The sequence below is a fragment of the Pseudomonas reidholzensis genome, from assembly GCF_900536025.1.
Lineage (GTDB): Bacteria > Pseudomonadota > Gammaproteobacteria > Pseudomonadales > Pseudomonadaceae > Aquipseudomonas > Aquipseudomonas reidholzensis.
Genome location: NZ_UNOZ01000002.1, coordinates 56,321 through 111,252, shown reverse-complemented (window position 1 = coordinate 111,252; position 54,932 = coordinate 56,321). Strand labels below are relative to the sequence as shown.

General features: G+C 64.4%; 56 protein-coding genes and 1 pseudogene (2 of these 57 running past the window's edge). 33 read left to right on the top strand and 24 right to left on the bottom strand.

Translation table 11 applies throughout. The annotated features are described in order from the left end of the window. The 4 genes in view from CCOS865_RS00650 to CCOS865_RS00635 are tightly spaced (at most 34 nt apart) and all read left to right on the top strand, a layout consistent with a single transcriptional unit that may run on beyond the window. Nucleotides 1-384 carry the end of a TauD/TfdA family dioxygenase gene (locus tag CCOS865_RS00650; RefSeq protein WP_208644485.1) on the top strand. The gene continues 510 nt to the left of window position 1, outside the view, so 384 of the gene's 894 nt are visible here — the last part of the coding sequence; the start codon falls outside the window, past its left edge; its stop codon occupies nucleotides 382-384. Beyond that, nucleotides 378-1,295, top strand: coding sequence for an AEC family transporter (locus CCOS865_RS00645; RefSeq protein ID WP_119137070.1), 918 nt, complete (start codon nucleotides 378-380; stop codon nucleotides 1,293-1,295). The genes CCOS865_RS00650 and CCOS865_RS00645 overlap by 7 nt, the downstream gene beginning before the upstream one ends. A gap of 34 nt (nucleotides 1,296-1,329) precedes the next feature. Beyond that, nucleotides 1,330-2,214 (top strand): MBL fold metallo-hydrolase, encoded by an 885-nt coding sequence (locus tag CCOS865_RS00640; protein WP_119137069.1) that lies wholly within the window; start codon nucleotides 1,330-1,332, stop codon nucleotides 2,212-2,214. Nucleotides 2,215-2,245: 31 nt separating this feature from the next. Continuing rightward, on the top strand, nucleotides 2,246-3,064 hold the full coding sequence (locus CCOS865_RS00635; RefSeq protein ID WP_119137797.1) for a sulfite exporter TauE/SafE family protein: 819 nt from the start codon (nucleotides 2,246-2,248) through the stop codon (nucleotides 3,062-3,064). Here CCOS865_RS00635 and CCOS865_RS00630 read toward each other — a convergent pair. Continuing rightward, a pseudogene (locus tag CCOS865_RS00630) lies at nucleotides 3,056-3,940 on the bottom strand (LysR family transcriptional regulator); the annotation flags it as partial. The gene CCOS865_RS00635 and the pseudogene CCOS865_RS00630 overlap by 9 nt on opposite strands. Nucleotides 3,941-4,079: 139 nt before the next feature. On the opposite strand from CCOS865_RS00630, the gene CCOS865_RS00625 reads away from it, so the two are divergent. After that, nucleotides 4,080-5,729 (top strand): GMC family oxidoreductase, encoded by a 1,650-nt coding sequence (locus CCOS865_RS00625; RefSeq protein WP_119137068.1) that lies wholly within the window; start codon nucleotides 4,080-4,082, stop codon nucleotides 5,727-5,729. Between the two features lie 97 nt (nucleotides 5,730-5,826). Next, the gene (locus CCOS865_RS00620; RefSeq protein WP_119137067.1) at nucleotides 5,827-7,446 is read left to right on the top strand and encodes an MFS transporter; all 1,620 of its coding nucleotides are present in this window, start codon (nucleotides 5,827-5,829) and stop codon (nucleotides 7,444-7,446) included. A gap of 169 nt (nucleotides 7,447-7,615) precedes the next feature. Here CCOS865_RS00620 and CCOS865_RS00615 read toward each other — a convergent pair whose 3' ends face one another. The 4 genes from CCOS865_RS00615 to glyQ form a co-directional block, all read right to left on the bottom strand. Further along, nucleotides 7,616-8,386: a lysophospholipid acyltransferase family protein gene (locus CCOS865_RS00615; RefSeq protein ID WP_119137066.1), complete on the bottom strand. Its 771-nt coding sequence runs from the start codon at nucleotides 8,384-8,386 to the stop codon at nucleotides 7,616-7,618. 63 nt (nucleotides 8,387-8,449) lie between these two features. Beyond that, complete coding sequence (gene gmhB / locus CCOS865_RS00610) at nucleotides 8,450-8,977, bottom strand: D-glycero-beta-D-manno-heptose 1,7-bisphosphate 7-phosphatase (protein ID WP_119137065.1); 528 nt, start codon at nucleotides 8,975-8,977, stop codon at nucleotides 8,450-8,452. Between the two features lie 3 nt (nucleotides 8,978-8,980). Next, a complete protein-coding gene (gene glyS / locus CCOS865_RS00605; RefSeq protein WP_119137064.1) occupies nucleotides 8,981-11,035 on the bottom strand; it encodes a glycine--tRNA ligase subunit beta in 2,055 nt (684 codons plus the stop codon). Further along, nucleotides 11,032-11,979, bottom strand: a complete 948-nt coding sequence (glyQ, locus tag CCOS865_RS00600) for a glycine--tRNA ligase subunit alpha (RefSeq protein ID WP_119137063.1) — start codon at nucleotides 11,977-11,979, stop codon at nucleotides 11,032-11,034. Before glyQ ends, glyS begins: the two co-directional genes overlap by 4 nt. An 83-nt stretch (nucleotides 11,980-12,062) precedes the next feature. Between glyQ and CCOS865_RS00595 the strand changes: the two genes are divergently transcribed. Continuing rightward, nucleotides 12,063-12,614, top strand: a complete 552-nt coding sequence (locus tag CCOS865_RS00595; RefSeq protein WP_119137062.1) for a DNA-3-methyladenine glycosylase I — start codon at nucleotides 12,063-12,065, stop codon at nucleotides 12,612-12,614. A gap of 41 nt (nucleotides 12,615-12,655) precedes the next feature. Beyond that, a complete protein-coding gene (locus CCOS865_RS00590; RefSeq protein WP_119137061.1) occupies nucleotides 12,656-13,543 on the top strand; it encodes a lysophospholipid acyltransferase in 888 nt (295 codons plus the stop codon). Nucleotides 13,544-13,686: 143 nt separating this feature from the next. Here CCOS865_RS00590 and CCOS865_RS00585 read toward each other — a convergent pair whose 3' ends face one another. The 5 genes from CCOS865_RS00585 to def are packed head-to-tail and all read right to left on the bottom strand — an operon-like array spanning nucleotide 13,687 to nucleotide 18,218. Next, complete coding sequence (locus tag CCOS865_RS00585) at nucleotides 13,687-14,004, bottom strand: tetratricopeptide repeat protein (protein WP_119137060.1); 318 nt, start codon at nucleotides 14,002-14,004, stop codon at nucleotides 13,687-13,689. Nucleotides 14,005-14,015: 11 nt separating this feature from the next. Continuing rightward, entirely contained in the window at nucleotides 14,016-15,389 is a 1,374-nt protein-coding gene (gene trkA / locus CCOS865_RS00580; RefSeq protein ID WP_119137059.1) for a Trk system potassium transporter TrkA, read from the bottom strand. Between the two features lie 22 nt (nucleotides 15,390-15,411). After that, on the bottom strand, nucleotides 15,412-16,722 hold the full coding sequence (gene rsmB / locus CCOS865_RS00575) for a 16S rRNA (cytosine(967)-C(5))-methyltransferase RsmB (RefSeq protein ID WP_119137058.1): 1,311 nt from the start codon (nucleotides 16,720-16,722) through the stop codon (nucleotides 15,412-15,414). Further along, nucleotides 16,719-17,651: a methionyl-tRNA formyltransferase gene (gene fmt / locus CCOS865_RS00570; protein WP_119137057.1), complete on the bottom strand. Its 933-nt coding sequence runs from the start codon at nucleotides 17,649-17,651 to the stop codon at nucleotides 16,719-16,721. Before fmt ends, rsmB begins: the two co-directional genes overlap by 4 nt. A 60-nt stretch (nucleotides 17,652-17,711) precedes the next feature. Then, a complete protein-coding gene (gene def / locus CCOS865_RS00565; protein ID WP_119137056.1) occupies nucleotides 17,712-18,218 on the bottom strand; it encodes a peptide deformylase in 507 nt (168 codons plus the stop codon). 209 nt (nucleotides 18,219-18,427) lie between these two features. Between def and dprA the strand changes: the two genes are divergently transcribed. Together dprA and tsaC are read left to right on the top strand one after the other, a co-directional pair. After that, entirely contained in the window at nucleotides 18,428-19,525 is a 1,098-nt protein-coding gene (gene dprA / locus CCOS865_RS00560; protein ID WP_119137055.1) for a DNA-processing protein DprA, read from the top strand. A gap of 37 nt (nucleotides 19,526-19,562) precedes the next feature. Continuing rightward, on the top strand, nucleotides 19,563-20,120 hold the full coding sequence (gene tsaC / locus CCOS865_RS00555) for an L-threonylcarbamoyladenylate synthase type 1 TsaC (protein ID WP_119137054.1): 558 nt from the start codon (nucleotides 19,563-19,565) through the stop codon (nucleotides 20,118-20,120). 309 nt (nucleotides 20,121-20,429) lie between these two features. Here the strand turns inward: tsaC and CCOS865_RS00550 are convergent, their stop codons facing one another. After that, nucleotides 20,430-21,407 (bottom strand): NADPH:quinone reductase, encoded by a 978-nt coding sequence (locus CCOS865_RS00550; RefSeq protein ID WP_119137053.1) that lies wholly within the window; start codon nucleotides 21,405-21,407, stop codon nucleotides 20,430-20,432. 135 nt (nucleotides 21,408-21,542) lie between these two features. Between CCOS865_RS00550 and hemF the strand changes: the two genes are divergently transcribed. Together hemF and aroE are read left to right on the top strand one after the other, a co-directional pair. Next, the gene (gene hemF / locus CCOS865_RS00545) at nucleotides 21,543-22,454 is read left to right on the top strand and encodes an oxygen-dependent coproporphyrinogen oxidase (protein WP_119137052.1); all 912 of its coding nucleotides are present in this window, start codon (nucleotides 21,543-21,545) and stop codon (nucleotides 22,452-22,454) included. A gap of 26 nt (nucleotides 22,455-22,480) precedes the next feature. Beyond that, nucleotides 22,481-23,305 (top strand): shikimate dehydrogenase, encoded by an 825-nt coding sequence (gene aroE / locus CCOS865_RS00540; protein ID WP_119137051.1) that lies wholly within the window; start codon nucleotides 22,481-22,483, stop codon nucleotides 23,303-23,305. A gap of 138 nt (nucleotides 23,306-23,443) precedes the next feature. On the opposite strand, the gene CCOS865_RS00535 is transcribed toward aroE, so the two are convergent. The 3 genes from CCOS865_RS00535 to betC all read right to left on the bottom strand — a co-directional run bounded on the left by CCOS865_RS00535 (nucleotide 23,444) and on the right by betC (nucleotide 27,630). Then, on the bottom strand, nucleotides 23,444-25,009 hold the full coding sequence (locus CCOS865_RS00535) for a SulP family inorganic anion transporter (RefSeq protein ID WP_119137050.1): 1,566 nt from the start codon (nucleotides 25,007-25,009) through the stop codon (nucleotides 23,444-23,446). A gap of 165 nt (nucleotides 25,010-25,174) precedes the next feature. Continuing rightward, nucleotides 25,175-26,101 (bottom strand): choline ABC transporter substrate-binding protein, encoded by a 927-nt coding sequence (choX, locus tag CCOS865_RS00525; RefSeq protein WP_119137049.1) that lies wholly within the window; start codon nucleotides 26,099-26,101, stop codon nucleotides 25,175-25,177. Between the two features lie 11 nt (nucleotides 26,102-26,112). Continuing rightward, entirely contained in the window at nucleotides 26,113-27,630 is a 1,518-nt protein-coding gene (gene betC, locus CCOS865_RS00520; RefSeq protein ID WP_119137048.1) for a choline-sulfatase, read from the bottom strand. A gap of 108 nt (nucleotides 27,631-27,738) precedes the next feature. Between betC and CCOS865_RS00515 the strand changes: the two genes are divergently transcribed. Both CCOS865_RS00515 and CCOS865_RS00510 read left to right on the top strand, forming a co-directional pair. Further along, nucleotides 27,739-28,638: a choline sulfate utilization transcriptional regulator gene (locus CCOS865_RS00515; RefSeq protein WP_119137047.1), complete on the top strand. Its 900-nt coding sequence runs from the start codon at nucleotides 27,739-27,741 to the stop codon at nucleotides 28,636-28,638. A 109-nt stretch (nucleotides 28,639-28,747) separates the two neighbouring features. Continuing rightward, entirely contained in the window at nucleotides 28,748-29,080 is a 333-nt protein-coding gene (locus tag CCOS865_RS00510) for a DOPA 4,5-dioxygenase family protein (RefSeq protein ID WP_119137046.1), read from the top strand. Between the two features lie 79 nt (nucleotides 29,081-29,159). Here CCOS865_RS00510 and trpA read toward each other — a convergent pair whose 3' ends face one another. Then, on the bottom strand, nucleotides 29,160-29,969 hold the full coding sequence (gene trpA, locus CCOS865_RS00505) for a tryptophan synthase subunit alpha (RefSeq protein ID WP_119137045.1): 810 nt from the start codon (nucleotides 29,967-29,969) through the stop codon (nucleotides 29,160-29,162). Further along, on the bottom strand, nucleotides 29,966-31,183 hold the full coding sequence (trpB, locus tag CCOS865_RS00500) for a tryptophan synthase subunit beta (RefSeq protein WP_119137044.1): 1,218 nt from the start codon (nucleotides 31,181-31,183) through the stop codon (nucleotides 29,966-29,968). The genes trpA and trpB overlap by 4 nt, the downstream gene beginning before the upstream one ends. Before the next feature lie 110 nt (nucleotides 31,184-31,293). Between trpB and CCOS865_RS00495 the strand changes: the two genes are divergently transcribed. Beyond that, on the top strand, nucleotides 31,294-32,190 hold the full coding sequence (locus CCOS865_RS00495) for a LysR family transcriptional regulator (RefSeq protein WP_119137043.1): 897 nt from the start codon (nucleotides 31,294-31,296) through the stop codon (nucleotides 32,188-32,190). Here CCOS865_RS00495 and CCOS865_RS00490 read toward each other — a convergent pair. Then, on the bottom strand, nucleotides 32,187-32,510 hold the full coding sequence (locus CCOS865_RS00490; protein ID WP_119137042.1) for an ElaB/YgaM/YqjD family protein: 324 nt from the start codon (nucleotides 32,508-32,510) through the stop codon (nucleotides 32,187-32,189). The genes CCOS865_RS00495 and CCOS865_RS00490 overlap by 4 nt on opposite strands. 152 nt (nucleotides 32,511-32,662) lie before the next feature. On the opposite strand from CCOS865_RS00490, the gene CCOS865_RS00485 reads away from it, so the two are divergent. Next, a complete protein-coding gene (locus tag CCOS865_RS00485; protein WP_119137041.1) occupies nucleotides 32,663-32,878 on the top strand; it encodes a dodecin in 216 nt (71 codons plus the stop codon). A 102-nt stretch (nucleotides 32,879-32,980) separates the two neighbouring features. Further along, nucleotides 32,981-33,202 (top strand): DUF1161 domain-containing protein, encoded by a 222-nt coding sequence (locus CCOS865_RS00480; RefSeq protein WP_119137040.1) that lies wholly within the window; start codon nucleotides 32,981-32,983, stop codon nucleotides 33,200-33,202. Between the two features lie 140 nt (nucleotides 33,203-33,342). Here the strand turns inward: CCOS865_RS00480 and CCOS865_RS00475 are convergent, their stop codons facing one another. Continuing rightward, nucleotides 33,343-34,347: an LLM class flavin-dependent oxidoreductase gene (locus tag CCOS865_RS00475; protein WP_119137039.1), complete on the bottom strand. Its 1,005-nt coding sequence runs from the start codon at nucleotides 34,345-34,347 to the stop codon at nucleotides 33,343-33,345. A gap of 153 nt (nucleotides 34,348-34,500) precedes the next feature. Between CCOS865_RS00475 and CCOS865_RS00470 the strand changes: the two genes are divergently transcribed. Continuing rightward, entirely contained in the window at nucleotides 34,501-34,926 is a 426-nt protein-coding gene (locus CCOS865_RS00470) for an OsmC family protein (RefSeq protein ID WP_119137038.1), read from the top strand. 73 nt (nucleotides 34,927-34,999) lie between these two features. Continuing rightward, entirely contained in the window at nucleotides 35,000-35,233 is a 234-nt protein-coding gene (locus tag CCOS865_RS00465) for a DUF1161 domain-containing protein (RefSeq protein ID WP_119137037.1), read from the top strand. Between the two features lie 80 nt (nucleotides 35,234-35,313). On the opposite strand, the gene CCOS865_RS00460 is transcribed toward CCOS865_RS00465, so the two are convergent. Both CCOS865_RS00460 and CCOS865_RS00455 read right to left on the bottom strand, forming a co-directional pair. After that, entirely contained in the window at nucleotides 35,314-35,727 is a 414-nt protein-coding gene (locus CCOS865_RS00460; protein ID WP_119137036.1) for a PA0061/PA0062 family lipoprotein, read from the bottom strand. Nucleotides 35,728-35,782: 55 nt separating this feature from the next. Beyond that, a complete protein-coding gene (locus CCOS865_RS00455; RefSeq protein WP_119137035.1) occupies nucleotides 35,783-36,196 on the bottom strand; it encodes a PA0061/PA0062 family lipoprotein in 414 nt (137 codons plus the stop codon). Between the two features lie 67 nt (nucleotides 36,197-36,263). Between CCOS865_RS00455 and CCOS865_RS00450 the strand changes: the two genes are divergently transcribed. Further along, entirely contained in the window at nucleotides 36,264-37,355 is a 1,092-nt protein-coding gene (locus tag CCOS865_RS00450) for an aminopeptidase (protein WP_119137034.1), read from the top strand. A gap of 123 nt (nucleotides 37,356-37,478) precedes the next feature. Here CCOS865_RS00450 and CCOS865_RS00440 read toward each other — a convergent pair whose 3' ends face one another. Together CCOS865_RS00440 and CCOS865_RS00435 are read right to left on the bottom strand one after the other, a co-directional pair. Next, complete coding sequence (locus CCOS865_RS00440) at nucleotides 37,479-38,129, bottom strand: HAD family hydrolase (RefSeq protein ID WP_119137032.1); 651 nt, start codon at nucleotides 38,127-38,129, stop codon at nucleotides 37,479-37,481. A 61-nt stretch (nucleotides 38,130-38,190) separates the two neighbouring features. Next, nucleotides 38,191-38,739, bottom strand: coding sequence for a gamma carbonic anhydrase family protein (locus tag CCOS865_RS00435; protein ID WP_119137031.1), 549 nt, complete (start codon nucleotides 38,737-38,739; stop codon nucleotides 38,191-38,193). A gap of 102 nt (nucleotides 38,740-38,841) precedes the next feature. Between CCOS865_RS00435 and prlC the strand changes: the two genes are divergently transcribed. The 6 genes from prlC (at nucleotide 38,842) to CCOS865_RS00405 (ending at nucleotide 47,270) form a co-directional block, all read left to right on the top strand. Further along, entirely contained in the window at nucleotides 38,842-40,893 is a 2,052-nt protein-coding gene (prlC, locus tag CCOS865_RS00430) for an oligopeptidase A (RefSeq protein WP_119137030.1), read from the top strand. Further along, complete coding sequence (locus tag CCOS865_RS00425; RefSeq protein ID WP_119137029.1) at nucleotides 40,890-41,171, top strand: YheV family putative zinc ribbon protein; 282 nt, start codon at nucleotides 40,890-40,892, stop codon at nucleotides 41,169-41,171. Before prlC ends, CCOS865_RS00425 begins: the two co-directional genes overlap by 4 nt. Before the next feature lie 120 nt (nucleotides 41,172-41,291). Beyond that, entirely contained in the window at nucleotides 41,292-43,328 is a 2,037-nt protein-coding gene (locus tag CCOS865_RS00420) for a M3 family metallopeptidase (RefSeq protein WP_119137028.1), read from the top strand. 70 nt (nucleotides 43,329-43,398) lie between these two features. After that, nucleotides 43,399-44,457 carry a PA0069 family radical SAM protein gene (locus tag CCOS865_RS00415; protein ID WP_119137027.1) on the top strand — a complete coding sequence of 353 codons (1,059 nt, stop codon included), beginning with the start codon at nucleotides 43,399-43,401 and terminating at the stop codon, nucleotides 44,455-44,457. Between the two features lie 368 nt (nucleotides 44,458-44,825). Continuing rightward, nucleotides 44,826-45,545, top strand: a complete 720-nt coding sequence (locus tag CCOS865_RS00410) for a carbonic anhydrase (protein WP_119137026.1) — start codon at nucleotides 44,826-44,828, stop codon at nucleotides 45,543-45,545. 192 nt (nucleotides 45,546-45,737) lie between these two features. After that, nucleotides 45,738-47,270: a SulP family inorganic anion transporter gene (locus tag CCOS865_RS00405; RefSeq protein WP_119137025.1), complete on the top strand. Its 1,533-nt coding sequence runs from the start codon at nucleotides 45,738-45,740 to the stop codon at nucleotides 47,268-47,270. Between the two features lie 97 nt (nucleotides 47,271-47,367). Here CCOS865_RS00405 and CCOS865_RS00400 read toward each other — a convergent pair whose 3' ends face one another. Then, nucleotides 47,368-48,009, bottom strand: a complete 642-nt coding sequence (locus CCOS865_RS00400) for a hypothetical protein (protein WP_119137024.1) — start codon at nucleotides 48,007-48,009, stop codon at nucleotides 47,368-47,370. A 387-nt stretch (nucleotides 48,010-48,396) separates the two neighbouring features. Here CCOS865_RS00400 and coxB point away from each other — a divergent pair, with 387 nt between their 5' ends. The 4 genes from coxB to CCOS865_RS00380 are packed head-to-tail and all read left to right on the top strand — an operon-like array spanning nucleotide 48,397 to nucleotide 52,641. Then, a complete protein-coding gene (gene coxB, locus CCOS865_RS00395) occupies nucleotides 48,397-49,524 on the top strand; it encodes a cytochrome c oxidase subunit II (protein ID WP_119137023.1) in 1,128 nt (375 codons plus the stop codon). Nucleotides 49,525-49,567: 43 nt separating this feature from the next. Beyond that, nucleotides 49,568-51,160: a cytochrome c oxidase subunit I gene (gene ctaD, locus CCOS865_RS00390; protein ID WP_119137022.1), complete on the top strand. Its 1,593-nt coding sequence runs from the start codon at nucleotides 49,568-49,570 to the stop codon at nucleotides 51,158-51,160. Between the two features lie 10 nt (nucleotides 51,161-51,170). After that, the gene (locus CCOS865_RS00385; RefSeq protein WP_119137021.1) at nucleotides 51,171-51,737 is read left to right on the top strand and encodes a cytochrome c oxidase assembly protein; all 567 of its coding nucleotides are present in this window, start codon (nucleotides 51,171-51,173) and stop codon (nucleotides 51,735-51,737) included. Nucleotides 51,738-51,753: 16 nt separating this feature from the next. Beyond that, on the top strand, nucleotides 51,754-52,641 hold the full coding sequence (locus CCOS865_RS00380) for a cytochrome c oxidase subunit 3 (protein ID WP_119137020.1): 888 nt from the start codon (nucleotides 51,754-51,756) through the stop codon (nucleotides 52,639-52,641). A 120-nt stretch (nucleotides 52,642-52,761) separates the two neighbouring features. Here CCOS865_RS00380 and CCOS865_RS00375 read toward each other — a convergent pair whose 3' ends face one another. Beyond that, on the bottom strand, nucleotides 52,762-52,965 hold the full coding sequence (locus tag CCOS865_RS00375) for a twin transmembrane helix small protein (protein ID WP_119137019.1): 204 nt from the start codon (nucleotides 52,963-52,965) through the stop codon (nucleotides 52,762-52,764). Nucleotides 52,966-53,028: 63 nt separating this feature from the next. Between CCOS865_RS00375 and CCOS865_RS00370 the strand changes: the two genes are divergently transcribed. The 3 genes in view from CCOS865_RS00370 to CCOS865_RS00360 are tightly spaced (at most 10 nt apart) and all read left to right on the top strand, a layout consistent with a single transcriptional unit that may run on beyond the window. Further along, nucleotides 53,029-53,772 (top strand): SURF1 family protein, encoded by a 744-nt coding sequence (locus CCOS865_RS00370; protein WP_119137018.1) that lies wholly within the window; start codon nucleotides 53,029-53,031, stop codon nucleotides 53,770-53,772. Further along, the gene (locus tag CCOS865_RS00365) at nucleotides 53,738-54,322 is read left to right on the top strand and encodes a hypothetical protein (RefSeq protein WP_119137017.1); all 585 of its coding nucleotides are present in this window, start codon (nucleotides 53,738-53,740) and stop codon (nucleotides 54,320-54,322) included. Before CCOS865_RS00370 ends, CCOS865_RS00365 begins: the two co-directional genes overlap by 35 nt. Nucleotides 54,323-54,332: 10 nt before the next feature. Continuing rightward, nucleotides 54,333-54,932, top strand: partial view of a COX15/CtaA family protein gene (locus tag CCOS865_RS00360; protein ID WP_119137016.1) — the 5' portion only. 468 nt of this gene lie beyond the right edge of the window; the window shows 600 of its 1,068 coding nt (coding positions 1-600); it begins with the start codon at nucleotides 54,333-54,335; the stop codon falls past the right edge of the window.

Genomic DNA, 54,932 nt, shown 5'->3' with positions numbered 1-54,932 from the left:
TACCGCTGGCGCCGCCACCACTGCCTCGCCACTCAACCGGTGGCGATCGTCTGTGGCAACCATGACTACCCGGAGATCAGCGCGGTGTTCTACCCCGACATGATCGAGGCGCAGACCGAAGAGGCCGCCAGCGTTCTGCAGAGGTTGCATGCCGCTACCGCGCAAGTGGCAGTGGCCATTGATATCAAACCAGGGCAGCTGGTGTACATCGACAACCGGTTCGCCTTGCACTCACGCGACGCGTTCGATGCGTCGCTGGATGATTCGGGCAACCCCATGCGCTGGGTTCAGCGAGTGTTCGTCGCCAACAGCCTGTGGAACCACCGCAACCTGGATCGGGTGAAGGCGCGTGTTTTCCAGCCCCAGGAGCCTGACGCATGTTGAACACCCTGCTCGCGGTGCTGCCGATCTTTCTGTTGATCATTGCAGGGCACGTCACCAAACGATGGTTCGTGCGTGAAGACGGCTGTTGGAAGCAGATCGACAGGCTGGTCTATTATCTGTTCTTTCCGGCACTGCTGATCCTGGATGTAAGCCGGGCGGATTTTGCCGGCGGTGAGACCTCTACCGCGATTGCCGCCACCCTGATTGCCACCGTGTTGGTCGCCCTGATGATGTTCGCGGGGCAAGCCATCATCAGGGTCAAACACGACCTGTTTACCTCGATCTTCCAGGGCGGTATCCGCTACAACTCCTATGTGTTCATCGCCTTGGCGCATTCGTTGTATGGCGCCGAGGGCGTTGCGATCTCGGGGGTGTTCGTCGCCTACCTGATCGTCCTGACCAATGTGATGAGCGTGTTGGTGATGAATCACTACGGCACCGGTGCGAAGAAATCGGCGCGCGGGATGCTGGCCGCCCTGGCACAGAACCCACTGATCATCAGTGCGCTTTTAGGCTTGCTGCTGAACATGGGCGGCGTGCGCATCAGCGCAGCGGTCGAGCAATTCATGAGCTACCTGGGCAACGCCGCCACCCCGCTCAGTCTCATGTCGGTAGGCGCAGGCTTGTTGCTAAGCCTCGATGCCAGGCGTTCGCTGGCCACGCTGTATGTGGTTGGGCTGAAACTGCTGATGCTGCCATTGGTGACGCTCGGTTTGCTGTTGGCGCTGGGGGCTTCCGGTGCCTCGGCTAACATCGCGCTGCTGTATGCCTGCGTCCCGTGTGCGGGCAATGCCTACATCCTGGCCCGGCAAATGGGCGGTGACGCACAGGCCATGGCGTCGATGATTACCTGGACGACGCTGATCTCTACACTGACTATTACGCTTATCGTGGGTACGCTAGTGTTATAGCGCGCGAGCTGAGTCGGTAAATCCGGAGGGTGTAATGATCATCGGCAGTCACATTCAGGTGGAGGCGCTGTTCGACGAGGCCACCTCGACCATCAGTTACCTGGTCATGGACCGCGAGACGAGGCAGTGTGCGCTGATCGACAGCGTGCTGGGCTACGACCCGAAGTCTGGCCGCACCGACAGCCAGGCGGCCGACAAGCTGATCGCCCTGGTCGAAACGCTCGGTGCGCAGGTGTACTGGATTCTCGAGACGCATGTCCACGCCGATCACCTGTCTGCGGCTGCCTACCTGAAGGACAAACTGGGTGGGCATATCGCAATTGGCGCCTGCATTACCCAGGTACAGAAAACCTTCGGTGCGCTGTTCAACGCCGAGCCCTCCTTTGCCCGTGACGGCAGCCAGTTCGATGTGCTGCTCGAGGACGAGGAGGTGTTCTTCATCGGCAACCTGCGTGCGCGTGCCCTGCACACGCCCGGGCATACCCCGGCCTGCATGAGCTACATGATCGAGGACTGCGGCGAGATTGCGGTGTTCGTCGGCGACACGCTGTTCATGCCTGATTACGGCACCGCCCGCTGTGATTTCCCAGGCGCTGACGCGCGCACCCTGTATCGTTCGATCCGTCGGCTGCTGGCCTTCCCTGACCAGGCCCGCTTGTTCATGTGCCACGACTACCTGCCCAATGGCCGCGCGTTGCAGTACGTCACTACGGTGGCCGAGCAGCGCGCCAACAATATCCACATCCACCAGGGCGTCACCGAAGCGGCATTCGTCGCCATGCGTGAGGCGCGTGATGCCAGCCTGGACATGCCGGTGTTGATGCTGCCGTCGGTGCAGATCAACATGCGCAGCGGCCAGTTGCCCGAGCCGGAAGACAACGGTGTGCGCTACCTGAAGATTCCGTTGAATACGCTTTGAGCGACAGTGACCACAGAAGGAAACACGAGCAGTGATGGAGCATCAGTTGCTAGGCGCCGGGCTGGGCGCACTGATCGGCGCAGTGCTGGCGTTGACGGGTGCCGGCGGTGGCATTCTCGCCGTGCCGCTGCTGGTCTTCGGGCTTGGCCTGAGCATGGTCGAGGCGGCGCCGGTCGGGTTGTTGGCGGTGGGCCTGGCTGCCGGTGTCGGTGCGGTGCTGGGCTTGCGCAAGGGCTTGGTGCGCTATCGGGCCGCGCTGTTCATTGCGCTGATCGGTATCGCCGCAGCGCCGTTCGGCCTGATGCTCGCGCACACCCTGCCCAATACGCCACTCGCGCTCGGCTTCGCTGCAGTGTTGGTGTACGCCTGCCTGCGCATCTGGCGCAAAGCGGCGCGCGAACTGCGCGGCGAGTCGCCCTGTGGTGATCGGCAGATCATGCCGTGCGTGCTCAACCCGCTGCAGGGCCGCCTGCGCTGGACCCTGCCCTGCGCCCGTGCGCTGGCGGTCACCGGCGCGACCTCGGGATTGCTCTCGGGGCTGCTTGGGGTCGGCGGCGGCTTTGTCATCATTCCCGCGTTGAACCGCTACACCAACCTCGACATGCAGAGCATCGTCGCCACCTCGCTGGCGGTGATCGCTCTGGTCGCCAGCGGCAGTGTGGTCAGCGCCAGCCTCGCCGGTGTCATGCACTGGCAGGTGGGTGCGCCGTTTGCGGCGGGTGCGGTGGTCGGCCTGCTGCTGGCCCGACCGCTGGCTGCCAGACTGGCCGGGCCGCGCCTGCAGCAGCTGTTTGCGCTGGTCGGTGGCGGTGCTGCGCTGATGCTCGCGGGCAAGGCTCTGCTCGGCTAGCAGCTCGGCCTGCTCCTGGGCACACAGCGCCAGCAGATAATCCCAGACCACCCGCAGACGTACCGACTTGTGCAGCTCGCGGCGGGTGCAGATCCAGTAGCTGCGCTGGATCGTCTCGCTTGGCAGCACCCGGCGCAGTTGCGGATCATGCCGGGCCATGTAGTTGGGCAGCACGGCGATGCCCAGCCCGGCGCGGGCGGCCTGCTGCTGGGCGATCACGCTGGTGCTGCGGAACACCACGTTGGGCGCTCGGCAGAAACTGTTGAGAAACAGCAGCTCCTGGCTGAACAGCAGGTCGTCGACGTAGCCGATCCAGCTGTGTCGGGCGAGGTCTTCGCGGGTGTGCAGTGGCGGTGCGCGGTCCAGGTAGTCCTGGCTGGCATACAGCGCCAGGCGGTAGTCGGTGAGTTTGCGGGTGATCAGCAGGTCGGCGTTGGGTCGCTCGAGATGAATACTGATCTCGGCTTCGCGGTTGAGGATGCTGACAAAGCGCGGGACCGCTACCAGTTCCACCTCAAGCCCCGGGTAGCGCTCGAACAGCGCGCGGATACGCGGGGTGAAGAACATGATGCCGATGCCTTCGGTCACCCCCAGGCGGATCTTGCCCAACGGCGTGATCGCCTGGGTGATCTCTTCCTGCGCCAGCAGGGCGACGTTCTCCATGGCTTCGGCGTGCTTGAGCAAGGCCTGGCCGGAGGGGGTGAGTTCGTAGCCTTGGGCGTGCTGGACGAACAGCGCGGTACCGAGGCTTTTCTCGATGTTCTCGATATGCCGGGCAACGGCGCTGTGGGTCGTGTTGAGTCGCTTGGCCGCAGTCAGCAGACGACCGCTGCGCTGCAACTCGAGGAAAAACCGCAGATCATTCCAGTCGAACATGCCCTTCCCCAGTCATCCATGGATGGCGTCGGCGCTGTGCTAAAACGCACAGCCGTTGCGCAAAATCGCGTGCTTGCACGGCGAAATTACGCACTAAGATCAAAGGCGACAAGAATAATAATCAGGCACGAGGTTACACATGCCATCAGCCGATTCAGTCTTCGACTACGTGGTGGTCGGCGCCGGTCCCGCCGGCTGCCTGCTGGCCAATCGTTTGTCTGCCGACCCCACCTGCCGCGTACTGCTGCTCGAAGCGGGTGGACGCGACAACTACCCGTGGATTCACGTCCCTGTCGGCTACCTCTATTGTATCGGCAACCCGCGCACCGACTGGTGCTTCAAGACCGAGGCGCAAGCCGGCCTCGGCGGACGTAGCCTGGGTTATCCCCGGGGCAAGGTGCTCGGTGGCTGCTCGTCGATCAACGGCATGATCTACATGCGCGGCCAAGCCGCCGACTATGAGCGCTGGGCCGAACAAGGCAATGTCGGCTGGGCCTGGAACGACGTCCTGCCCCTGTTCAAGGCCAGCGAAAACCACTTCGCCGGCAGCACCGACCACCATGGCGCCGCCGGTGAATGGCGGGTCGAGCAACAGCGTTACAGCTGGCCGATCCTCGATGCCTTCCGTGACGGCGCCGAGCAGAGCGGTATCGCCAAGGTCGACGACTTCAATACCGGCGACAATCAGGGCTGTGGATACTTTCAGGTCAACCAGCGCAGTGGCGTACGCTGGAATGCTTCCAAGGCCTTCCTGCGGCCGATCGTCAAACGGCCCAACGTGACCATCCTCACCGGCGTCCAAGTCGACCAGGTGCTGCTGAACAACGTTCGCGCCACCGCGGTCAAGGCACACTGGCAAGGCGCCTGGCATGAGTTCAAGGCGCGTCGCGAGATCATCCTTTGCGCGGGATCGGTCGGCTCGCCGGGGATCCTCCAGCGCTCCGGCATCGGCCCGCGCAAGCTGCTCGAAGGCTTGGGTATCGGCGTGCGGCATGACCTGCCCGGCGTCGGTGGCAACCTCCAGGACCACCTGCAGCTGCGCCTGATCTACCAGATCCGCAACACCCGTACCCTCAACCAGATGGCCAACAGCCTGTGGGGCAAGATGGGCATGGGCCTGCGCTACCTGTACGACCGCAGTGGCCCTTTGGCGATGGCGCCCAGCCAACTGGGAGCGTTCGTGCGCTCCGACCCCGAGCAGACCAGCGCCAACCTCCAATACCACGTGCAGCCGTTATCGCTCGAGCGTTTCGGCGAGCCGCTGCACCGCTTCCCGGCGTTTACCGCGTCGGTGTGCAACTTGCGCCCGTTGAGCCGCGGGCGCATCGACATCCGCTCGGCGGACATGCACGCCGCGCCACTGATCGACCCCAACTACCTCAGCGACCCACAAGACCTGAAGGTCGCCGCCGACGCCATCCGCCTGACCCGGCGCATCGTCCAGGCCCCTGCCCTGGCGGCGTTCGAACCCGTGGAATACCTGCCCGGCCCTGAACTGCAGAGTGAACAAGCGCTGCACGAGGCCGCGAGCAAGATCGGCACCACCATCTTCCACCCGGTGGGCACCTGCCGCATGGGCAGCGGGCCGTTGGACGTTGTGGATAACCAGCTGCGCGTGCATGGCGTGCCGGGCCTGCGCGTGGCCGACGCGTCGATCATGCCGCAGATCGTTTCCGGCAATACCTGTTCACCCACACTGATGATCGCCGAGAAGGCGGCACAACTGATCCTCAAGGGGGCCGCGACCCAGACCCACCTCAGCGACGCAAGCGCGATACCGACGCCCTGACCAGGTGCGTGAAGCAACCGGCGGCTAGTGGTCAGGGCCTGCCGACAGTGGAACAACAAGAATAATCACTGTGGCCTGCGGGCCGAGGACAGCAACGATGGCGGATTACATCCAAGAGCAGGGTGCGGCGGCGAGCAGCTCCAGTCGTCGCGAGGAACGCAAGATCATTTTCGCGTCATCCCTCGGGACGGTGTTCGAGTGGTATGACTTTTTTCTCTACGGCGCGTTGGCGGCGGTCATCAGCAAGCAGTTCTTCGCTGGGGTCAATGACACCACCGCGTTCATCTTTGCCCTCATGGCGTTTGCCGCAGGCTTCCTGGTGCGGCCGTTCGGCGCGCTGGTGTTCGGCCGACTGGGCGACATGATCGGGCGCAAGTACACCTTCCTGATCACCATCGTGCTGATGGGCCTGTCGACCTTTGCCGTGGGGCTGTTGCCGACCTACGCTAGCATCGGTATCGCCGCGCCGATCATCCTGGTGATCCTGCGCATGCTCCAAGGGCTGGCGCTCGGCGGTGAATACGGCGGCGCGGCGACCTACGTGGCTGAACACGCGCCACCGGGCAAACGCGGTTTCCATACCGGCTTCATCCAGTCCACCGCGACCCTTGGCCTGTTGCTGTCGCTGTTGGTGGTGCTGGGCAGCCGCTATATCAGTGGCGACCAGTTCGAGACCTGGGGCTGGCGCCTGCCGTTCCTGCTGTCGATCGTGCTGCTGGGGATTTCCACCTGGATCCGCATGAGCATGCACGAGTCGCCGGCGTTCGTGAAAATGAAGGCCCAGGGCAAGATCAGCAAGTCGCCGATCCGCGAGTCGTTCACCAACTGGCCTAACCTCAAGGTGGTGCTGACCGCCCTCTTCAGCATCAACGCCGGCCAGGCGGTGACCTTCTATACCGCGCAGTTCTACGTGCTGTTCTTCATGACCCAGATGCTCAAGGTGGACCCGGCCCAGGCCAACACCCTGCTGATCATCAGCGTGGTGATCGGTGCGCCGTTCTTCGTGTTCTTCGGTTGGCTGTCGGACCGCATCGGCCGCAAGCCGATCCTGATGGTCGGGCTGCTGCTGGCGACGGTGCTGTACTTCCCGATGTTCAAGGCCCTCAGCCATTACGCCAACCCGCAGATCGATGCGGCCAGCCGTCAGGCGCCGATCGTGGTGATGGCCGACCCTGCCAGCTGCACCTTCCAGTTCGACCCGGTGGGCAAGGCGCGCTTCGACAGCCCCTGTGACAAGGTCAAGACGTTCCTGGTCAAGCAGGGCCTGCCGTACAGCTCGACAGCGGCGACCGGCAGCGATGTCGTGGTGAACATTGGCGACAAGGCCATCAACGGCTTTGACGAAGCGGCGATGCGTGCGGCGATCGAGCAGGCAGGGTATCCGGCCAAGGCCGACCCGGCGCAGGTCAACGAGTTCATGGTGGTGGTGCTGATCGTGGCGATGATCCTGATCGCGACCATGACCTACGGCCCGCTGGCGGCGGTGATGGTCGAGCTGTTCCCGACGCGGATCCGCTACACCTCGATGTCCCTGCCCTACCACATTGGTAATGGCTGGTTTGGTGGCTTCCTGCCAACGGTGTCGTTCGCGCTGGTGGTGTACACCGGGGATATCTTCTATGGGCTGTGGTACCCGGTACTGATTACCGGGATCAGCCTGGTGGTGGGGATCTTCTGCCTGAAAGAGACCAAGGACGTGGACATCGACAAGGTCTAGAAACGGGCACAAAAAAACCGGCGTAAACGCCGGTTTTTTTATACCCCGAAAAAACTTATGCACGTTTTTCGCAAAAACGTCACACAGAGAAATAAACTTCTAATTCAATCACTTAGGCCATATCTCTGAGTGCTTTTTGAAAAGTTGCTCACAAGTTATCCACAGAACGTCAGGCCGTCCGCTGCTCGGCGTTTTCCGTCGCTGGCGGCAGCGAACCCAAGGCCTGCTGGGTCGCTACGTTCCACGCTTCAGCACGGTTGTTGAGGTCGGCGATCGCCCGCGGCCCGCTGCCCTCGGCATACATCGGCTGGCCAATCACCACCTCGATCACACCGGCCTGTTTGCCCCAGCCCGACTTCGGCCAGTACTTGCCGGCGTTATGCGCAATCGGCAGCACCGGCAGGCCGGCGTTGACCGCCAAGGCCGTACCGCCGCGGGAGAACTTGCCGACCTGGCCATGGGGCACACGGGTGCCTTCCGGGAAGATCAGCACCCAGACGCCCTGCTTGAGCAGTTCGTCGCCCTTCTTGGCGACATGGCGGAGGGCCTCCTTGGGATTGTCGCGGTCGATCGCGATCGGCCGCAGCATGGCCATTGCCCAACCAAAGAACGGCACATACAACAGCTCACGCTTGAGCACCTGGCTCAGCGGCTGGAAGTAGGCCGACAGGAAGAACGTCTCCCAGGTGCTCTGGTGGTTGGAGAGGATCACGCAGGGCGTCTCTGGCACGTTCTCGGCGCCGGTGATCTTGTAGCGGATGCCCAGCACCACCTGCGTCAGCAGCACGGCGAAGCGGCACCAGTAGACGTTGATGAAGCGGTAGCGCTTACGGAACGGCAGAAACGGCGCAACGAAGAAGCTCAGGGTGCACCACAGCAGCGAGCTGGTACCCAACAGCAGGTAAAAAAGAAAGATTCTGATCGCCTGCAGGATCGACATAGTGGCATGTACCGTTGCGGGCGCGCCCGCCTAATGAACAGTGCGCCAGCGCGGCGCACCCTCTTAAATAAGTGCTCTGGCGACAGCGGCCAGATCGTCAAAAATCAGGGTGTCTTGGCTGACGCCCTTGTCCAGGGTCTTCTCACCCTTGCCGGTTTTCACCAACACCGGCTGTGCTCCGACGGCCAGGGCGGCCTCCAGGTCACCTTTACTGTCGCCGACGAACCAGACCCCAGCGAGCTCGGCCTGATAGTGTTCGGCGATTGCCCGCAGCATACCGGGCTTGGGCTTGCGGCAGGCGCAGCCCTCATCCGGCCCATGCGGGCAGTAGACGATGTGGCCGACCTCGCCACCCTGCGCGGCCACCAACGCGCGCAAGCGCGCGTGCATGGCCTCGAGGGTTTCCAGCGAGTAGTAGCCGCGGGCAATGCCGGACTGGTTGGTGGCGACCGCCACCGTCCAGCCGGCCTTGCTCAACTGCGCGATGGCCTCGACCGAGCCGGCGATCGGAATCCACTCCTCCAGCGACTTGATGTAGGCGTCGGAGTCGTGATTGATCACCCCGTCACGATCGAGAATCAGCAGTTTCAAGGCTTACCCCAGCAGCGAGATGTCGGCGACACCCAGGAACAGACCGCGCAGGCGGCTGAGCAGGGCGTAACGGTTGGCGCGGACCTTGGCGTCTTCGGCGTTGACCATCACCGCCTCGAAGAAGGCGTCGACCGGATCACGCAGTGCAGCCAGGCGGGCCAGCGACTCGCTGTACTGACGCGCGGCAGCCATCGGCTGCACGGCCTGGTCGGCCTGCTGGATCGCCGAGTACAGGGAGAACTCGTTGGCATTGTCGAAGTACTTCGGCTCGACCTGTTCGGAGATCGCCCCTTCGGCCTTGCTCAGCAGGTTCGACACACGCTTGTTGACCGCGGCCAGGGCCTCGGCTTCAGGCAGCTTGCGGAAGGCCTGTACGGCCTGCACGCGCTGGTCGAAATCCAGTGCCGAACCCGGCTTCAGTGCACGCACCGAGAGGTAGGTGCCGACGTCGATGCCTTCGTCTTCGTAGCGTGCACGCAGGCGGTCGAAGATGAACTCCAGGACCTGCTCGGACAAGCCGGCCGCCTTGATCTTGCTGCCGAACTGGGTGACGGCGAAGCTCACGGCGTCGGTCAGGTCCAGGTCCAGCTGCTTGTCGATCAGGATGCGCAGCACGCCGAGGGCGGCCCGGCGCAAGGCGTACGGGTCTTTGCTGCCGGTCGGCAGCATGCCGATACCGAAGATGCCGACCAGGGTGTCGAGCTTGTCGGCGATCGCCACGGCAGCACCGGTGACGGTCTGCGGCAGCTCAGCGCCAGCACCGCGCGGCATGTACTGCTCGTTCAGGGCCAGGGCGACGTCTTCTGCTTCGCCATCGTTGATGGCGTAGTAGTAGCCGGCGATGCCCTGCATTTCAGGGAACTCGCCGACCATTTCGGTGGCCAGGTCGCATTTCGACAGCAGGCCTGCACGCGCGGCATGCTGGGCGTCGCCGCCGATGCGCGGGGCAATGAACGCGGCCAGCTTGGAAACCCGCTCGGCCTTGTCGTAGACGCTGCCCAGCTGAGCCTGGAAGACCACGTTCTTGAGGCGCTCGTTGAACGTCTCCAGCGGCTGCTTCTTGTCTTGCTTGAAGAAGAACTCGGCGTCGGTCAGGCGCGGACGCACGACCTTCTCGTTGCCCTGGACGATCTGCTGCGGGTCGCGGCTCTCGACGTTGGCCACGGTGATGAAGCGCGGCAGCAGCTTGCCTTCGCTGTCCAGCAGGCAGAAGTACTTCTGGTTGTCCTGCATGGTGGTGATCAGGGCTTCTTGCGGCACGTCGAGGAACCGCTCCTCGAACGAGCACACCAGCGGCACGGGCCACTCGACCAGCGCGGTCACTTCGTCGAGCAGTGCCGGCGGCACGATGGCGCTGCCTTCCTGCTGCATCGCCAGCTCCGCGGTGCGCTTGGCGATCAGCTCGCGGCGCTCGGCGAAGTCAGCCAGCACGTAGGCCTTGCGCAGGTCTTCGACGTAGTTGGCCGGGGCGCTGATCAGGACGTTTTCCGGGTGGTGGAAACGGTGCCCACGCGACTCGCGACCGGCCTGTTGCTTGAGGATGGTGCAGTCGACCACCTGGTCGCCGAGCAGCATCACCAGCCATTGGGTCGGACGCACGAATTCTTCACGGCTGGCCGCCCAGCGCATGCGCTTGGGGATCGGCAGGTCGTTCAGCGAGTCTTCGACGATGGTCGGCAGCAGGCTGGCCGTGGCCTTGCCTGGGATGTGCTGGGAGAAGCGCAGCTTGGCGCCGCTCTGGTCGATCTCGGACAGGTCGACGCCACACTTCTTGGCGAAGCCCAGGGCAGCCTGGGTCGGCTTGCCTTCGGCATCGAACGCCGCTTGTACGGGCGGGCCGTCGACATTGATGCTGCGGTCTGGCTGTTGCACGTCGAGTTGACGGATCAGCACGGCCAGGCGGCGCGGCGCGGCGTACACGCTCTTTGCCGCGTAGTTCAGGCCAGCGGCCTGCAGGCCTTTTTCGATACCGGCCAGAAACGCATCGCCGAGGGTGGCGAGGGCTTTGGGTGGCAGCTCTTCGGTGCCCAGTTCAACCAGGAAATCTTGAGCACTCATTGTGCAGCCTCCAGCTTAGCCAACACTTCGTCACGCAGTTCAGGGGTCGCCATCGGGAAGCCCATGCGGGCTCGGGCTTGCAGGTAGCTCTGGGCCACGTCGCGGGCCAGGGTACGCACACGCAGGATGTAGCGCTGACGCTCGGTCACCGAGATGGCGCGGCGGGCGTCGAGCAGGTTGAAGGTGTGCGACGCCTTCAGGACCATTTCATAGGTCGGCAGCGGCAGGTCGAGCTTGATCAGGCGGTTCGCTTCGCTTTCGTAGAAGTCGAACAGTTCGAACAGCTTGTCGACGTTGGCGTGCTCGAAGTTGTAGGTCGATTGCTCCACTTCGTTCTGGTGGAACACATCGCCATAGGTGACCACGCCGAACGGGCCGTCTGCCCAGACCAGGTCGTATACCGAGTCGACGCCCTGGATGTACATCGCCAGGCGCTCGAGGCCGTAGGTGATCTCACCGGTGACCGGGTAGCACTCGATGCCGCCGACTTGCTGGAAGTAGGTGAACTGGGTCACTTCCATGCCGTTCAGCCAGATTTCCCAGCCCAGACCCCAGGCGCCGAGGGTCGGCGATTCCCAGTTGTCTTCGACGAAGCGAATGTCGTGGACCAGCGGGTCCAGGCCGATCGCCTTCAGCGAGCCCAGGTACAGCTCCTGGAAGTTGGCCGGGTTCGGCTTGAGGACCACCTGGAACTGGTAGTAATGCTGCAGGCGGTTGGGGTTTTCGCCATACCGTCCGTCGGCTGGGCGACGGCTAGGCTGCACGTAGGCGGCGTTCCAGGTTTCTGGGCCGACGGCGCGCAGGAAAGTAGCGGTGTGGAACGTGCCGGCGCCTACTTCCATATCGTAGGGCTGAAGTACCACACAACCTTGCTCCGCCCAGTACTTCTGCAGGGCGAGGATGAGGTCTTGGAAGGTACGCACGGCTGGCGTAGGCTGGCTCACGAAATTCACCTGTATCTGGGGATGCGGATGTAAAGAGCGGGAGTATAACCCGATTCGCCTCGCCCTCTACTCATTGGAGCCTTATGCCACGCTGCTTTTGGTGTTCTGACGATCCGTTGTACCAGGCCTATCACGACCAGGAATGGGGAACACCGCAGCGCGACCCGGCGTTGCTCTTCGAGATGCTTTTGCTCGAAGGGTTCCAGGCCGGCCTGTCGTGGATCACCGTGCTGCGCAAACGTGAGCGGTATCGCGAAGTGATGTACGGCTTCGACCCGGTCCAGCTGGCGCAGATGAGCGACGAACGTATCGAGGAACTGATGCTCGACGCCGGGATCATCCGCAATCGCCTCAAGCTCAATGCCGCCCGGCGCAACGCCAAGGCCTGGCTGGCTGTGGATAACCCGGCCGAATGGCTCTGGTCGTTTGTTGGCGGGACGCCGAAGATCAACCACTTCACCGGGCGCAGCGAGGTGCCAGCGGTGACCGACGAGGCCAAGGCGATGAGCAAGGCCTTGCAGAAAGCCGGCTTCACGTTTGTTGGCCCGACCATCTGCTACGCATTCATGCAGGCCACCGGCATGGTCATGGACCACACCACCGACTGCGATCGCTACGCCGCGTTGCTGCGCTGAGGGGTTACAATGCGCGCCTTGCAGATATAAGGAATCCGCCTGTGGAAAAATTCAAGGGCGCCCTGATGGTCGGGGTGCTACGACTCTTCGCCAAGCTGCCCTGGGGCGCGGTGCAGCGGGTTGGCGCGGGTATCGGCTGGCTCATGTGGAAGGTCCCCAACGGTTCGCGCGACGTGGTCCGGATCAACCTCGCCAAGTGCTTCCCGGAAATGAACCCGGCCGAGCGCGAGCAGTTGGTCGGGCATACCCTGCGCGACATCGGCAAGTCGTTCGTCGAGAGTGCCTGTGCCTGGATCTGGCCGCCGCAGCGTTCGCTGGAGCTGGTCAAGGAAGTGCAAGGCCTGGAGGTGCTCGAACAGGCCCTGGCGTCTGGCAAGGGCGTGGTCGGTATCACCAGCCACCTGGGCAACTGGGAGGTGTTGAACCACTTCTATTGCAGCCAGTGCAAGCCGATCATCTTCTACCGGCCGCCCAAGCTCAAGGCGGTCGACGACCTGTTGCGCGAGCAGCGGGTGCAGATGGGTAACCGCGTGGCGCCTTCGACCAAGGAAGGCATCCTCAGTGTGATCAAGGAAGTGCGCCGGGGTGGCCAGGTGGGGATTCCTGCCGACCCGGAGCCGGCCGAGTCGGCTGGGGTGTTCGTGCCGTTTCTCGGTACCCAGGCGCTGACCAGCAAGTTCGTGCCGAACATGCTGGCCGGTGGCAAGGCGGTGGGGGTGTTCCTGCATGCCCTGCGCCTGCCGGATGGCTCCGGGTTCCGGGTGATCCTGGAAGCCGCGCCAGAAGAGATGTACAGCGACGATGTGACGGTGTCGGCGGCGGCCATGAGCAAGGTGGTCGAGCGCTATGTGCGCGAGTATCCGAGCCAGTACATGTGGAGCATGAAGCGCTTCAAGAAGCGCCCGGCGGGCGAGGCGCGCTGGTACTGAGATTGCCCGGGGCGCTTTGCGCCCCTTTCGCGACACAAGGCCGCTCCCACAAGAACAGCGCCGATTTCGAGGTATGCGCAGTACCTGTGGGAGCGGCCTTGTGTCGCGAAAGGGCTGCGCAGCAGCCCCAGGATTTCAGGAGCTCAGGATTTCTCGGCTTTATCGAGCTTCTTGAGAAACACCGTCATCTCTTTCTCGGCCTGCTTGTCGCCATGCGCCTGCGCCGCGGCAATGCCCTCCTCCCACGCCTTGCGCGCCGCCGCCAGGTCGCCCTGCAGCTGCCAAGCCTTGCCCAGCAGCTTCCACGCCGCCGAGTACTTCGGGTCTTGCTCGATACAACGGGCCAGGTGCACCGCCGCCTCAGCGCCGTTCCCCTCATCCAGCCACGCCTTGCCCAGGCCAAAGCGCAACAGGGCGTTATCCACACCCTTGGCCAGCATCTTTTCCAGCGATTCGCGCATGCGGTGTCTCCTTAGAAGAAGCTCAAGCCCACGTGGAACAACTTCTCCACGTCACGGATATGCTTTTTATCCACAACGAACAGGATCACGTGGTCACCCGTTTCGATCACCGTATCGTCGTGGGCGATCAGCACCTGCTCGTCACGAATGATCGCGCCAATGGTCGTGCCCGGCGGCAAGGCGATGTCTTCGATGGCTTTGCCAATCACCTTGCTCGACTTCGAGTCGCCATGTGCGACCGCTTCGATGGCCTCGGCCGCACCGCGACGCAACGAGTGCACGCTGACGATATCGCCACGCCGCACGTGCGCCAGCAGGGTGCCGATGGTCGCCAGCTGCGGGCTGATGGCGATGTCGATCTCGCCACCCTGGACCAGGTCGACATAGGCCGGGTTGTTGATCAGGGTCATGACCTTGCTCGCACCCAGGCGCTTGGCCAGCAGCGAGGACATGATGTTGGCCTCGTCGTCGTTGGTCAGGGCCAGGAAAATGTCGGCGTCGGCGATGTTCTCTTCGAGCATCAGGTCCTTGTCCGAGGCGCTGCCCTGCAGCACCACGGTGCTTTCCAGGGTGTCCGACAGATACCGGCAGCGGGCGGCGTTCATCTCGATGATCTTCACCTGGTAGCGGCTCTCGATGGCCTCGGCCAGGCGTTCGCCGATCTGCCCGCCACCGGCGATGACCACGCGCTTGTTGGTCTCGTCGATGCGGCGCAGCTCGCCCATCACCGCACGGATGTCCTTTTTCGCGGCGATGAAGAACACCTCGTCATCGGCCTCGATCACCGTGTCGCCCTGCGGCTTGATCGGCCGGTCACGGCGGAAGATCGCCGCCACGCGGGTATCGACATTGGGCATGTGCGCGCGGATCTGGCGCAGCTGCTGGCCGACCAGCGGCCCGCCGTAGTAGGCCTTGACCGCCACCAGCTGGGCCTTGCCGTCGGCGAAGTCGATCACCTGCAGCGCGCCGGGGTGTTCGATCAGGCGCTTGATGTAGTTGGTCACCACCTGCTCGGGGCTGATCAGCACGTCGACCGGGATATGGTCGTTGTGGAACAGCTCTTCACGGGTGAGGTAGGCCGACTCGCGCACCCGGGCAATCTTGGTCGGGGTGTGGAACAGCGAATAGGCGACCTGGCACGCGACCATGTTGGTCTCGTCACTGTTGGTCACCGCCACCAGCATGTCGGCGTCGTCGGCACCGGCCTGGCGCAGCACCGTCGGCAGCGAGCCACGGCCCTGCACGGTGCGGATGTCGAGGCGGTCGCCGAGGTCGCGCAGGCGGTCGCCATCGGTGTCGACCACGGTGATGTCGTTGGCTTCGCTGGCCAGGTGCTCGGCCAGCGTACCGCCGACCTGCCCTGCACCCAGGATGATGATCTTCATCCGCTACTCCTAACCATTGTTCTTATGCGCGCGAGGCGGCGATCTTGATCAGCTTGGCATAGTAGAAGCCGTCGTGGCCGCCTTCCTGGGCCAACAGCTGGCGGCCATGTGGCTGGCGCAGGCCGGCCTCGGTGGCCAGGTCCAGCTCGCGGGCGCCGGGGGTGCGGGCCAGGAACGCCTCGATCACTTCGGTGTTCTCCGTCGGCAGGCTCGAGCAGGTGGCGTACAGCAGCATGCCGCCGACTTCGAGGGTCGGCCACAGCGCATCGAGCAGCTCGCCCTGCAGCGCCGCGAGGGCCGGGATGTCGTCGGCCTGGCGGGTCAGCTTGATGTCCGGATGACGGCGGATAACGCCGGTGGCCGAGCACGGTGCGTCGAGCAGGATCCGCTGGAACGGCTTGCCGTCCCACCAGGTGGCGGTTTCGCGGGCATCACAGGCGATCAGCTTGGCGTCCAGCTGCAGCCGGTCGAGGTTCTCCCGCACGCGGGTCAGGCGCTTGGCTTCGAGGTCGATGGCGACCACTTCAGCCAGGCCTTGTTCGGCTTCGAGCAGGTGGCAGGTCTTGCCGCCCGGCGCGCAGCAGGCGTCGAGCACGCGCTGGCCAGGGGTCAGTTCGAGGAGGTCGGCGGCCAATTGCGCGGCCTCGTCCTGGACGCTCACCCAGCCTTCGGCAAACCCCGGCAGGCCACGCACGTCGCAGGCGGCCTCGAGGACGATACCGTCGCGGCTGTACTGGCAGGCGCTGGCGCCGATGCCGGCCTCGGCCAGCAGCGCAAGATACGCATCGCGGCTGTGATGGCGGCGGTTGACCCGCAGGATCATCGGCGGGTGGGCATTGTTGGCGGCGCAGATCGCCTCCCACTGCTCCGGCCAGAACGCCTTGAGCGACTTCTGCAGCCAGCGCGGATGGGCGGTGCGCACCACCGGGTCGCGCTCCATGCCGGCGAGGATTGCTTCACCCTCGCGCTGGGCGCGGCGCAGCACGGCGTTGAGCAGCGCCTTGGCCCAGGGCTTTTTCAGCTTGTCGGCGCAACCGACGGTCTCGCCGATGGCGGCATGCGCCGGCACGCGGGTGTAGAACAATTGGTACAGGCCGACCAGCAGCAGCGCCTGCACATCGCTGTCAGCCGCCTTGAACGGCTTTTGCAGCAGCTGCGCGGCGAGCAGCTCCAGGCGCGGCTGCCAGCGGGCGGTGCCGAAGGCCAGGTCCTGGGTCAGGCCACGGTCGCGTTCGTCGACCTTGTCCAGTTGGGTGGGCAACGAACTGTTCAGCGACGCCTTGCCGCTGAGCACGGCGGCAAGGGCACGGGCGGCAGCCAGACGCGGGTTCATTGGCCGAGTACCTTGCCGTGGGCGAACTTCTCGCGGCGGCTGTTGAACAGGTCGCTGAAGTTCAGCGCCTTGCCCCCGGGCAGTTGCAGGCGGGTCAGGCTCAGCGCCTGGTCACCGCAGGCGACGACCAGGCCGTCCTTGCTGGCGCTGAGGATCTCGCCCGGCGCGCCGTTGCCTGTGGACAACGTCGCGGCCAGTACCTTGACGCTCTCGCCGTCGAGGGTGCTGTGGCACACCGGCCACGGGTTGAAGGCGCGCACCAGGCGCTCCAGTTCAACCGCCGGGCGGCTCCAGTCGATGCGCGCCTCGTCCTTGTTCAGCTTGTGCGCGTAGGTGGCCAGTGCGTCGTCCTGCACTTCACCTTGCAGGCTGCCATCGGCCAGGCCGGCGATGGCCTGCAGCACGGCGGGCGGGCCCAGTTCGGCGAGGCGATCGTGCAGGCTGCCGCCGGTGTCTTCGGCGCTGATCGGGGTGACGACCTTGAGCAGCATCGGCCCGGTGTCCAGGCCGGCTTCCATGCGCATCACGGTCACGCCGCTCTCGGCGTCGCCGGCTTGCACGGCGCGCTGGATCGGCGCCGCACCGCGCCAGCGTGGCAGCAGCGAGGCGTGGCTGTTGATGCAGCCCAGGCGCGGGATATCCAGCACCACCTGCGGCAGGATCAGGCCATAGGCGACCACCACCATCAGGTCCGGCGCCAGCGCGGCCAGTTCAGCCTGGGCCTCGGCGTTGCGCAGGGTTGGCGGCTGCAACACCGGGATGTCATGGGCCACGGCCAGTTGCTTGACCGGGCTCGGCATGAGCTTTTGCCCACGACCCGCCGGGCGATCCGGCTGGGTGTACACGGCCACCACTTCATAGGGGCTGTCGAGCAGGGCTTTGAGGTGTTCGGCGGCAAACTCTGGGGTGCCCGCGAAGACGATGCGCATGGAGTTCTCGCTGTGCAAAAGAAAAAGGCTTGCCGCAGCAAGCCTTCTGGAAGGAGGGGATCAGGCTTGCTGGCGGTGCTGTTTTTCCAGCTTCTTCTTGATCCGGTCACGTTTGAGCTGCGACAGGTAGTCGACGAACAGCTTGCCGTTGAGGTGATCGAGTTCGTGCTGGACGCACACCGCGAGCAGGCCTTCGGCCTCCAGCTCGTAAGGCTTGCCATCGCGGTCGAGGGCCTTGACCCGGATCCGCAGCGGGCGGTCGACGTTCTCGTAGAAGCCGGGTACCGACAGGCAGCCTTCCTGGTACTGGCCCATGTCGTGGGTCAGTTCTTCGACCTCGGGGTTGATGAACACCCGTGGCTCGCTGCGATCTTCGCTCAGGTCCATCACCACCAGGCGCAGGTGCACGTTGACCTGGGTCGCGGCCAGGCCGATGCCAGGGGCTTCGTACATGGTTTCAAACATGTCGTCGATCAGCTGGCGCAGGGCGTCATCAAACACCGTCACCGGTTTGGCGAGGGTGCGCAGGCGCGGGTCAGGGAATTCGAGGATGTTCAAAATAGCCATAGGGGTCAGGCAGTCACTGTGCGGTCGGTTGAAAACTGAACACACATAATAAAGGGAAAAGGATCGTTCGGCACCTGGCAAAGCTCGGCTAGGGTGTTAAAGCACGCCTTATAGCCCATTCGACTGACAGGTTGTCAAAGTATTATCAACACAGTTATCCACAGGTTGTGCCAGCTGGATGACCCTCTGTCGATCAAGGATGATCTGCCATGTCCCTGCACCATTCGTCTACTTGTCCGCCTGCGGAACTGGAGGCGCGGTTGCGTCTGCACCGGCTTCCCGAGGTGGGTCTGCGGCGCTTCATGACGTTGATCGAAGCCTTCGGCAGTGCCTCCTCCGCGCTCAGTGCTCCGGCCGCTGCTTGGCGTAGCTTGGGCGTGCCAGCAGCCTCCTGTGACGCACGACGCTGCCCCGAGATCCGCGACGGCGCGAGTGCCGCAATGGCCTGGCTAGAGCGTTCGGGCCAGCATTTACTGATGTGGGACCAGCCAGGGTATCCAGCGCTGCTGGCTGAAATCGACGATGCGCCACCGCTGTTGTTCGTCGCCGGCAACCCTGACTTGCTGGACACACCGCAGCTGGCCATCGTCGGCAGCCGTCGAGCTTCGCCCCCGGCGCTGGATAACGCCGCGGCATTTTCCCGCTGCTTGTCCCAGGCGGGATTCACCATCACCAGCGGCTTGGCGCTGGGCATCGATGGTGCCGCTCATCGGGCCGCGTTGGACGCGGGAGGGGGCACGATTGGCGTGCTTGGCACGGGTCTTGAAAAACTTTATCCACAGCGCCACCGCGGCCTCGCGCAAGCGATGATCGAGTGCAGTAGCGCGGTGGTTTCCGAGTTCCCGCTGGACGCCGGGCCACTGCCCGCCAACTTCCCCCGGCGCAACAGGATCATCAGCGGCCTGTCGCTCGGCGTGCTGGTGGTAGAAGCCAGCCTGGCCAGTGGCTCGTTGATCAGCGCGCGTTTGGCCGCCGAGCAAGGGCGCGAGGTGTATGCCCTGCCCGGTTCCATCCATCATCCTGGGGCCAAGGGCTGTCACCAGCTGATCCGCGACGGCGCGTTGCTGGTCGAGAGCGTGGAGCAGATCATCGACAGCCTGCGCGGTTGGCAAAACCTGCCGCCCGCGCCTGTCGAGCGCTCTGCCCATCCCCTGCTCGCCCTGCTGCACGCCGCACCGCAGACCAGCGAAGGTCTGGCGCGCAGCAGTGGCCAGGGGTTGGCGCAGGTATTGGCCAGCCTGACCGAGTTGGAGCTCGAAGGGCGGGTGACCAATGAAGCCGGGCGTTGGTTTGCGCGGTCGGGCTAAGTAAACTGCGCATCAGCCCTTATGCGGAGAGACAGCAATGGTGAGCAGTTGGCGTGTGCAGCAAGCCGCACGTGAGATTCGGGCGGGCGCGGTGATTGCCTATCCAACGGAAGCGGTCTGGGGCCTGGGCTGCGACCCGTGGAACGAAGACGCGGTGTATCGCCTGCTGGCGCTTAAGTCGCGCCCTGTGGATAAAGGGCTGATTCTGGTTGCCGACACAATTCATCAGTTCGACTTCCTGTTCGAGGACTTCCCCGAAGACTGGATCCAGCGCATGAGCAGCACCTGGCCTGGGCCGAACACCTGGTTGGTGCCGCATCAGGGCCTGTTGCCGGAGTGGGTGACCGGGCAGCACGACACCGTGGCGTTGCGGGTAAGTGATCATCCCCAAGTGCGTGAATTGTGTGCGTTGGTGGGCCCGTTGATTTCGACCTCGGCCAACCCGGGCGGGCGTCCGGCGGCGAAGAGCCGGTTGCGCGTGGAGCAGTACTTCCGCGGGCAGTTGGACCTGGTGCTCGGTGGGATGCTGGGTGGGCGGAAGAACCCGAGTGTGATTCGCGACCTGGCGACAGGTGAGGTCGTTCGGGCGGGGTGAGGCCTGGCGCTTTGCACAGGGTTTTGGCTAAACCACCTGACCCTGTGGGAGCGGGTTTACCCGCGAAGAGGCCGGCAGCAGCACCCTCTGTGTAGGGCGAGGGCTTCGCCCTCGTTCGCGGGTGAACCCGCTCCCACAGGGATCTTTGGCGTCCTTTGAGGCGGCGTGCGTTAGAAGTGCATCAAAGCCGCTAGGTGCATGCCTTGGCGCTTCTGGCGCCCTCAAGATCGAGCGCGCCAGAACGGTCAAGGCCTGCGCCTGGCAGCCCTGACGCGGTCTAAAGCCAACTTACTACGGCCCCATCCGCCCTCAAGGCAACAACACCGTAGACCCCACCGTCCGCCGCGCCGACAGCTCGGTCTGCGCCTTGGCCGCGTCACTCAGCGGATAGCGCTGCTGGATATCCACCGTCAGCTTGCCGCTGGCGATCATGGCAAACAGGTCATCCGCCATCGCCTGGGTGTTCTCGGCATTGTTGGCATAGCTGGCCAAGGTCGGCCGGGTCACATACAGCGATCCCTTCTGCGCCAGGATCCCCAGGTTGACCCCACTCACCGCACCAGACGCATTGCCGAAGCTCACCATCAACCCACGCGGTTGCAGGCAATCCAACGACGTCAGCCAGGTATCAGCCCCGACCCCGTCATACACCACCGGCACCTTCTTGCCGTCGGTCAGCTCAAGCACGCGCTTGGCGACATCCTCACGGCTGTAGTCGATGGTCTCCCAGGCACCCAGCGCCTTGGCCCGCTCGGCCTTCTCGGCAGAACTGACCGTGCCGATCACCTTGGCACCCAAGGCGGCCGCCCACTGGCAAGCCAATGACCCGACCCCGCCAGCGGCAGCGTGGAACAGGATGGTATCGCCCGGCTGCACGGCGTAGGTCTGCTTGAGCAGGTACTGCACGGTCAAACCCTTGAGCATCACCGCCGCCGCCTGCTCGAAGCTGATGCTGTCAGGCAGCTTGACCAGGTTGGCCTCCGGCAAGGTGTGCACCTCGCTGTACGCGCCCAACGGCCCGCCGCCATAAGCCACACGGTCGCCGACCTTGAGCCGGGTGACGCCCTCGCCCACCGCCTCGACCACGCCGGCGCCTTCAGTCCCCAGGCCCGAGGGCAGCGAAGGCGGCGCATACAGGCCGCTACGGAAATAGGTGTCGATGAAGTTCAGGCCGATCGCCTGGTTACGCACACGCACGTGCTGCGGGCCGGGTGGGGCTGGGTCGAACTCGACCAGTTGCAACACTTCAGGGCCGCCATGCTGGCTGAACTGGATACGCTGGGCCATCTCGCACTCCTTTGGTCGGGGTTGAAGCAGGCCCTCTATCGGACGCCTTTGCTTGATCGCCGTCAACTGCGGCGGGCCAGTTGCCGGTGGTATGCTACGCGGCGAATTCTTCCCCTGCCCCTCCCAGGTGACCCGATGACCAGCCGCACCGAGGCCGTGAAAGCCTACCTGCTCGACCTGCAAGACCGCATCTGCTCTGCCCTTGAGGCCGAAGACGGCGGCGCCCGCTTCGTCGAGGACGCCTGGGTGCGCGAAGCCGGCGGCGGTGGGCGCACGCGGGTGATCGGCGACGGCACGTTGATTGAAAAAGGCGGGGTGAACTTCTCCCACGTGTTCGGCAGCGGCCTGCCGCCGTCGGCCAGCGCTCACCGGCCCGAGCTGGCCGGGCGCGGTTTCGAGGCCCTCGGCGTGTCGCTGGTGATCCACCCGCACAACCCGCATGTGCCGACCTCGCACGCCAACGTGCGCTTCTTCATCGCCGAAAAAGAAGGCGAGGAAGCGGTCTGGTGGTTCGGCGGCGGCTTCGACCTGACCCCCTACTACGGCAACGAAGAAGACTGCGTGCACTGGCACCGGGTGGCCGAGCAGGCCTGCGCGCCGTTCGGCGCCGACGTCTACCCGCGCTACAAGGCCTGGTGCGACCGCTATTTCCACATCAAGCACCGCGGCGAGCCGCGCGGTATTGGCGGGTTGTTCTTCGATGATCTGAACGAGTGGGACTTCGACACCTGCTTCGCCTTTATCCGCGCCATCGGCGATGCCTACATCGAGGCTTACCTGCCGATCGTCCAGCGCCGCAAGGCCACGGCCTATACCGCTGAGCAGCGCGAGTTCCAGGAGTACCGTCGCGGGCGGTATGTTGAGTTCAACCTGGTGTACGACCGCGGCACCCTGTTCGGCCTGCAGTCTGGCGGGCGTACCGAGTCGATCCTCATGTCGCTGCCGCCGCAGGTACGCTGGGGTTACGACTGGAAAGCCGCGCCGGGCAGCGAAGAAGCGCGCCTGACCGACTATTACCTGCAAGACCGCGACTGGCTCGGCCAGTGAGCCCTGTGGATAACCGAGGAGTTCCCATGGACCAGTACGTCGTTTTCGGCAACCCGATCGGCCACAGCAAGTCGCCGTTGATCCACCGCCTGTTCGCTGATCAGACCGGACAGGACATTGAATACAACACCCTGCTGGCGCCGCTGGATGACTTCAGTGACTGCGCCCGCGGCTTCTTCAAGCAGGGCAGCGGCGGCAACGTCACCGTGCCCTTCAAGGAAGAGGCCTATCGCCTGTGCGACAGCCTGACCGCCCGGGCCCAGCGTGCTGGCGCGGTGAACACCCTGACCCGGCTGGAGGACGGCACGCTGCGCGGTGATAACACCGACGGTGCCGGCCTGGTGCGTGATCTGACGGTGAATGCCGGGGTCGAGCTCAGTGGCAAGCGCATCCTCATCCTGGGTGCCGGCGGCGCGGTGCGTGGCGTGTTGCAGCCGATCCTGGCGCACAACCCGCAGTCGCTGGTGATCGCCAACCGTACGGTGGAAAAGGCCGAGCAGCTGGCGCAGGAGTTCGATGAGCTGGGGCCGGTGGTCGCCAGTGGTTTTGCCTGGTTGCAGGAGCCGGTGGACCTGATCATCAACGCCACCTCGGCGAGCCTGGCCGGCGAGATGCCGCCGATTGCCGACAGCCTGGTCGAGGCGGGGCGCACGGTGTGCTACGACATGATGTACGGCAAGGAGCCGACGCCGTTCTGCCAGTGGGCCAGCCGGTTAGGCGCCGCGCAGGTGCTGGATGGGTTGGGGATGCTGGCGGAGCAGGCGGCTGAGGCGTTCTTCCTCTGGCGCGGGGTTCGGCCAGAGACCGGGCCGGTGCTCGACGAGCTGCGGCGGCAGTTGGCGCGCGGCTGACGTTGAGATGTTGGGGCTGCTTTGCAGCCCTTCGCAGGCAAGCCAGCGCCTACAGGTTGCGCGCAGGCCTCAGGGTTTGCAGAGAACCGTGTAGGAGCTGGCTTGCCTGCGAAGGGTCGCAACGCGGCCCCAGAGATCTCAATCCTCAAAGCGGATCGGGCATCGCTCAACCCCTTCCAGCTTCTGCAATTCCTCGACCACCTGTGGCCGCGCCCGCTGCAGGGTCAGGCTCCCCCCATTGCGCCCCAACCGCCGCGCCTCGCGGTGCAGCATGTCGACCCCCGAGTAATCGATGAAGTTGACCTGCCGCGCATCGATCACCACATGCGGCCCCTGACAACGCTGCAACCTCACCTGCAGGTAATGCGCCGCGCCAAAGAAGATCGACCCACCCACGCGCAGCACATCCGCCTCACCTTCCCGGCTCTGTTGCACCCGTGGTCGCGAAGTGCGCTTGAGGTAGAAGAACAGCGACGCCAGCACCCCGGCATAGATGGCCGTCTGCAACTCCAGCAGCAGCGTCGCTGCAGCGGTGAGTGCCATCACCAGGAACTCCGCCCGGCTGACCCGGAACAGCGCACGAATGCCCCGGTGGTCCACCAACCCCCAACAGATCAGCAGGATGCTCCCCGCCATCGCCGGGATAGGCAGGTGGGCGATTAGCCCGGCGCCGGTCACCGCGAACAACGCCACCCACAGCGCGGAGAACACGCCAGCCATTGGCGAGCGCGCGCCCGCTTCGTAGCTCAGGCCCGAGCGGGTGAATGAGCCAGAAGAGAGATACCCCGAAAACCAAGCCCCGACCATGTTCGACAGGCCTTGGGCGCGGATCTCCTGGTCGGCGTCGATCAATTGCTCGGAGCGCGACGACAGCGAGCGGGCGATCGACAGGCTGGTGACCAGGCCGAGCATGCCTACCGCCACCGCGCTGGGCAGCAGCCGCAGGATCACTTCCAGGTCGAGCAGCGGCAGCGGGCTCAGCGGCGGCAGTTGGCCGGTGAAGGCCGGCACCCGCGGAACATGAGCGAACCAGCCCGGCAGCGCCCAGGCGACCACGCTGACCACCACGAGACTTATCAACAGGCTGGGCCAGCGTGGGCGCCAGAGCTTGAAGGTGACGCCAATCAGCAACGTCGCCACGCCGAGCAGCAGCGACGGCCCATCGACGTCGCCGGCATGGCTGAGCAGTTCCTGCAGGCTCTTCAACGCGGTGGCTTGGCTCGGCAGGTCCATGCCGAGCAGGTTGGGCAGTTGCCCGAGGGCAATGACGATGGCCGCGCCGAGGGTAAAGCCGAGCACCACCGAGTGGGAGACGAAGTTGACCAGCGCGCCGAAGCGGATCAGCCCGAGCAGCAGCTGGAACACACCGCCAAGAAAGGTCAGCAGCAGGATCAGGGTCACATAGTCGTCGCTGCCGCTGACGGCCAGTGGGCTGACGCTGGCGTAGAGAACGATGGAGATGGCGGCGGTGGGGCCGCAGATCAGGTGCCACGAGGAGCCCCAGAGGCAAGCGATCAGCACTGGCACGATGGCCGCGTAGAGACCGTACTCGGCGGGCAGGCCGGCGATCAGGGCGTAGGCGATGGATTGAGGCAGGGCAAGGATGGCGCCGCTGAGGCCGACCAGCAGGTCCTGGCGCAGGCTGCGGCGGGTTTGCCGTGGCAGCCAGGCGAGGAAGGGCAGCAGGTGGGTTAGGCGGGGCATGCGGGATCTCGATTGTCCTTGAGCTGCGTAATCATAGGCACAAGTCGGACCCTGTAGGAGCGGGCTTGCCCGCGAACACGGGCGATGCCCGTGCCATCCACCGCGGTGTACTTTTCGCGGGCAAGCCCGCTCCCACAGGGTTCATTGGTGTCTTTGCGTATTGTGTCAGAGCTTGGCTTTGACGGCTTCGGTGGCATCCCCGCCATCTTTGGCGTTCACCCCAGCCAACCAGCTGTCCAAGCGCTCCGGATGCGCTTTGACCCACGCCTTGGCCGCCGCATCGAAGCTCACTTTGTTATCCACAACCTCGGCCATGATGCTGTTTTCCATGTCCAGGTCGAAATTCAGGTTGCCCAGCAGCTTCGCCGCATTCGGGCAGGCCTGTGGATAACCCTTTCGTACCAGGGTGAACACCTCGCCCTTGCTGCCAAACCACTGCTCGCCGCCCGTGAGGTAATGCATCTTCAACTTCACGTTCATCGGGTGCGGGGTCCAGCCGAGAAAGGTGATGAACTGGTTTTTCTTCACCGCCCGGTCCACTTGCGCCAGCATCGCCTGCTCACTGGACTCGACCAGCTTCCATTTGCCCAGGTCGAACTGGTTTTTATCGATGATCTCCTTCAACGACAGGTTGGCCGGCGCGCCGGAGCCGATCCCGTACAGCTTGTTGTCGAACTGCGCGGCGTGCTTCTGCAGGTCGGCAAAGTCCTTCACACCGGCATTCCACACATAATCCGGCACCGCCAGGGTGAACTCGGTGCCTTGCAGGTTGCGGCTGAGCTGCTGGACGTCGCCATTGGCGACGAACTTGTCATGGAAGCCCTGATGCGCGGGCATCCAGTTGCCGAGAAACGCATCGACCCGGCCATCCTTGAGGCCGCCATAGATGATCGGCACCGCCAGGCTGTCGATCTTCACCTGGTAACCCAGGCTTTCCAGCAACAGGCGGGCGACGGCGTTGGTGGAGGCGATGTCGCTCCAGCCCGGGTCGGCCAGCTTCACCGTGCTGCACTGCGCGTCGCTGTCGGCATTGGCTGCGACGGCGCCCAGGCTCAGGGCCAGGCTGATCACGGCGGTGGATAACTTGTTCATGGCGGCCTCTTTCAATCGATAGGTGCGGGCTGTGGATAACGTGCCTTGCGCTCGAGGTCGTCGAGATCGATGTGATTGCGCATGTACTGTTGGCTGGCGTCCACCCAGGGTTGGTGGTCCCAGCTCTTCAGCCTGCCGATGGCCAGGGCCTCGGCCACCAGGCGGCGGCGCCGTTGGCTGGCCAGTACCTGCTGGCGCAGGCTGGGGATATCCCAACGCTGGCGGGCTTCATCGGCAAATGCCTGCAGCAGCGCCTGGTGATCCGGGCTGCTGGTGAGGTTCTCCCGTTCGTGCGGGTCGCGGCTCAGGTCATAGAGTAGCCATGGGTCATCTTCGCTGTACACGAACTTGTAGGCGCCGCGGCGGATCATCATCAGCGGGCCGACGGTGCCTTCGGCCATGTATTCGCCGATCACTTCGTCGTGTCCGCCCTGCCCTTGCAGATGGCCCAGCAGCGAACGGCCGTCGAGGTGCAGGTCGGCTTCGAGCGTGCCGCCGGCCAGCTCGACCAGGGTCGGCAACAGGTCGCAGGTGGACACCGCCGCGCCCACCCGGCCCGCCGCGAAGCGCTTGGGCGCATGCACCAGCAGCGGCACCCGCGCCGCCATCTCGAACCAGTGCATCTTGTACCAGAGCCCGCGTTCGCCAAGCATGTCGCCGTGGTCGCCGGAGAACACGATCAGGGTGTCGTCAGCCAGGCCGCATTCGTCCAGGGTCTGCAGCAGCTTGCCGATGTTGTCGTCGATGTAGCTGCAGGCGCCGAAGTAGGCGCGGCGCGCGTCGCGGACTTTATCCACAGGCAGCGGTTTGTCCCACAGGTCGTAGACCTTGAGCAGGCGTTGCGCATGCGGGTCCTGTTGGTGCTGCTCGAGCACGTCGCGCGGCAGCGGGATATCCACAGCCTCGTAGAGATCCCAGTAGTGCTTGGGGATGGTGTAGGGGTCGTGCGGGTGGGTCATCGACACGGTCAGGCAGAAGGGTTTGTCATCACCTTCGCGGACATGGTCGTAGAGGTACTGGCGGGCCTTGAACACCACTTCTTCGTCGAAATCCAGCTGGTTGGTGCGCACGCAGGGTCCGGCCTGCAACACCGAGGACATGTTGTGGTACCAGCTTGGCCGCTGCTCAGGCGCGTCCCAGTTGACCGCCCAGCCGTAGTCGGCCGGGTAGATGTCGCTGGTCAGGCGCTCTTCGTAGCCGTGCAGCTGGTCCGGGCCGCAGAAGTGCATCTTGCCTGACAGCGCGGTGCGGTAGCCGAGGCGCCGCAGGTAATGGGCATAGGTGGGGATGTCGGCCGGGAAGTCGGCGGCGTTGTCGTAGGCGCCGATGCGGCTGGGCAACTGACCGCTGACCAGGGTGAAGCGCGAAGGCGCGCACAGCGGGCTGTTGCAGTAGGCCGCGTCGAACACCACGGCCTGCTCGGCCAGGCGGCTGAGGTGGGGCATCTTGATCGGTGAAGGGGCGTAGATCGGCAGCATCGGCGCGGCCATCTGGTCGGCCATGATGAACAGGATGTTCGGTCGTTTCATGCTGGCTTCCATCGTCAAAGGTTATGCGAGGTGCTTGTGATCGAGGATGCAACTGTGGATAACTTGGGTAAAGCCCATGGCGGGCAATGACTAGGATTAGCCCTGCTTATGTTTGAACACCTTGCCGACCTGTCGCTGGATACCTTGCGGGTGTTCGAGGCCGCCGCCCGCCTGCGTGGGTTCACCGCGGCGGCGCTGGAACTGGGCACCACCCAGCCGGCGGTGAGCCAGCAGGTCAAACGCCTCGAGGCGCGGGTGGGCGCGCGGTTGTTCGACCGGATCTACCGGGGCATCGAGCTGACCGAAGCCGGGCAATTGCTGTTCGAGCAGGTGCATCAGGGGTTGCAGGCCATGGACCAGGGCATCGCCGAGGCCAGCGGGCGGGGTCAGCGCGAAGTGCTCCAGGTGGCCACCGATTTTGCCTTTGCGGCGTTCTGGCTGATGCCTCGGCTGCAGCGCTTTCACGAGGCTTATCCACAGGTGGATGTGAGCCTGGTGACCGGCGAGCGCAGCCAGGCCATGCTGCGCCCGGACATCGATGTGGCGGTGCTGTTCGGCGACGGGCGCTTTCATCAGGGGGAGAGCCGCTGGCTGTTCGATGAGGAGGTTTTTCCGGTGTGCAGTCCGCGACTGGTTCATGGCAAACCCTTGTCAGCCGAGGCGTTGCAACGATTGCCGTTGCTGCATTTGCGCGGTGAGCAGGCCAGTCGCTGGTTTGATTGGGCCGGGGTGTTTCGCGGATTGGGGGTGTCCAGCCCAACGCCGTCCGGGCAGCTGCGGTTCGATAACTACACCCTGCTGATCCAGGCGGCGATTGCTGGGCAGGGAGTGGCGATCGGCTGGGGGCATCTGGTCGATGGGTTGGTGGAACAGGGCTTGTTGTGCCGGCCATTGGCGGGGAGTTTGCGCTCGGAGCGTGGCTATTACGTGGTATTGCCGCCGCGCAAACGCCGTGGGGAGCTGATTGGGCGGTTTGTCGACTGGCTGGAACGCGAGCGCAGCGCTTGAGCGTCGCGGGCAAGCGCGGGGTATAGTCGTAGGCTCAAGCCTTGCCGCCCGTGCCTGGGGTTCAGCCTTGCAGGTGGGGTGATCGTTGGACCGTATTTCAGGAGTTATCGTGCAAAGGATCAAGGGGTATCACGCCCACGTCTACTACGACGCGCACACCATGGAGCAAGCGCGAGAGCTGTGCGAGGAAGCGGCACGGCTGTTTCCCGTGAGCATGGGGCGCATGCACCAGAAGCCGGTCGGGCCGCACCCGGACTGGAGCTGCCAGCTGGCATTCGCGCCGGAGGTGGTGGGGGTGGTGTTGCCGTGGTTGGCGTTGTATCGGCGGGGGTTGGTGGTGTTTCTGCATCCGCTGACCGGGGATGAGCTGGCGGACCATCGCGATCATGCGATCTGGATGGGGGCACTGCGGCCTTTGAACCTTTCCATCTTCGGGGGCTAAAGGGGCTGCTCGGGCCTCTTCGCGGGTAAACCCGCTCCCACAAAACTGTAGGAGCGGGCTTGCCCGCGATATGGGCGACTCAGTTACGCGCTGAACGCACGCCTTCAGCCAGCGCCGAGCACAGGCTCAACACATCGTTCACGGCCTGATCGGCATCCTTGGCGTGGGCGATCTTGTCGACCAGCGCCGAGCCCACCACTACCCCTTCCGCCAACCGGGCAATCGCCGCCGCTTGCTCTGGGGTGCGGATACCAAAGCCAACACTGATCGGCAGATTGGTATGCCGCCGCAGGCGAGCGAGCGCTTCGCTGACATGCTCGGTGGTCGCCGAACCGGCACCGGTCACGCCGGCCACCGATACGTAATAGACAAACCCGGAGCTACGCTCGAGCACCCGTGGCAGGCGCGCGTCGTCGGTGGTCGGGGTGGTCAGGCGGATGAAGTCGATACCCGCGGTCTGCGCCGGGGTCGCCAGCTCGGCGTCGTGCTCAGGCGGCAGGTCGACGATGATCAGGCCATCGACGCCCGCTTGCTTGGCCTCTGCAACGAACTGCTCCACGCCAAAGCGGTGAATCGGGTTGTAGTAGCCCATCAGCACGATCGGCGTGGCCTGGTTGTCGACGCGGAACTCGCGGACCATCTGCAGGGTTTTTGCCAGGGTCTGGCCGGCTTCCAGGGCGCGCAGGGTGGCCAGCTGGATCGCCACGCCATCGGCCATCGGGTCGGTGAACGGCATGCCCAGCTCGATCACGTCGGCACCGGCGGCAGGCAGGCCCTTGAGGATCGCCAGCGAAGCGTCGTAGCCCGGGTCACCGGCGGTGACGAAGGTGACCAGCGCCGAGCGGCCTTCGGCCTTCAGGTCGGCGAAGCGTTGTTGAAGACGGCTCATGCCTGTTTCTCCTGGGCAGCCATGTGGTTCATCACGGTTTGCATGTCTTTGTCGCCACGGCCCGACAGGCACACGACCATCAGGTGGTCCTTGGGCAGGGTCGGCGCGCGCTTGATCGCCTCGGCCAGCGCATGCGAGGTCTCCAGCGCCGGGATGATGCCTTCCAGGCGGCAGGTGCTGTGGAAGGCGTCGAGCGCTTCGTCGTCGGTGATGCTGACGTACTCGACCCGCTTCACTTCGTGCAGGTAGGCGTGCTCAGGGCCGATGCCCGGGTAGTCGAGGCCGGCGGAAATCGAGTGGGCATCGGTGATCTGGCCGTCGGCGTCCTGCAGCAGGTAGGTGCGGTTGCCGTGCAGCACACCCGGTACGCCGCCGTTGAGGCTGGCGGCATGCTTGTCGGTGTCGACACCGTGGCCACCGGCTTCGACGCCGATGATCTGCACGCTGGCGTCATCGAGGAATTCGTGGAACAGGCCCATGGCGTTGGAGCCGCCGCCGACGCAGGCGATCAGGCTGTCGGGCAGGCGCCCTTCCTTCTCGTCCAACTGGGCGCGGGTTTCCTTGCCGATGATCGACTGGAAGTCGCGGACCATCGCCGGGTACGGGTGTGGGCCGGCGACGGTGCCGATCAGGTAGAAGGTGTCGTCGACGTTGGTCACCCAGTCGCGCAGCGCTTCGTTCATGGCGTCCTTGAGGGTGCCGGTGCCCGCCGTGACCGGGACGATTTCGGCGCCCAGCAGCTTCATGCGGAACACGTTGGCCTGCTGGCGCTCGATGTCGGTGGCACCCATGTAGATCACGCAGGGCAGGCCGAAGCGTGCCGCGACGGTGGCGGTGGCCACGCCGTGCATGCCGGCGCCGGTCTCGGCGATCAGGCGTTTCTTGCCCATGCGCTTGGCCAGCAGCACCTGGCCGATGCAGTTGTTCACCTTGTGCGCGCCGGTGTGGTTGAGTTCTTCACGCTTGAAGAAGATCTTTGCCCCGCCGCAGTGCTCGGTCAGGCGCTCGGCGAAGTACAGCGGGTTTGGCCGGCCAATGTAATCGCGCTGGAAGTAGGCCAGCTCTTCGAGGAATTTCGGGTCGGCCTTGGCCGCTTCGTACTCGCGGGCCAGGTCCAGCACCAGCGGCATCAGGGTTTCAGCCACATAGCGGCCGCCGAACGCGCCGAACAGGCCGTTGGCGTCGGGGCCAGCGCGGAATTGGGTCTGGGTCATGGAGCGCTCCAAGGCGTTATGAAGGAGTGATGGGCTTTACTCTAACCACGACACGCCCGGCTGAAAACCGATAAGATTGCTGCAATCTGTCAGGAAAACTCACACGTCATATGCGCCAGGACCTGCCTCCCCTTAATGCCCTGCGGGCTTTCGAAGCGACTGCCCGGCTCAACAGCGTCAGTCAGGCCGCCGAAGTGCTGCACGTGACCCATGGCGCGGTGAGCCGACAGATCAAGGTGCTCGAGGCGCATTTGGGCGTGGCCCTGTTCGTCAAGGACGGGCGTGGCGTCAAACTCACAGATGCCGGGGTCCGCCTGCGCGACGCCAGCGTCGATGCGTTCGACCGGTTGCGCGGGGTGTGCGCCGAAGTGAGCCGCGATGTCAGCCAGGCGCCGTTCGTCCTCGGTTGCTCGGGGAGCCTGCTGGCGCGCTGGTTCATCCCGCGGCTGGGGCGGCTCAAGGCGGATTTGCCCGAGCTGCGCCTGCACCTGTCGGCCGGTGAAGGCGACCTCGACCCGCGGCGTCCTGGGCTGGATGCGTTGCTGGTGTATGCCGAGCCGCCGTGGCCGGCCGACATGCAGGTGCACGTGCTGGCCGAGGAGCGTATCGGGCCGGTGCTGAGCCCGCACTTTGCGGGCTCCGAGCGCTTGCGCAGCGCGGCGTCCAGCGCCCTGCTCGATGAAGCCCTGCTGCACACCACTTCACGCCCTCAGGCCTGGCCGGCCTGGGCTGCGGAGCATGGGCTGGACCCCGGCAGATTGAATTTCGGCCAGGCGTTCGAGCATCTGTATTACTTGCTGGAGGCAGCGGTCGCCGGGCTTGGCGTGGCCATCGCGCCACAACCGCTGGTGGCAGATGACCTGCGCGCGGGGCGCTTGATCGCCCCGTGGGGCTTCTCGCCCACGCACGCCGCGTTGGCGCTGTGGGTGCCGCGGCGCGCCGCAGACGGGCGCGCCGAGCAGCTGGCGCAGTGGCTGCGCCGCGAGTTGGGTCAGCAGGTGGTTTAGTTGCGTTTGGTCAACAGATAAGCGGCCAGCAGGCCCAGTGCACCGACGGCGACGCCAGCGGCGGTCCAGGGGTGTTCCTGCGCGTAATCGCGGGTGGCCAGGCCGGTCTGGCGGGTGCGGGTTTTTACTTCGTCGTAGGCATCGCTGAGCACGCTACGCGAGTGTTTGAGGGCGTTTTCAGCATTACCGCGGATCGCCTTGATGGTCTTGTGAGACTCATCGGAAGCATCGTGCTTGAGGGTCTCCAGCGTTTTCAGCAGGCTTTCGATCTCGGCTTCCATGCTTTCCAGTGAGGTTTTACGCAACGCGTTGCGGGCCATGTTGACTCTCCTTCGCAGTGGTTTGGCTGTTAGGGTTGCGACTGCGTGGTGCGGCAAAAGTGCGATCGAACTTTCTCGCACGCTGACGGCTCGCAGGTAAACCAGGCCTGCGCTGCTAGGCTCAATCGACACATCACTCAAGGAGCGTGCTCATGTCCGATCATCACACCTACAAGAAAGTCGAACTGGTCGGGTCGTCGCCCACCAGCATCGAAGACGCGATCAACAATGCCATCGCCGAGGCCGGCAAGAGCATCAAGCACCTGGAGTGGTTCGAGGTGGTCGATACCCGCGGGCATATCGAGAACGGCAAGGCCGCGCACTTTCAGGTCACCGTGAAAGTCGGCTTCCGCATCGCCAACAGCTGAAACAGTCCCGGGCTGGCATGTCCCGGCGTGATGGGGTAATACAGTGACAGGGCGCCTGGCCGGCGCCCTTTTCGACTTTGATCTGAACAAGGAAAGCGATCGATGAAGAAACTGCTATTGGCGATGGGATTGATGGCCCTGGCGGGTGGGGCGATGGCGGCGGGCAAGCCGTGTGAGGAGCTCAAGGCGGAAATCGCGGCGAAGCTGGATGCCAAGGGCGTTACCGGCTACAAGCTGGAGATCGTCGACAAGGGTGACCCCGCTGGCAAGGTGGTGGGCAGCTGCGAAGGCGGTACCAAGGAAATCGTCTACCGCCGCGGTTGAGCGGCGTTGTCTGGGGCCGCTCTGCGGCCCATCGCGACACAAGGCCGCTCCCACCGTTTGACCGCGCTCTATCGGCATGCGCGATCAAACTGTAGGAGCGGCCTTGTGTCGCGATGGAGGGCAAAGCCCTCCCCTAGGCTTCAATCGGTCTTCAAGGCCTGCGCCAGCAGCTCATAAGACCTGACCCGGTCAGCATGCTCATACAGGTCACAGGTAAAGATCAGCTCATCCGCGCCTGTCTGCTCCAGCAGCACCTCGACCTTGGCCCGCACCTTCTGCGGGCTGCCGATCATCGCCAGGCCCAGGAAGCTCATGACCGCCTCCCGCTCATGCGGCAGCCACAAGCCGTCCATGCTCTTCACCGGCGGCTTCTGCATCAGGCTCTGGCCACGGATCAGCGCAAGAATCCGCTGATACATCGTGGTGGCCAGGTATTCGGCCTCTTCGTCCGTCTCGGCCACCACCATCGGCACCCCAAGCATCACGTAGGGCTTGTCCAGCACCGTGGAAAACTTGAAGTGGTCACGGTAGATCCGAATCGCCTCGTGCATCATGCGTGGCGCGAAATGGGACGCGAACGCGTAAGGTAAACCGCGCATCCCCGCCAATTGTGCACTGAACAGGCTGGAGCCGAGCAGCCAGATCGGCACCTCGGTGTCATGCCCGGGCACAGCGATCACTCGCTGGTCAGGGGTGCGTGGGCCGAGGTAGCGCGACAGCTCCTCGACATCATCCGGAAAATCATCGGCACTGCCCGAGCGCTCGCGGCGCAGGGCGCGTGCGGTCATCTGGTCGGAGCCCGGCGCGCGACCAAGGCCGAGGTCGATCCGCCCCGGGTACAGGCTGGCCAGGGTGCCGAACTGCTCGGCGATCACCAGCGGCGCATGGTTGGGCAGCATCACCCCGCCCGCCCCCACGCGAATGCTCGAGGTGCCGCCGGCCAGGTAGCTGATCAGCACCGACGTGGCAGAGCTGGCGATGCCATCCATGTTGTGGTGCTCGGCCACCCAGAAGCGGTTGTAGCCGAAACGCTCGACGTTGCGCGCCAGGTCCAGCGAGTTGTGCAGCGACTGCGCCGGGCCGGCATCGGCGCGTACCGGTACCAGGTCGAGGGTGGATATCTTCAGGTCACGCAGGTGCGTCATTGGAGCCTCCGCAAAAATGGTCGGCCAATGGCCTTTTAGACTCTGTATGGGCAGATTCCCCGGATTCAATGCCCAGCCCTGGATTGATCTGAACTTGCCGTAGGCACCGGCCTCTCAACCTTAGGCACACGAACCCAAGCTCTGGAGGCAACAATGAAAAAGACAGCATCGGCGGTCTGGCAAGGTGGTCTGAAGGATGGCAAAGGCCTGCTGTCTACCGAGAGCGGCGCGCTCAAGCAGAACCCATACGGCTTCAATACGCGTTTCGAAGGGACCCCGGGGACCAACCCCGAAGAGCTGATCGGCGCCGCGCATGCGGGCTGCTTCTCGATGGCCCTGTCGATGATGCTCGGCGAAGAGGGACTGACCGCGGACCGTATCGACACCATTGCCGAAGTCACCCTCGACAAGCAGCCCGACGGTTTCGCCATTACGGCGGTGCACCTGATCCTCAAGGCCAAGGTGCCGGGCGCCAGTGAGGCGCAGTTCAAGGAAATCGCCAACAAGGCCAAGGCCGGTTGCCCAGTGTCCAAGGTCCTCAATGCGCAGATCAGCCTGGACGCCACGCTGCTGTCCTAGGCGGCGCAACAGGGGCGGTTTCCTGTAGTCTAAAGTCTGTCGGCAGGTCGCCTGCCCTTTCAGGAGCCGTCCCATGATCCGCGTTGCAATCGCTGTAGTGGCTTCGCTGCTGGCAACTTCCGCGTTGGCGGCGGTCAAGCCGTGTGAGGAACTGAAAGCCGAGATCGAAGCGAAGATCCAGGCGCGGGGCGTCACGTCCTACACGCTGGAGATCGTGCCCAATAGCGAGGTCAAGGACTCGAACATGGTCGTTGGCAGTTGTGAGGGCGGGAGCAAGAAGATCATTTACCAGAAGAATGATCAGTAGCCGTCACGCCGGTCTCATCGCGGGCAAGCACCTACCCCAGCAAGCTTGCCTGCGATAACCCCTCAGGCCTCCCAGGCCCCTCAGGGAATGCAGAACACATCACTCGGCTCATCCACCAGCACCTTGCGGCTGTTGTCGTACAGGTACACCTGCGGCTGCATGGCGGGCGCCCGGGCTTCCAGGCGATAACGCTGGCCGGCTTCGAAATGGTCGAAGCGCACGGTCAGGTAGCAGGTTCGCTCGGTAGGGTCGGTGGTGAACAGCCCGGCATTGAGCTCGTAGTCAAACCGCACCACCAGCTCGTGGCGCCCCGGGGTGACCTGGAAATACCGCCCGTCATCGAGCCGCTGCCCGTCCAGACGGTCGGCCATGATCACTCTGCCAGGGGTGATGGTGTACAGGTCGACCCAGGCCTGCTTGGGGTCGACGGGGGGCAAGGGGCTGGCGCAAGCCCCCAGTGCACTGAGGGCGATCAGCATCATGGGCTGGCGCATGGTGAAACTCCCACTTGCGGTTCACAAGGCCTAAGCATAGCGCCATTCGCCGGCTTCAGGTGCGCTGGCAGCCTGCCGGTGCGCCCTGCCCGACCAGTTTCTGGCGCTGGTCATACAGTTTGACCCAGGGGCGAAAGCCGATGCTGCCGGCCTGCAGGCTGTAGCGCTGGCCGGCATTGAAGTCCTTGAAGCTCAGGTTGAGCTGGCAATCGCGCCAGAGCGGCGCGTCGACCGGGCCGATGTTGCTCGGCGCCACGGGAAACTGGTAGCGCACGGTGAGCTCATGGTTACCCGGCGCGACTTCGAAATAACGGTTGTCGGCCCAGTCGCGCTCGTCCACCTGCACCGCGTGCAGCGAGGTCTCGTCGTGCGGGGCGAGCTCGACCCAGGCTTGGTTCGGGTCCGGGTCTGGCAGGGTGGAACACCCCGTCAACAGCAGCAATGAGCCGATGGCTATCGGTGAACGCATGGCGATACTCCCCCTGGGCGAGATAGTCTTGGACTTGCACCGGACTTGAGCGAGATGGACAGCTGTGATGTTTCGAAATTTTATTTGCCAGCGCTCAGGCCCTGGGGCACTCGACCGCGTTTTCTCACGTTTTGTTCCCGTCCTCGCCGCGCTCCTGCTGAGCGGTTGCAGCAGCCTGGGCTATTACGGTCAGTTGGCCGAGGGGCAGTGGCAACTGCTGCGCGCCAGGCAGCCGGTGGAGCGCCTGCTGCAGGATCCCGCCACCGAGCCCACCCTGCGCCAGCGCCTGCTGCACGCCGAACAGGCGCGGGTATTCGCCAGCCAACAGTTGCAACTGCCAGACAACCGCAGCTATCGGGTCTACGCCGACCTGGGCAGGCCGTACGTGGTGTGGAACGTGTTCGCCACCCCGGAGCTTTCGTTGCAGCCGATCACCCACTGCTTCCCGGTCGCCGGCTGCGTGGCGTATCGCGGTTATTACCAGCAAGGCGCAGCGCGGGGTGCGGCGGCCGTGATGCGGCAGGACGGCATGGATGTCTATGTCGGCGGTGTGGAGGCCTATTCGACGCTGGGCTGGTTCGATGATCCGCTGCTGTCGTCGATGGTCGGCTGGGGTGATGAGCGGCTCGCTTCGCTGATCTTTCATGAGCTGGCGCACCAGCGCTTTTATGTGAAGGATGACACCGAGTTCAACGAGTCGTTTGCCACCTTCGTCGAGCATGAGGGAACGCGGCAATGGCGCGTGGCGCGTGGGCTTCCAGCGATTGAGGACTCTGCGCAGCGCCAGCGCGAGCAGTTCATTCGGTTGGTGCTGGACAGCCGCGAGCGGCTGCAACGGATCTACGCCGGGGCGTTGGATGATGCTGGCAAGCGTGCCGCCAAAAAGGCGGAGTTCGAGCGGTTGCGCCTGGCGTATCGGCAGTTGCGCGATAGCGAATGGGCAGGCGACAAGCGCTATGACGCGTGGATGTACGCGCCGATGAACAACGCCAAGTTGCTGCCGTTTGGGCTGTATGACCAGTGGGTGCCAGCGTTTGCGGCGCTGTTTGCCGAGGTGGGTGGGGATTGGGCGCGGTTCTACCAGCGGGTCGAGGAGTTGGGGGGGATGCCGGTGGAGCAGCGCAAAGCTGTGCTCGGCAAGCTCAACGCGGCGACCTGAAGATGGGGCTGCTGCGCAGCCCTTTCGCGACGCAAGGCCGCTCCCACAAGAGGGCAGCGCACACGGCTCTAATTGTGGGAGCGGCCTTGTGTCGCGAAAGGGGCGCGAAGCGCCCCCTGAATCTCAAGGCTTGATAAAGGCCTGATGCAACTCGGCCACGGTCTCGAAGTGGAATGCCGGCGCCTCGGCCACCAATTCCTCACGGCTGCCAAAGCCATAGCCCACCGCGATCGCCTGCAGCCCATTGGCGTGTGCGCCGATCAGGTCATGCTTGCGGTCGCCGATCATCAAGGTGTGCGCTGGATCCAGCCCTTCTTCATCCAGCAGATGGCGAATCAGCTCGACCTTGTTGGTCCGTGTGCCATCCAGCTCGCTGCCGTAGATCACCTTGAAGTGATGATCGAAGGCAAAGTGCCGGGCGATCTCGCGGGCAAATTCCCAGGGTTTGGAGGTGGCGACATACAAGGTCCGGCCTTGCCCCTTGAGCGCGGCGAGCAGCTCAGGCACGCCGTCGAATACCAGGTTCTCGTACAGGCCAGTGACCTTGAAGCGCTCACGGTAGAAGTTCACCGCCTGCCAGGCCTTGGCCTCGTCGAAGTCATAGAACTGCATGAAGGCCTGCAACAGCGGCGGGCCGATGAAGTGCTCGAGGCGGGCCAGGTCCGGTTCGTCGATACCCAGCTTGGCCAGTGCGTACTGGATCGAGCGGGTAATGCCCAGGCGTGGGTCGGTCAACGTGCCGTCGAGGTCGAAGAGGATGTTCTGCTGGTGCATGCGGTGCGGTCCACTCGGGTTGTTCTGGGATACCTGTCGCGGGGCTGGCCCCGCGATAGCGTCATTCGGGTTGGTCGTAGCCTTCGGCCAGGTGCAGGTCCTTGAGCTTCACATAATTCGCCGCGCTGTAGGCAAAGAACGCCCGCTCCTTGTCGCTCAACGCCCGGGCCTGCTTCACCGGGCTACCGACATACAGGTAACCGCTTGCCAGGCGCTTGCCCGGCGGCACCAGGCTGCCGGCACCGATGATCACCTCGTCCTCGACCACCGCGCCGTCCATGACGGTGCTGCCCATGCCCACCAGGATGCGGTTGCCCAGGGTGCAGCCGTGCAGCATGACGTTGTGGCCAATGGTCACCTCATCGCCAATAATCAGCGGGAAGCCATCGGGGTTGAACGGCCCGGCATGGGTGATGTGCAGCACGCTGCCATCCTGCACGCTGGTGCGCGCGCCAATGCGGATGCGGTGCATGTCGCCACGGACCACGGTCAGCGGCCACACCGAGCTGTCTTCACCGATTTCCACGTCCCCCAGCACCACCGCCGAACGGTCGACAAACGCGCGGGGTCCAACCTTCGGAGTGTGTTGCTGAAAGTTTCGAATGGCCATGATAGCGCCTCTCTTGATTGCCAATAGGCGGGCTGCCTGCTGCGGTCGGCGTCGATTGTAATTAAGATGGTCCCGTGTTTCTCCTGCCAAGGTATCTAAACCGTGAGTGCGAACAACCCACTTCTGCAGTCCTACGATCTGCCGCCCTTCTCGGCGATCCGCGCCGAACACGTGTTGCCGGCGATCGAACAGATCCTGGCCGACAACCGCAACGCCATCGCCGAGATCCTCGAAAAGCAAGGCAAGGCCCCGACCTGGGCCGGCCTGGTGCTGGCGATGGACGAACTCAACGACCGCCTCGGCGCTGCCTGGAGCCCGGTCAGCCACCTCAATGCGGTGTGCAACAGCCAGGAGCTGCGCGAGGCCTATGAGTCTTGCCTGCCGGCCTTGAGCGCCTACTCCACCGAGCTCGGCCAGAACCGCGCGCTGTTCGAAGCCTATGAGGCCCTGGTCAACAGCCCGGAAGCCGCTGGCTTCGATGTGGCGCAAAAGACCATCCTCGAGCACGCCCTGCGCGACTTCCGCCTGTCGGGTATCGACCTGCCGGCCGATCAGCAGCAGCGTTATGCCGAAGTGCAGAGCAAGCTCAGCGAGCTCGGCAGCCGTTTCTCCAACCAACTGCTCGACGCCACCCAGGCCTGGACCAAGCACGTCACCGACGAAGCCGCCCTCGCCGGCCTGACCGACTCGGCCAAGGCGCAGATGGCCGCCGCTGCCCAGGCCAAAGGCCTCGATGGCTGGCTGATCACCCTCGAGTTCCCCAGCTACTACGCGGTGATGACCTACGCCAGCGACCGCGCCCTGCGTGAAGAGCTGTACGCCGCCTACTGCACCCGTGCCTCCGACCAGGGGCCGAATGCCGGCCAGTTCGACAACGGCCCGGTGATGGCCGAGATCCTCGACCTGCGCCTGGAGCTGGCGCAGCTGCTCGGCTACAAGAACTTCGCCGAGCTCAGCCTGGCGACCAAGATGGCCGAGTCCAGCGACCAGGTACTGAGCTTCCTGCGCGACCTGGCCAAGCGCAGCAAACCGTTTGCCGTGCAGGACCTGGCTCAGCTCAAGGCCTACGCCGCCGAGCAGGGCTGCCCGGAGCTGGCCAGCTGGGACGCCGGTTATTTCGGCGAGAAGCTGCGTGAGCAGCGCTACAGCGTCTCGCAGGAAACCCTGCGTGCCTACTTCCCGATCGACAAGGTGCTGTCGGGCCTGTTCGCCATCGTCCAGCGCCTGTACGGCATCGAGATCGCCGAACTGAAGGGCTTCGATGCCTGGCACCCGGACGTGCGCCTGTTCGAGATCAAGGAGCACGGCGAGCACGTCGGGCGCTTCTTCTTCGACCTCTATGCCCGCGCCAACAAGCGTGGCGGTGCCTGGATGGACGGCGCTCGCGACCGCCGTCGCACCGAGGCCGGCAGCCTGCAGAGCCCGGTGGCCAACCTGGTGTGCAACTTCACCCCGGCCGCGCCCGGCAAGCCGGCGCTGCTGACCCACGATGAAGTCACCACCCTGTTCCACGAGTTCGGCCACGGCCTGCACCACCTGCTGACCCGTATCGAGCATGCCGGCGTGTCCGGTATCAACGGCGTGGCCTGGGATGCGGTCGAGCTGCCGAGCCAGTTCATGGAAAACTGGTGCTGGGAGCCTGAAGGCCTGGCGTTGATCTCCGGCCACTACGAATCGGGCCAGCCATTGCCGCAGGACCTGCTCGACAAGATGCTGGCGGCGAAGAACTTCCAGTCCGGCATGATGATGGTCCGTCAGCTGGAGTTCTCGTTGTTCGACTTCGAACTGCATGCCACCCATGGCGACGGCCGCAGCGCGCTGGAGGTGCTCGAAGGCGTGCGCGACGAGGTCACGGTGATGCGTCCGCCGGCCTACAACCGCTTCCCCAACAGCTTCGCGCACATCTTTGCCGGCGGTTACGCGGCGGGCTACTACAGCTACAAGTGGGCCGAGGTGCTGTCGGCGGATGCCTTCTCGCGCTTCGAGGAAGACGGCGTGCTCAACGCCGAAACCGGCCGCGCGTTCCGCGAGGCGATCCTGGCACGCGGCGGCTCGCGTGAGCCGATGGTGCTGTTCGTCGACTTCCGGGGCCGCGAGCCATCCATCGATGCCCTGCTGCGCCATTGCGGCCTGAGCGAGGACGCGGCGGCATGAGCGAGGTGCCTGTGATCAAGACCAAGAAGCGCTTTATCGCCGGGGCGGTCTGCCCAGCGTGCAGCGCGCCGGACCGGTTGATGATGTGGAACGAAGACGGCGTGCCGCACCGCGAGTGCGTGGCCTGCGGGTTCACCGATACCCTCAATGAACAGGGGCTGTCGGTGCCCAAGGAGCTGGGTACCCGGGTCAATCAGTCGGCGGTCAAGGCTGAGCCGGTGAAGGTGCAGACGGTGCAGTTCTTCCCCAATCCGAAGCTCAAGAAGCCGACCGAGTAGTACGCCATGTCGCCCAGGGCCACTGGGCGACGTCATGTGATGGCGTTAGCTATCTAACGCCGTTGCGCTGCGCGGGCATTGCACAGTTCGGGCCTTTCCCACAGGCCCGAGGATGCCCCCATGCCCGATACCAATCCCCTGTTACGCGGCGACAGCTTGATCGCCTACGACCTCATCACGCTCGAGCACTTGCAAGCGGCCGTCGATCAGACCCTCGAAAGCGCCGACGACGCTGTGCTCGAGCAGATCATCAAGCGACAGCAACGTGCGCCCACCTGGGATGACCTGGTGCTCGCCGTCGAGCAACTGGAGGCCCGCCTGCAAAGCGCCGCCTATGCCATGCTGCCGCTCTACGGCAGAGGGCCGGAGTGGCTTGCCGAAGTCGCTCGCCTGCTTGACCACGTCGATGGCTGGTTCAAGCGCAAACAGCGAAACCCGCAGCTGTACGCGCTCTATCAGCGTCTGGCCGACAGCGACCTCGGCCGCAATCTGGCCCAGGACAAGCAACTGACCCTGCAAAAGCGCTTGAGCGAATACCGCTTGGCCGGTGTGCTGCTGGATGACCCCACCCGACAACGGCTGGCGCAACTCGAACAGACCATCGATCGGCTGGAGGGCGAGTTCAAGGCGAATCTGCAGTACTCGGTCAGCCAGCGCGGTGTTCATCTCGACGACCCCCAGCGCTTGCTCGGTGTGCCTGCGCTGGACCGCGCGCTGATGGCCGCACAGGCGCAACGGGCGGGCCTGCAGGGCTGGTTGATCGCGTGTCAGGAGGTGCCTTGCAAGGCCGTCCTCAAATACGCGAAGGACCGTGCACTGCGTGAGCAGGTCTACCGTGGCTACCACGGCCGCGGCGCAGACGCTGATCCGCAACTGGACAATGGCGAGGTTCTCCAGGGCCTGGCAGAGGCTCGGCACGAACGTGCAAAATTGCTCGGTTATGCAGACTCGGTAGCGCTCAAGCTGGCAGAAAATCACCTGCAAAGCGGTCAGGGGGTAGAGGCGTTTCTGGCCGACCTGCAGGCCAAGGTGACGCCGCTGATGGACGCCCAGTGGCAACAATTGCAAGGGCTGGCGAAGGCGCAAGGCCTGGAGCAGATCGAGCCTTGGGATGTCGCCTTCCTGCGGCAGTTGCTGCAAGGCGAGGTACCGGCGCTGGATGAAGACACGGTACGTGCGTTTTTCCCGCTCGATCGGGTGATGGGCGCATTGGTTGCACTGACCCAGCAGCTGTTCGGGGTCACGCTGAGCCCCGTGACCTCGGTGCAGGCCTGGCACCCCAGCGTGCTGACCTTCGAGGTGAGCGAAGATCACGCGACCCTCGGCCACCTGTACGTGGATGCCGTGGCGCGCGACAGCAAGGAAGACAGCAGCATCTACACCACCTTCGTGTGCAACCGGCGTATCGATGCTGAAGGCGTTTATCACGGGCCGATCGCCATGGTCTTCAGTGATACCCCACAAGGCGTGGATGGCGCACCTCCCCTGCTCGACCACCTGGCCCTGCGCAAGTTGTTCCACGAGTTCGGCCACGCCCTGCATCACCTGTTGGTACGTACCAACAACCACCTGCTGTCAGACACCCGCCGGTTGGGCCGGGTGGGCAACGAGGTGACCAGCAAATTGCTGGAGCGTTGGGTGTGGTCTGCGGAGTTTCTTGCAGAGATCTCCGCGGACTACCGCACCGGCGGCAAATTGCCGGCGTCGGCGCTGCAGGCGGTGCTCCAGCGGCTGCGTGGAGATGCCGTCGGCGAAATCGCGGAAGGGCTGAGCCGGGCATTGTTCGACCTCGACCTGCACCGCAACGTGCAGGATGGCCGCACCCTGCAGGCGCGTGCTGCGCACAGCCATCGCCAGGTGCAGGCTCGCCCGCTGGCGGATTTCGAGCGACCGGTGCATGCCTTCCTGCACTTGGTCAGTGGCTACGATGCGACCTTCTATGCCTATCTGTGGTCGGACGCCCATGCGGTCGACCTGTTTACCCGGTTCGAACAGGAAGGCTTGCGTAACGGCCTGACGGGGCGGGCCTTCAGGGAGCGTTTCATTGCCAGTGGGGTGTCGCGCACGCTTGCGCAAAACTTCGCTGACTTCATGGGTCGCCCGCTCAGCCTGGCCGCCTACCAGCGGCGCAATGGCCTGGACGGCGCAGGGCCATAGCGCTGAACGGTGCTGGAGCAATGGGTTCGCCTCGTATACTGTATATAAAAACAGTATTCGAGGCGCTGCCATGTACACTCCAGCACCCGTTCGGGGGCGTGGGACTTCGCACAACCCAGACAACCGCTTCGCCCCGAGCCGCTCGGTGGTCGAGGACGATGGCTGGTACCAGGAAGTGCCGACGACCCAGGGCACCGAGGTCCGCATCGAGACCGCCAAGACCATCATTACCCGCAATACCTCGCCCGACCTGCCCTTCGACCGCTCGATCAACCCCTACCGTGGCTGCGAGCACGGCTGCATCTACTGCTATGCCCGGCCCAGCCATGCCTACTGGGACTTGTCCCCTGGGCTGGATTTCGAAACCAAGCTGATCGCCAAGAGCAACGCCGCCGATGTGCTCGAGCAGCAGCTGAGCAAGCCCGGGTATGTCTGTGCGCCGATCAACCTCGGCTCCAACACCGACCCGTACCAGCCCATCGAACGCGAGCAGCAGCTGACCCGGCGCTTGCTGGAGGTGCTGCTGCGCTACCGCCACCCGGTGACCATCGTCACCAAGGGCTCGCTGGTGCTGCGCGACCTCGACCTGCTGGCCGAGCTGGCCAGCCAGCGCCTGGTGCGGGTGATGATCAGCCTGACCACCCTCGATGATGAGCTCAAACGGGTGCTCGAGCCCCGCGCGGCAGCGCCCAAGGCACGCTTGCGGGCGATCCGCGTGTTGCGCGAGGCTGGCGTGCCGGTGGGGGTGTTGTGTTCGCCGATGATCCCGATGATCAATGACAGTGAGCTGGAGCATCTGCTCGAGGCGGCCAAGGCGGCGGGCGCGCAAAGTGCGGCCTACATGATGCTGCGCTTGCCGCTGGAGGTGGCGCCGTTGTTCGAGCAATGGCTGCAGGACCATTACCCGCAGCGCGCGGCGCATGTGCTCAGCCTGATTCGCCAGAGCCGTGGCGGCGAGCTGTATGACAGCCGGTTTGGTTCACGGATGCGTGGCGAGGGGGTGTTCGCCGATTTGCTCGCGCAGCGTTTCGCCCGGGCGATGCGCCGGCTGGCGTTCGAGGGGCGGGAGGCACAGGCGCTGGATTGTTCGGCGTTTTGCCCACCTGGCGCGCAGATGGCGTTGTTCTAGCGACCTGTACCGACAATGCCGGCCTTTTCGCGGGTAAACCCGCTCCCACAGGGATCTGTAGGAGCGGGTTTACCCGCGAAAAGGGCGCCGCCGGAATAACAAGTACAACTAATACTGCATAATATTTTTACTAATGGGAGTTGGCGGCTGATGTTTTTTTGTTATTATCCAATTCCCGCCTTATGAAGCCGGAACGCCCGTTCTAGAGCCTTCAAATTAAGTTTCAGTTAAGTTTCCCCTTGTAGCGTAGGAAATCAGTCCACACCGACTGTGATTAATTACCTGTGCGTGTCATCTAAATCCTCGCATAGCCATAATCTTTCCCCGGTAACATGGAACGTACCCACACACCGTCTAGAGGATGAATCATGCCCATCAAGGACCCTTCCAAGGCCGTCCCGGCTGCACCTGCCGAAAGCGCCGATGCTGCCATGAAGCATATCGTCGACGGCTTCCTGCGGTTCCACACCGAAGTGTTCCCCGAGCAGCAGGAACTGTTCAAGAAGCTGGCCACCGCGCAGAAGCCGCGCGCCATGTTCATCACCTGCGCCGACTCACGTATCGTCCCCGAACTCATCACCCAGAGCTCGCCAGGCGATCTGTTCGTCACCCGTAACGTCGGTAACGTCGTACCGCCGTACGGCCAGATGAACGGCGGTGTTTCCAGCGCCATCGAGTACGCGGTGCTGGCCCTGGGCGTGCACCACATCATCATTTGTGGTCACTCCGACTGCGGTGCCATGCGTGCGGTGCTCAACCCGCAGTCGCTGGACAGGATGCCGACCGTTTCCGCCTGGCTGCGCCATGCCGAAGTGGCGCGGACCGTGGTCGAAGACAACTGCTCTTGCGGCAGCGAGCACGAGACCATGCAAGTGGTGACCAAGGAAAACGTCATCGCTCAGCTGCACCACCTGCGCACCCACCCGTCGGTGGCCTCGCGCCTGGCCGCGGGCCAGCTGCACATCCACGGTTGGATCTACGACATCGAGACCAGCCAGATCGAAGCCTACGACGCCGCCGGCGACCGCTTCATGCCGTTGACTGCCGGTGAGCCGGTGCCCTGCGCTACCCCGAGAGGCCGCTACTAAGCGACCCTGACACCCCGAGACCTTGAATAGCCGACCGCACCCCCCAGGGGCGCGGTGCGGCCTTCGGCTGCCTTGAATTTCCCTGACTGCCTTGCCGGCATGCCTGCTGGCGGCCCGCGCCTGCGCGTTCGTCAGGGCCCAACGTGCCCACGGCCAGCGGATTGGCCGTGCGACAGAGAAAGGAGAAATAGGGTGAACAAGACACAGATCAAAGCGGCCCTGCCGCGTGAGTTGCTGGCGTCGGTAGTGGTCTTCCTGGTGGCCCTGCCGTTGTGCATGGGCATCGCGATCGCCTCGGGCATGCCGCCCGCCAAGGGGCTGATCACCGGCATCATTGGCGGCATCGTGGTCGGCTTCATCGCCGGTTCGCCGCTGCAGGTCAGCGGCCCCGCCGCGGGCTTGGCGGTGCTGGTGTTCGAGCTGGTGCGCCAGCATGGCATGGCCATGCTCGGGCCGATCCTGCTGCTGGCCGGTCTGCTCCAGCTGCTGGCCGGGCGCTTTCGCCTGGGCTGCTGGTTTCGGGTCACGGCGCCGGCGGTGGTGTACGGCATGCTCGCCGGCATCGGTGTGCTGATCGTATTGTCGCAGGTGCATGTGATGTTCGACACCGCGCCACAGCCGTCCGGCTTGCAGAACCTGCTGGAGTTCCCGGGGACCCTGGCCGCGGCCATGCCACTGGAGAGCGCCGGCAGCGGCTGGCAGGCCGGTGCGCTCGGCCTGGGCACCATCGCCATGATGTGGGCGTGGGAACGCTGGCGGCCACAGCGCCTGCGCTTCGTCCCGGGTGCGCTGCTGGGGGTGGCGACAATGACGGTGATCAGCATGTGGCTGGCGCTGCCGGTCAATCGGGTGGTGGTGCCGGCGGATCTGTCCGAGGCGATCGACTGGCTGCGGCCCGATGATCTGCTCCAGCTGGCCGATCCGACCCTCTTGGTGGCGGCCTTTGCCCTGGCGTTCATTGCCAGCGCAGAAACCCTGCTGTCGGCGGCGGCGGTCGACCGCATGCACAGCGGTCAGCGTTCGGACTTCGACAAGGAGCTGTCGGCGCAAGGGATCGGCAACATGCTCTGCGGCGTGCTCGGCGCGTTGCCGATGACCGGGGTGATCGTGCGCAGTTCGGCCAACGTCCAGGCCGGGGCCCAGACCCGCGCATCAGCGATCCTGCATGGGGTCTGGCTGCTGGCCTTCGTGGTGGTGCTGAGCAGCGTGCTGCAGCAGATTCCGGTGGCGAGCCTGGCCGGTGTGCTGGTGTTTACCGGGGTCAAGCTGGTCGATCTCAAGGCCTTCCGCGGGCTCGGCCGGTATGGCCGGATGCCGATGTTCACGTACGCGGCAACGGCGCTGGCGATCGTCTTCACCGACCTGCTCACGGGCGTGCTGCTGGGCTTTGCCCTGACCTTGCTGAAGTTGGCGTTGAAAGCGGCGCGGCTGAAGATCAACCTGGTGACGTTGGCCAAGCCGGGGCACATGGAGCTGCGTTTGAGCGGTGCAGCGACCTTTCTCAAGGTGCCGGCGTTGACCCAGGTGCTCGATGGGGTGCCGGCCGGGACGACCTTGCACGTGCCGCTGGGCAACCTCAGCTACATCGATCACTCGTGCCTGGAGTTGCTGGAAGATTGGGGCAGGAGCAATGCGGCGAATGGCGTGAGGTTGCGGATCGAGCAGCGACGCTTGAAGCGCAGGATCGAGGGGCAGATTCGGACTACCGCCGGCGTCGGGATTTGAGCTGGCCATGCTGACGCCATCGCGGGCAAGCCCGCGCCTACAAGGACTCAATCTCCTGTAGGAGCGGGCTTGCCCGCGATGGCGTCCCTGTCGGTGCTCAGGCCGGCTGGCCGAGCTCGACACCCAGCTGGCGCGACAGGCACGGCCAGCGTTTCCACGCCTCGCCGGTCTCGGGGCTGCTCAGCTTGGCCCGATAGGCCTCCACCGACTCCAGCGCAAAGCTGGCGTCGTCGAGCATCTCGTCCACCGAATGGTGCACTACCTCATCCAGCTGGTTGGCGAAACTCTCGCCGATCAGTTGATGGGCAATCAGGTTGGCCACGGTGGTATCCGCCGGGATCAGCGGCTGACCGAAGTGCTTGATGTACAGGTCGTTCACCTCTTCCACCAGGCGGTGCGCCAGGTACGCCTCGTCCAGCAGGCAATCCAGGCCGACATGCCCTTGCAGCTCGCTCGGCGGCTGCAGGAAGTACGCCTCGGCGATCTTCAATACCGGTTTGATCTGCGACTCGATACCCGCTTCGAGGGCGACCTCATGGGCTGCTTCGAGCAGTTCCGGAACCTCGTCGATGTAGGCGCCGACAAAGCGCGCCAGCGTGCCCTGGGCATCCTGCTCGGGGAGTTGGATCGAGGGATGCAGGTGAGGCAGTTGTGCCTCCAGTCGTTGTTTCAGTTGGCCGGTCCGGCTCTCATGTTGATGGGCTTCTTTGATCTGCTCGCGTACAGCAGCGATGTTCATGACAACTCCAGGGACAAGGGATGACAAATGGAAGACAGCTTTTACGGAAGACTCTAAGTTAGCTCGGTATACGGAATACCTAAGACGTATTTGTTATAAGTCGCGCAAACGTGTGCGCACTTCGCTATATAACATAGCCATCATTGTGCCATAAGCCAGTAGCCATGCGGCTTTCAAGCGTTTTTGCGGATTCGTGAGGATCATTTCAAAGGCTGCATTGCGCGCCATTGGTCGCTGTCTATACTCGGGTTGAACGTGATTCGTTGATGAGGCCCGCCTGCAGTTTGCAGAGGAGCTCGGTCGTCGAAGTAGGCTGTCTTGACCGCCGCCCCCCCTTGCCCAAGGTCTATGCCTCCGGGACTACAAGAACGATAAGGGGAACCCGCAATGATGCGACATCCACATGTCTGGATGGGCCTTCTGTTGTGGTCGGTTTTCGGTCAGGCGCACGGCGCATGGACCGTCAACATGGCGCCGGGGGCTACGGAAGTCTCCCACGCAGTGTTCGACCTGCACATGACCATCTTCTGGATCTGCGTGGTCATCGGCGTCGTGGTGTTTGGCGCGATGTTCTGGTCGATGGTCATCCACCGCCGCTCCACCGGCCAGCAGCCGGCGCACTTCCACGAACACACCTGGGTGGAAATCCTCTGGACCGTGGTCCCCTTGCTGATCCTCGTGGTCATGGCCATCCCGGCCACCAAGACCCTGATCGACATCTATGACGCCAGCGAGTCGGACATCGACATCCAGGTCACCGGCTACCAGTGGAAATGGCACTACAAGTACCTGGGCCAGGACGTCGAATTCTTCAGCAACCTGGCCACTCCCGCCGAGCAGATCCACAACCAGGCGCCCAAGGACGAACACTACCTGCTCGAGGTCGACCAGCCGCTGGTGATCCCGGTCGGCGCCAAGGTGCGCTTTTTGGTGACCGCCGCCGACGTCATCCACTCCTGGTGGGTGCCGGCCTTTGCGGTCAAGCGTGACGCCATCCCCGGCTTCGTCAACGAGGCCTGGACGCGCATCGAGAAGCCCGGCATCTACCGCGGCCAGTGCACCGAACTGTGCGGCAAGGACCACGGCTTCATGCCGGTGGTGGTCGAGGTCAAATCCAGGGCCGACTACGACACCTGGCTGGCCGAGCGCAAGGCCGAGGCCGCCCAGCTCAAGGAACTGACCAGCAAGGAATGGACCCTCGAAGAGCTGGTGGCACGGGGTGACAAGGTCTACCACACCACCTGCGTCGCCTGTCACCAGGCCGAGGGCCAGGGCCTGCCGCCGATGTTCCCGGCGCTCAAGGGCTCGAAGATCGCCACCGGGCCCATCGAAGCGCACCTGGGCATCGTCTTTCACGGCAAGCCCGGCACCGCCATGGCCGCGTTCGGCAAGCAGCTTTCGGAAGTCGACATCGCCGCCGTGGTGACCTACGAGCGCAACGCCTGGGGCAACAACAAGGGCGACATGGTCACGCCGAAGGATGTGCTGGCGCTCAAGCAGGCAGAAGCCAAATGAACCGCCATCCCCGCCGCAGCCAGTGGATTGCAGGAGACAGGACATGAGTGCAGTGATCGACGATGACCACAGCCACGGCGATGACCACGCCCACGGCCCGGCCAAGGGCCTGATGCGCTGGGTGCTGACCACCAACCACAAGGACATCGGCACGATGTACCTGTGGTTCAGCTTCATCATGTTCCTGCTCGGCGGCTCGTTCGCCATGGTCATCCGCGCCGAACTGTTCCAGCCCGGCCTGCAGATCGTCGAGCCGGCGTTCTTCAACCAGATGACCACCATGCACGGCCTGATCATGGTCTTCGGCGCGGTGATGCCGGCGTTCGTCGGCCTGGCCAACTGGATGATCCCGCTGATGATCGGCGCCCCGGACATGGCCCTGCCGCGGATGAACAACTTCAGCTTCTGGCTGTTGCCGGCGGCCTTCCTGCTGCTGGTCTCGACCTTGTTCAGCCCCGGCGGCGGGCCGAACTTCGGCTGGACCTTCTACGCGCCGCTGTCGACCACCTACGCCCCGGCCAGCGTGACCTTCTTCATCTTTGCCATCCACCTGATGGGCATCAGCTCGATCATGGGCGCGATCAACGTGATCGCCACCATCCTCAACCTGCGGGCGCCCGGCATGACCTTGATGAAGATGCCGCTGTTCGTCTGGACCTGGCTGATCACCGCCTTCCTGCTGATTGCGGTGATGCCGGTGCTGGCCGGCGTGGTGACGATGATGCTGATGGATATCCATTTCGGCACCAGCTTCTTCAGCGCTGCCGGCGGGGGTGACCCGGTGTTGTTCCAGCATGTGTTCTGGTTCTTCGGCCACCCCGAGGTGTACATCATGATCCTGCCGGCGTTCGGCGCGGTCAGCTCGATCATCCCGGCGTTCTCGCGCAAGCCGCTGTTCGGCTACACCTCGATGGTCTACGCCACCGGCGCGATCGCCTTCCTGTCGTTCATCGTCTGGGCGCACCACATGTTCGTGGTCGGCATCCCGGTGGTCGGCGAGCTGTTCTTCATGTACGCGACCATGCTGATCGCGGTGCCTACCGGGGTGAAGGTGTTCAACTGGGTCAGCACCATGTGGGAAGGCGCGCTGACCTTCGAGACGCCGATGCTGTTCGCCATCGCCTTCGTCATCCTGTTCACCATTGGCGGCTTCTCCGGGCTGATGCTGGCGATCGCCCCGGCGGACTTCCAGTACCACGACACCTACTTCGTGGTGGCGCACTTCCACTACGTGCTGGTGCCCGGGGCGATCTTCGGCATCTTCGCCTCGGCCTACTACTGGCTGCCGAAATGGACCGGCCACATGTACGACGAAACCCTCGGCAAGCTGCACTTTTGGCTGTCGTTCGTCGGCATGAACCTGGCCTTCTTCCCCATGCACTTCGTCGGCCTGGCCGGCATGCCGCGACGGATCCCCGACTACAACCTGCAGTTCGCCGACTTCAACATGGTCTCGTCGATCGGCGCGTTCATGTTCGGCGCGACGCAGATCTTCTTCCTTTTCATCGTCATCAAGACCATCCGCGGTGGTGTGCCGGCACCGGCCAAACCGTGGGACGGTGCCGAAGGGCTGGAGTGGTCGGTGCCTTCGCCGGCGCCGTATCACACCTTCCAGACCCCGCCGGAAGTGAAGTAGGAGCGCATCGATGAACGGCCTTCCGCTCAAACGCCTGGTGCGCCGCCTGCTGTTGCTGACGGTGGTGATGTTCGCCTTCGGCTTTGCCCTGGTGCCGATCTACGACGTGATGTGCAGAGCCTTCGGCATCAATGGCAAGACCGGCGGGCAGTACGAAGGCAGCCAGGTCAGCGACCCGACGCGCACGGTGCGCGTGCAGTTCATGTCGACCAATGCCAGCGACATGGTCTGGGACTTCTATTCCACCGCCGACCAGATCGAGGTCAATCCGGGCGCGGTCAACCAGATGGTCTTCGTGGCCCACAACCCGACCGACAAACCCATGAGCGCCCAGGCCATCCCCAGTATCACCCCGGCCGAGGCGGCTGCGTATTTCCACAAGACCGAGTGTTTCTGCTTTACCCAGCAGGTCCTGCAACCCGGTGAACGCATCGAAATGCCGGTGCGCTTCATCGTCGACCGCGACCTGCCGGGCAGCGTCAGGCACCTGACCTTGGCCTACACCTTGTTCGACATCACCGCTCGCCACCCACCGGTCGCGCAGGTTGCGACCGAGGGTGTGCAGCGCGCCCGCTGAGGGAAGGAGAACAGCAATGGCACAGCACGATCACTACTACGTCCCGGCGCAGAGCAAATGGCCGATCATCGCCACGGTCGGCATGTTCATCACCGTGTTCGGCCTGGGGACCTGGTTCAATGATCTGAAGGCCGGCCACCCGGATTCCCACGGACCGCTGATCTTCTTCGTTGGCGCCTTGTGCCTGGCCTACATGCTGTTCGGCTGGTTTGGTGCGGTGATCAAGGAGAGCAAGGCCGGGCTCTACAGCCCACAGATGGACCGCTCGTTCCGCTGGGGCATGAGCTGGTTCATCTTCTCCGAGGTGATGTTCTTCCTGGCCTTCTTTGGCGCGCTGTTCTATGTGCGCGTGCTGGCCGGGCCCTGGCTCGGGGGCGACGGCGCCAAGGGCGTCGCGCACATGCTCTGGCCGAGCTTCGAGTTCGCCTGGCCGCTGCTGCACACGCCGGACCCGAAGCTGTTCCCGCCGCCCAAGGACGTCATCGACCCGTGGCACCTGCCGCTGATCAACACGATCTTGCTGGTCAGCTCCAGCGTCACCGTGACCATTGCCCACCATGCCTTGCGCAAGGGCCACCGTGGGCCACTGAAGCTGTGGCTGGGGCTGACCATCCTGCTCGGGCTGGCGTTCCTGGCGTTGCAGGCCTACGAGTACCACGAGGCCTACAACGACCTGGGGCTGACCCTGGGCTCGGGTATCTATGGCGCGACGTTCTTCATGCTGACGGGCTTTCACGGGGCGCATGTGACGCTGGGCACGATCATTCTGATCGTGATGTTCTGCCGCGTGTTGCGCGGGCACTTCAATGCCGACAAGCACTTCGGTTTCGAAGCGGCCAGCTGGTATTGGCACTTCGTCGATGTGGTGTGGGTGGGGCTGTTTATCTTTGTCTACGTGCTGTAGCAGGAACGCTGCATAACCCTGTGGGAGCGGGTTTACCCGCGAAAAGAACACCGCGGACAGATGGCAAGGGCTTCGCCCTTGTTCGCGGGTAAACCCGCTCCCACAGGGCCTGAGGTGATTTCAGAAGGGGGCGTGGGACACCAGTTGGCCGCTCATCAGGCCCCAGGTGACCAGGGCGAGTGTCAAGGCCGCCAAGGTCACCCGCACGGTGAGCGCCTTGAGCAAGCGGGTCGAGCTCTGGTCATCCTTCACCAGAAACACCAGGCCACTGAACAGGCTGGCGATGGTGGCCAACAGCAACAGGACAATCGCGGCCTTGAGCATGGCGGCACTCCGGGGGAACACAGTGATGACCTTGAGTATAGCGCTCGACCTGACGGAGCCCCGGTGAAGCCCTTTCGCCCCGGCCTGATTCCTACCCTGGTGGTGCTCGCGCTGCTGCCGGGGCTGATCGCGCTCGGCTGTTGGCAACTGCACCGCGCCGATGAAAAGCGCGCGCTGCTCGACCGCTACGCCGAGCGCTGGATCGAGCCGCCGCTGGCCGTGCCCCAGCTGCAGCCACTGGCCGACCCGGCGTTCTATCGCGTGCACCTGTATGGCCGCTTCGACGGCGAACACAGCCTGCTGCTGGACAACCGCGTGCGCGATGGCCAGGTCGGCGTCGAGCTGCTGCAGCCGTTCCTCGACCAGGCCAGCGGCCTGTGGCTGCTGGTCAACCGCGGCTGGCTGCCCTGGCCGGACCGGCGTGTGCCGGTGCACTTCGACACCCCCGCACAGCCACTGGCGCTTGAAGCCTCGGTGTACGTCGCGCCAGGCAGCACCTTCCAGCTGCACCCCGACCCGGCGGGCGGGCAGTGGCCGCACCTGCTGACCGCCGTCGATGCCGGCCCGCTGTGGCAGCAGCTGGGCCGCATCGGCTTTGCCCATGAACTGCGCCTGGAGCCCGGGCCGGCCAGCTACCGCCTGGCCTGGCCAGTGGTCGCCATGGGCCCGGAAAAACACCTTGGCTATGCCGTGCAGTGGTTTGCCCTGACGGCGGCGCTGGTGCTGCTGTACCTGTACTTCGGCTGGCACAACACCAAAAAGGAGCACGACCATGAGCGCCGCCACCCGTCCACTGGACCTGCCTGAAGGCCGCAAAGCGAGAGCCCGCGGGCGTTTGCAGCTGTTGCTGATCCTCCTGGTGACCGTCGGCCCGATGATCCTGGCCACCAGCATGTACAAGATGCAGTTCTGGGTCCCGGAGGGCCGCAGCTTTCACGGGGTGATGATCGGCAACGGGCAGAGCCGCGGCGACCTCGGCATCACCGCCCAGGATCAGCGTTGGCAGCTGCTGGTCAGCGCGCCCGCGGGCTGTGCCGAGGACTGCCAGCAGCTGGTCTATCTGGCGCGACAGATCCAGATTGGCCTGGGCCGCGACGCCAGCCGCGCCAGCCATGCGCTGGCCAGCGCCCAGCCGCTGACCGGCGACTACCAGGCCGTGCTTGGCCGTGAATACCCCCAGTTGCAGCGTTACCCGCTGGACTTGCCGCGCTACCAGCAGACGGTCAGCGAGCCTGGCCCGCAGCTGTGGATCGTCGACCCGCACGGCAACCTGGTGCTGCGCTACGACGCCAAGGTCAAGGGCAAGCATGTGCTCGACGACCTGCGCCACCTGCTCAAGCTGTCCAACATCGGATAGGAGCCACGCCATGGCCAGACCCGGCTACCGCCTCGCTGTGTTCGCGACCTTGCTGGCGCTTGTGGTCGTCCTGCTCGGTGCCTATACCCGCCTGACCCATGCCGGCCTCGGCTGCCCGGACTGGCCCGGCTGCTATGGCTTTATCGGTGTGCCGAAAAGCGACGCGCAGCTGGCGCACGCCGAGCTGAACTTCCCCGAGCACCCGGTGGAGGCTGCCAAGGGCTGGGCTGAGATGGTCCACCGCTACTTTGCCGGGAGCCTGGCGTTGCTGATTGCCGTGCTCGCCTGGCAGGCCGTACGCCGCCATGCCCGGGACGGCCAACCCTACCGCCTGCCGGTGCTGCTGCTGGGCGTGGTGCTGGCGCAGGCGGCCTTCGGCATGTGGACAGTGACGCTCAAATTGTGGCCGCAGGTGGTCACGGCTCACCTGCTGGGCGGGTTCACCACGCTGGCGCTCCTGTTCCTGTTATCGCTGCGTCTGTCCCGGGCGTTTGCGCCGCTGCCAAAACTGCCGCTGAGCGTGCGCCGGGTGGCTGCGCTGGCCTTGCTGGTGGTGATCGGCCAGATCGCCCTGGGCGGTTGGGTCAGTGCCAACTATGCGGCGGTCGCC

Coding starts and splice junctions, on each gene's coding strand:
- CCOS865_RS00450 (WP_119137034.1), top strand. CDS start 36,264: ATGTTTCGAAATTTTATTTGCCAGCGCTCAGGCCCTGGGGCACTCGAC.
- CCOS865_RS00400 (WP_119137024.1), bottom strand. CDS start 48,009: ATGAACATCGCTGCTGTACGCGAGCAGATCAAAGAAGCCCATCAACAT.
- CCOS865_RS00620 (WP_119137067.1), top strand. CDS start 5,827: ATGGCGGATTACATCCAAGAGCAGGGTGCGGCGGCGAGCAGCTCCAGT.
- CCOS865_RS00495 (WP_119137043.1), top strand. CDS start 31,294: ATGCGCCAGGACCTGCCTCCCCTTAATGCCCTGCGGGCTTTCGAAGCG.
- CCOS865_RS00380 (WP_119137020.1), top strand. CDS start 51,754: ATGGCACAGCACGATCACTACTACGTCCCGGCGCAGAGCAAATGGCCG.
- coxB (WP_119137023.1), top strand. CDS start 48,397: ATGATGCGACATCCACATGTCTGGATGGGCCTTCTGTTGTGGTCGGTT.
- glyS (WP_119137064.1), bottom strand. CDS start 11,035: ATGAGTGCTCAAGATTTCCTGGTTGAACTGGGCACCGAAGAGCTGCCA.
- CCOS865_RS00585 (WP_119137060.1), bottom strand. CDS start 14,004: ATGCGCGAATCGCTGGAAAAGATGCTGGCCAAGGGTGTGGATAACGCC.
- ctaD (WP_119137022.1), top strand. CDS start 49,568: ATGAGTGCAGTGATCGACGATGACCACAGCCACGGCGATGACCACGCC.
- CCOS865_RS00460 (WP_119137036.1), bottom strand. CDS start 35,727: ATGCGCCAGCCCATGATGCTGATCGCCCTCAGTGCACTGGGGGCTTGC.
- CCOS865_RS00425 (WP_119137029.1), top strand. CDS start 40,890: ATGAGCGAGGTGCCTGTGATCAAGACCAAGAAGCGCTTTATCGCCGGG.
- CCOS865_RS00645 (WP_119137070.1), top strand. CDS start 378: ATGTTGAACACCCTGCTCGCGGTGCTGCCGATCTTTCTGTTGATCATT.
- CCOS865_RS00365 (WP_119137017.1), top strand. CDS start 53,738: ATGAGCGCCGCCACCCGTCCACTGGACCTGCCTGAAGGCCGCAAAGCG.
- trkA (WP_119137059.1), bottom strand. CDS start 15,389: ATGAAGATCATCATCCTGGGTGCAGGGCAGGTCGGCGGTACGCTGGCC.
- dprA (WP_119137055.1), top strand. CDS start 18,428: ATGTCCCTGCACCATTCGTCTACTTGTCCGCCTGCGGAACTGGAGGCG.
- CCOS865_RS00440 (WP_119137032.1), bottom strand. CDS start 38,129: ATGCACCAGCAGAACATCCTCTTCGACCTCGACGGCACGTTGACCGAC.
- trpB (WP_119137044.1), bottom strand. CDS start 31,183: ATGACCCAGACCCAATTCCGCGCTGGCCCCGACGCCAACGGCCTGTTC.
- CCOS865_RS00415 (WP_119137027.1), top strand. CDS start 43,399: ATGTACACTCCAGCACCCGTTCGGGGGCGTGGGACTTCGCACAACCCA.
- CCOS865_RS00640 (WP_119137069.1), top strand. CDS start 1,330: ATGATCATCGGCAGTCACATTCAGGTGGAGGCGCTGTTCGACGAGGCC.
- CCOS865_RS00410 (WP_119137026.1), top strand. CDS start 44,826: ATGCCCATCAAGGACCCTTCCAAGGCCGTCCCGGCTGCACCTGCCGAA.
- CCOS865_RS00535 (WP_119137050.1), bottom strand. CDS start 25,009: ATGCCCCGCCTAACCCACCTGCTGCCCTTCCTCGCCTGGCTGCCACGG.
- aroE (WP_119137051.1), top strand. CDS start 22,481: ATGGACCAGTACGTCGTTTTCGGCAACCCGATCGGCCACAGCAAGTCG.
- CCOS865_RS00490 (WP_119137042.1), bottom strand. CDS start 32,510: ATGGCCCGCAACGCGTTGCGTAAAACCTCACTGGAAAGCATGGAAGCC.
- trpA (WP_119137045.1), bottom strand. CDS start 29,969: ATGAGCCGTCTTCAACAACGCTTCGCCGACCTGAAGGCCGAAGGCCGC.
- tsaC (WP_119137054.1), top strand. CDS start 19,563: ATGGTGAGCAGTTGGCGTGTGCAGCAAGCCGCACGTGAGATTCGGGCG.
- CCOS865_RS00485 (WP_119137041.1), top strand. CDS start 32,663: ATGTCCGATCATCACACCTACAAGAAAGTCGAACTGGTCGGGTCGTCG.
- CCOS865_RS00475 (WP_119137039.1), bottom strand. CDS start 34,347: ATGACGCACCTGCGTGACCTGAAGATATCCACCCTCGACCTGGTACCG.
- CCOS865_RS00470 (WP_119137038.1), top strand. CDS start 34,501: ATGAAAAAGACAGCATCGGCGGTCTGGCAAGGTGGTCTGAAGGATGGC.
- betC (WP_119137048.1), bottom strand. CDS start 27,630: ATGAAACGACCGAACATCCTGTTCATCATGGCCGACCAGATGGCCGCG.
- CCOS865_RS00455 (WP_119137035.1), bottom strand. CDS start 36,196: ATGCGTTCACCGATAGCCATCGGCTCATTGCTGCTGTTGACGGGGTGT.
- CCOS865_RS00480 (WP_119137040.1), top strand. CDS start 32,981: ATGAAGAAACTGCTATTGGCGATGGGATTGATGGCCCTGGCGGGTGGG.
- rsmB (WP_119137058.1), bottom strand. CDS start 16,722: ATGAACCCGCGTCTGGCTGCCGCCCGTGCCCTTGCCGCCGTGCTCAGC.
- fmt (WP_119137057.1), bottom strand. CDS start 17,651: ATGCGCATCGTCTTCGCGGGCACCCCAGAGTTTGCCGCCGAACACCTC.
- def (WP_119137056.1), bottom strand. CDS start 18,218: ATGGCTATTTTGAACATCCTCGAATTCCCTGACCCGCGCCTGCGCACC.
- CCOS865_RS00595 (WP_119137062.1), top strand. CDS start 12,063: ATGCCACGCTGCTTTTGGTGTTCTGACGATCCGTTGTACCAGGCCTAT.
- CCOS865_RS00515 (WP_119137047.1), top strand. CDS start 27,739: ATGTTTGAACACCTTGCCGACCTGTCGCTGGATACCTTGCGGGTGTTC.
- CCOS865_RS00420 (WP_119137028.1), top strand. CDS start 41,292: ATGCCCGATACCAATCCCCTGTTACGCGGCGACAGCTTGATCGCCTAC.
- CCOS865_RS00550 (WP_119137053.1), bottom strand. CDS start 21,407: ATGGCCCAGCGTATCCAGTTCAGCCAGCATGGCGGCCCTGAAGTGTTG.
- CCOS865_RS00615 (WP_119137066.1), bottom strand. CDS start 8,386: ATGTCGATCCTGCAGGCGATCAGAATCTTTCTTTTTTACCTGCTGTTG.
- CCOS865_RS00625 (WP_119137068.1), top strand. CDS start 4,080: ATGCCATCAGCCGATTCAGTCTTCGACTACGTGGTGGTCGGCGCCGGT.
- CCOS865_RS00375 (WP_119137019.1), bottom strand. CDS start 52,965: ATGCTCAAGGCCGCGATTGTCCTGTTGCTGTTGGCCACCATCGCCAGC.
- hemF (WP_119137052.1), top strand. CDS start 21,543: ATGACCAGCCGCACCGAGGCCGTGAAAGCCTACCTGCTCGACCTGCAA.
- choX (WP_119137049.1), bottom strand. CDS start 26,101: ATGAACAAGTTATCCACCGCCGTGATCAGCCTGGCCCTGAGCCTGGGC.
- CCOS865_RS00465 (WP_119137037.1), top strand. CDS start 35,000: ATGATCCGCGTTGCAATCGCTGTAGTGGCTTCGCTGCTGGCAACTTCC.
- CCOS865_RS00385 (WP_119137021.1), top strand. CDS start 51,171: ATGAACGGCCTTCCGCTCAAACGCCTGGTGCGCCGCCTGCTGTTGCTG.
- CCOS865_RS00435 (WP_119137031.1), bottom strand. CDS start 38,739: ATGGCCATTCGAAACTTTCAGCAACACACTCCGAAGGTTGGACCCCGC.